This is a genomic window from Paenibacillus sabinae T27 (assembly GCF_000612505.1).
Taxonomy (GTDB): Bacteria; Bacillota; Bacilli; order Paenibacillales; family Paenibacillaceae; genus Paenibacillus_AQ; species Paenibacillus_AQ sabinae.
Genome location: NZ_CP004078.1, coordinates 546,374 through 604,044, shown reverse-complemented (window position 1 = coordinate 604,044; position 57,671 = coordinate 546,374). Strand labels below are relative to the sequence as shown.

General features: G+C 51.9%; 52 protein-coding genes (1 of these 52 cut by a window edge). 14 read left to right on the top strand and 38 right to left on the bottom strand.

Annotated elements, in window-relative coordinates:
* Positions 1 to 23 precede the first annotated feature (23 nt).
* Together lepB and PSAB_RS02825 are read right to left on the bottom strand one after the other, a co-directional pair.
* Entirely contained in the window at positions 24 to 641 is a 618-nt protein-coding gene (lepB, locus tag PSAB_RS02830) for a signal peptidase I (RefSeq protein ID WP_025333082.1), read from the bottom strand.
* A gap of 186 nt (positions 642 to 827) precedes the next feature.
* The gene (locus tag PSAB_RS02825; protein WP_025333081.1) at positions 828 to 1,250 is read right to left on the bottom strand and encodes a GNAT family N-acetyltransferase; all 423 of its coding nucleotides are present in this window, start codon (positions 1,248 to 1,250) and stop codon (positions 828 to 830) included.
* A gap of 419 nt (positions 1,251 to 1,669) precedes the next feature.
* Here PSAB_RS02825 and PSAB_RS02820 point away from each other — a divergent pair, with 419 nt between their 5' ends.
* Positions 1,670 to 2,278, top strand: coding sequence for a superoxide dismutase (locus PSAB_RS02820; protein ID WP_025333080.1), 609 nt, complete (start codon positions 1,670 to 1,672; stop codon positions 2,276 to 2,278).
* 275 nt (positions 2,279 to 2,553) lie between these two features.
* On the opposite strand, the gene mutY is transcribed toward PSAB_RS02820, so the two are convergent.
* Positions 2,554 to 3,834: an A/G-specific adenine glycosylase gene (gene mutY / locus PSAB_RS02815; protein WP_144240463.1), complete on the bottom strand. Its 1,281-nt coding sequence runs from the start codon at positions 3,832 to 3,834 to the stop codon at positions 2,554 to 2,556.
* 47 nt (positions 3,835 to 3,881) lie between these two features.
* Positions 3,882 to 4,283, bottom strand: coding sequence for a holo-ACP synthase (gene acpS / locus PSAB_RS02810; RefSeq protein WP_025333078.1), 402 nt, complete (start codon positions 4,281 to 4,283; stop codon positions 3,882 to 3,884).
* A gap of 183 nt (positions 4,284 to 4,466) precedes the next feature.
* On the opposite strand from acpS, the gene PSAB_RS02805 reads away from it, so the two are divergent.
* Complete coding sequence (locus PSAB_RS02805; RefSeq protein WP_025333077.1) at positions 4,467 to 5,291, top strand: alpha/beta hydrolase family protein; 825 nt, start codon at positions 4,467 to 4,469, stop codon at positions 5,289 to 5,291.
* A gap of 90 nt (positions 5,292 to 5,381) precedes the next feature.
* Here PSAB_RS02805 and nadE read toward each other — a convergent pair whose 3' ends face one another.
* From nadE to PSAB_RS02790, 3 genes are all read right to left on the bottom strand, one after another.
* Positions 5,382 to 6,188, bottom strand: coding sequence for an ammonia-dependent NAD(+) synthetase (gene nadE, locus PSAB_RS02800; protein WP_025333076.1), 807 nt, complete (start codon positions 6,186 to 6,188; stop codon positions 5,382 to 5,384).
* Between the two features lie 101 nt (positions 6,189 to 6,289).
* Entirely contained in the window at positions 6,290 to 6,724 is a 435-nt protein-coding gene (locus tag PSAB_RS02795) for a BrxA/BrxB family bacilliredoxin (RefSeq protein ID WP_025333075.1), read from the bottom strand.
* A gap of 168 nt (positions 6,725 to 6,892) precedes the next feature.
* Entirely contained in the window at positions 6,893 to 8,620 is a 1,728-nt protein-coding gene (locus tag PSAB_RS02790) for a two-component system sensor histidine kinase NtrB (RefSeq protein WP_025333074.1), read from the bottom strand.
* Between the two features lie 166 nt (positions 8,621 to 8,786).
* Between PSAB_RS02790 and PSAB_RS02785 the strand changes: the two genes are divergently transcribed.
* On the top strand, positions 8,787 to 10,052 hold the full coding sequence (locus PSAB_RS02785) for a BaiN/RdsA family NAD(P)/FAD-dependent oxidoreductase (protein WP_025333073.1): 1,266 nt from the start codon (positions 8,787 to 8,789) through the stop codon (positions 10,050 to 10,052).
* Between the two features lie 139 nt (positions 10,053 to 10,191).
* Here the strand turns inward: PSAB_RS02785 and PSAB_RS02780 are convergent, their stop codons facing one another.
* From PSAB_RS02780 to PSAB_RS02770, 3 genes are all read right to left on the bottom strand, one after another.
* The gene (locus PSAB_RS02780; protein ID WP_025333072.1) at positions 10,192 to 11,454 is read right to left on the bottom strand and encodes an ABC transporter permease; all 1,263 of its coding nucleotides are present in this window, start codon (positions 11,452 to 11,454) and stop codon (positions 10,192 to 10,194) included.
* Positions 11,455 to 11,474: 20 nt separating this feature from the next.
* A complete protein-coding gene (locus tag PSAB_RS02775) occupies positions 11,475 to 12,218 on the bottom strand; it encodes an ABC transporter ATP-binding protein (protein ID WP_025333071.1) in 744 nt (247 codons plus the stop codon).
* Between the two features lie 101 nt (positions 12,219 to 12,319).
* Positions 12,320 to 13,630, bottom strand: coding sequence for an MFS transporter (locus PSAB_RS02770; RefSeq protein WP_025333070.1), 1,311 nt, complete (start codon positions 13,628 to 13,630; stop codon positions 12,320 to 12,322).
* A gap of 319 nt (positions 13,631 to 13,949) precedes the next feature.
* On the opposite strand from PSAB_RS02770, the gene PSAB_RS02765 reads away from it, so the two are divergent.
* Complete coding sequence (locus PSAB_RS02765; RefSeq protein WP_025333069.1) at positions 13,950 to 14,417, top strand: MarR family winged helix-turn-helix transcriptional regulator; 468 nt, start codon at positions 13,950 to 13,952, stop codon at positions 14,415 to 14,417.
* Between the two features lie 424 nt (positions 14,418 to 14,841).
* On the opposite strand, the gene PSAB_RS02760 is transcribed toward PSAB_RS02765, so the two are convergent.
* Positions 14,842 to 15,402: a GNAT family N-acetyltransferase gene (locus tag PSAB_RS02760; protein WP_025333068.1), complete on the bottom strand. Its 561-nt coding sequence runs from the start codon at positions 15,400 to 15,402 to the stop codon at positions 14,842 to 14,844.
* A gap of 157 nt (positions 15,403 to 15,559) precedes the next feature.
* The gene (locus PSAB_RS02755) at positions 15,560 to 15,859 is read right to left on the bottom strand and encodes a hypothetical protein (protein ID WP_025333067.1); all 300 of its coding nucleotides are present in this window, start codon (positions 15,857 to 15,859) and stop codon (positions 15,560 to 15,562) included.
* A 233-nt stretch (positions 15,860 to 16,092) separates the two neighbouring features.
* Between PSAB_RS02755 and PSAB_RS02750 the strand changes: the two genes are divergently transcribed.
* The gene (locus tag PSAB_RS02750; RefSeq protein ID WP_025333066.1) at positions 16,093 to 16,572 is read left to right on the top strand and encodes a GAF domain-containing protein; all 480 of its coding nucleotides are present in this window, start codon (positions 16,093 to 16,095) and stop codon (positions 16,570 to 16,572) included.
* A 135-nt stretch (positions 16,573 to 16,707) separates the two neighbouring features.
* On the opposite strand, the gene PSAB_RS02745 is transcribed toward PSAB_RS02750, so the two are convergent.
* From PSAB_RS02745 to PSAB_RS02735, 3 genes are read right to left on the bottom strand one after another with little or no spacing between them, the layout of a single operon-like run.
* On the bottom strand, positions 16,708 to 19,140 hold the full coding sequence (locus PSAB_RS02745) for a glycogen/starch/alpha-glucan phosphorylase (protein WP_025333065.1): 2,433 nt from the start codon (positions 19,138 to 19,140) through the stop codon (positions 16,708 to 16,710).
* A 36-nt stretch (positions 19,141 to 19,176) separates the two neighbouring features.
* Positions 19,177 to 20,280 (bottom strand): glucose-1-phosphate adenylyltransferase subunit GlgD, encoded by a 1,104-nt coding sequence (glgD, locus tag PSAB_RS02740; protein ID WP_025333064.1) that lies wholly within the window; start codon positions 20,278 to 20,280, stop codon positions 19,177 to 19,179.
* Between the two features lie 24 nt (positions 20,281 to 20,304).
* Positions 20,305 to 21,468: a glucose-1-phosphate adenylyltransferase gene (locus PSAB_RS02735; protein ID WP_025333063.1), complete on the bottom strand. Its 1,164-nt coding sequence runs from the start codon at positions 21,466 to 21,468 to the stop codon at positions 20,305 to 20,307.
* Between the two features lie 573 nt (positions 21,469 to 22,041).
* Between PSAB_RS02735 and PSAB_RS02730 the strand changes: the two genes are divergently transcribed.
* From PSAB_RS02730 to PSAB_RS02720, 3 genes are all read left to right on the top strand, one after another.
* A complete protein-coding gene (locus PSAB_RS02730) occupies positions 22,042 to 22,728 on the top strand; it encodes a response regulator transcription factor (RefSeq protein WP_025333062.1) in 687 nt (228 codons plus the stop codon).
* The gene (locus PSAB_RS02725) at positions 22,725 to 24,479 is read left to right on the top strand and encodes a sensor histidine kinase (RefSeq protein ID WP_025333061.1); all 1,755 of its coding nucleotides are present in this window, start codon (positions 22,725 to 22,727) and stop codon (positions 24,477 to 24,479) included. The genes PSAB_RS02730 and PSAB_RS02725 overlap by 4 nt, the downstream gene beginning before the upstream one ends.
* Positions 24,480 to 24,721: 242 nt before the next feature.
* A complete protein-coding gene (locus PSAB_RS02720) occupies positions 24,722 to 25,288 on the top strand; it encodes an FAD-dependent oxidoreductase (protein WP_025333060.1) in 567 nt (188 codons plus the stop codon).
* Positions 25,289 to 25,422: 134 nt separating this feature from the next.
* Here PSAB_RS02720 and PSAB_RS02715 read toward each other — a convergent pair whose 3' ends face one another.
* The 7 genes from PSAB_RS02715 to PSAB_RS02685 all read right to left on the bottom strand — a co-directional run bounded on the left by PSAB_RS02715 (position 25,423) and on the right by PSAB_RS02685 (position 31,434).
* Positions 25,423 to 26,022 (bottom strand): sulfite exporter TauE/SafE family protein, encoded by a 600-nt coding sequence (locus tag PSAB_RS02715; RefSeq protein ID WP_226991755.1) that lies wholly within the window; start codon positions 26,020 to 26,022, stop codon positions 25,423 to 25,425.
* A gap of 230 nt (positions 26,023 to 26,252) precedes the next feature.
* Positions 26,253 to 26,810: a GerMN domain-containing protein gene (locus PSAB_RS02710; protein WP_025333059.1), complete on the bottom strand. Its 558-nt coding sequence runs from the start codon at positions 26,808 to 26,810 to the stop codon at positions 26,253 to 26,255.
* 13 nt (positions 26,811 to 26,823) lie between these two features.
* Positions 26,824 to 28,221: an N-acetylmuramoyl-L-alanine amidase family protein gene (locus PSAB_RS02705; RefSeq protein WP_025333058.1), complete on the bottom strand. Its 1,398-nt coding sequence runs from the start codon at positions 28,219 to 28,221 to the stop codon at positions 26,824 to 26,826.
* 307 nt (positions 28,222 to 28,528) lie between these two features.
* The gene (locus PSAB_RS02700; protein WP_025333057.1) at positions 28,529 to 29,287 is read right to left on the bottom strand and encodes an amino acid ABC transporter ATP-binding protein; all 759 of its coding nucleotides are present in this window, start codon (positions 29,285 to 29,287) and stop codon (positions 28,529 to 28,531) included.
* 14 nt (positions 29,288 to 29,301) lie between these two features.
* Entirely contained in the window at positions 29,302 to 29,970 is a 669-nt protein-coding gene (locus PSAB_RS02695) for an amino acid ABC transporter permease (protein WP_025333056.1), read from the bottom strand.
* 53 nt (positions 29,971 to 30,023) lie between these two features.
* Positions 30,024 to 30,860: an amino acid ABC transporter substrate-binding protein gene (locus tag PSAB_RS02690; protein ID WP_025333055.1), complete on the bottom strand. Its 837-nt coding sequence runs from the start codon at positions 30,858 to 30,860 to the stop codon at positions 30,024 to 30,026.
* A 139-nt stretch (positions 30,861 to 30,999) separates the two neighbouring features.
* Positions 31,000 to 31,434: an Lrp/AsnC family transcriptional regulator gene (locus tag PSAB_RS02685; RefSeq protein WP_025333054.1), complete on the bottom strand. Its 435-nt coding sequence runs from the start codon at positions 31,432 to 31,434 to the stop codon at positions 31,000 to 31,002.
* Positions 31,435 to 31,600: 166 nt separating this feature from the next.
* On the opposite strand from PSAB_RS02685, the gene PSAB_RS02680 reads away from it, so the two are divergent.
* Positions 31,601 to 32,053: a VOC family protein gene (locus PSAB_RS02680; RefSeq protein WP_025333053.1), complete on the top strand. Its 453-nt coding sequence runs from the start codon at positions 31,601 to 31,603 to the stop codon at positions 32,051 to 32,053.
* A 4-nt stretch (positions 32,054 to 32,057) separates the two neighbouring features.
* On the opposite strand, the gene PSAB_RS02675 is transcribed toward PSAB_RS02680, so the two are convergent.
* Positions 32,058 to 32,435, bottom strand: coding sequence for a winged helix-turn-helix transcriptional regulator (locus PSAB_RS02675; protein WP_025333052.1), 378 nt, complete (start codon positions 32,433 to 32,435; stop codon positions 32,058 to 32,060).
* A 124-nt stretch (positions 32,436 to 32,559) separates the two neighbouring features.
* On the opposite strand from PSAB_RS02675, the gene PSAB_RS02670 reads away from it, so the two are divergent.
* On the top strand, positions 32,560 to 33,603 hold the full coding sequence (locus PSAB_RS02670; protein ID WP_025333051.1) for a zinc-binding alcohol dehydrogenase family protein: 1,044 nt from the start codon (positions 32,560 to 32,562) through the stop codon (positions 33,601 to 33,603).
* 298 nt (positions 33,604 to 33,901) lie between these two features.
* Here the strand turns inward: PSAB_RS02670 and PSAB_RS02665 are convergent, their stop codons facing one another.
* Entirely contained in the window at positions 33,902 to 34,837 is a 936-nt protein-coding gene (locus tag PSAB_RS02665) for a DMT family transporter (protein WP_038595497.1), read from the bottom strand.
* 409 nt (positions 34,838 to 35,246) lie between these two features.
* Positions 35,247 to 36,032 carry a nitrilase-related carbon-nitrogen hydrolase gene (locus PSAB_RS02660; RefSeq protein ID WP_025333049.1) on the bottom strand — a complete coding sequence of 262 codons (786 nt, stop codon included), beginning with the start codon at positions 36,030 to 36,032 and terminating at the stop codon, positions 35,247 to 35,249.
* Between the two features lie 137 nt (positions 36,033 to 36,169).
* On the opposite strand from PSAB_RS02660, the gene PSAB_RS02655 reads away from it, so the two are divergent.
* Together PSAB_RS02655 and PSAB_RS02650 are read left to right on the top strand one after the other, a co-directional pair.
* Complete coding sequence (locus PSAB_RS02655) at positions 36,170 to 36,781, top strand: ferric reductase-like transmembrane domain-containing protein (RefSeq protein WP_025333048.1); 612 nt, start codon at positions 36,170 to 36,172, stop codon at positions 36,779 to 36,781.
* A gap of 139 nt (positions 36,782 to 36,920) precedes the next feature.
* Positions 36,921 to 37,385, top strand: coding sequence for a ferritin family protein (locus tag PSAB_RS02650; protein ID WP_025333047.1), 465 nt, complete (start codon positions 36,921 to 36,923; stop codon positions 37,383 to 37,385).
* Between the two features lie 104 nt (positions 37,386 to 37,489).
* Here PSAB_RS02650 and PSAB_RS02645 read toward each other — a convergent pair whose 3' ends face one another.
* From PSAB_RS02645 to PSAB_RS26505, 7 genes are all read right to left on the bottom strand, one after another.
* The gene (locus tag PSAB_RS02645; protein ID WP_025333046.1) at positions 37,490 to 37,831 is read right to left on the bottom strand and encodes an MmcQ/YjbR family DNA-binding protein; all 342 of its coding nucleotides are present in this window, start codon (positions 37,829 to 37,831) and stop codon (positions 37,490 to 37,492) included.
* A 229-nt stretch (positions 37,832 to 38,060) separates the two neighbouring features.
* Positions 38,061 to 40,406: a glycoside hydrolase family 65 protein gene (locus PSAB_RS02640; protein WP_038595496.1), complete on the bottom strand. Its 2,346-nt coding sequence runs from the start codon at positions 40,404 to 40,406 to the stop codon at positions 38,061 to 38,063.
* A 114-nt stretch (positions 40,407 to 40,520) separates the two neighbouring features.
* Positions 40,521 to 41,615, bottom strand: a complete 1,095-nt coding sequence (locus PSAB_RS02635) for a carbohydrate ABC transporter permease (protein ID WP_025333044.1) — start codon at positions 41,613 to 41,615, stop codon at positions 40,521 to 40,523.
* On the bottom strand, positions 41,616 to 42,698 hold the full coding sequence (locus tag PSAB_RS02630; RefSeq protein WP_025333043.1) for a carbohydrate ABC transporter permease: 1,083 nt from the start codon (positions 42,696 to 42,698) through the stop codon (positions 41,616 to 41,618). It lies immediately after the preceding gene.
* A gap of 144 nt (positions 42,699 to 42,842) precedes the next feature.
* Positions 42,843 to 44,246: an ABC transporter substrate-binding protein gene (locus PSAB_RS02625; protein ID WP_025333042.1), complete on the bottom strand. Its 1,404-nt coding sequence runs from the start codon at positions 44,244 to 44,246 to the stop codon at positions 42,843 to 42,845.
* A gap of 167 nt (positions 44,247 to 44,413) precedes the next feature.
* Entirely contained in the window at positions 44,414 to 45,418 is a 1,005-nt protein-coding gene (locus tag PSAB_RS02620; RefSeq protein WP_025333041.1) for a LacI family DNA-binding transcriptional regulator, read from the bottom strand.
* A gap of 244 nt (positions 45,419 to 45,662) precedes the next feature.
* Complete coding sequence (locus PSAB_RS26505; RefSeq protein ID WP_144240461.1) at positions 45,663 to 45,968, bottom strand: LysR substrate-binding domain-containing protein; 306 nt, start codon at positions 45,966 to 45,968, stop codon at positions 45,663 to 45,665.
* Between PSAB_RS26505 and PSAB_RS02615 the strand changes: the two genes are divergently transcribed.
* Positions 45,888 to 46,331, top strand: a complete 444-nt coding sequence (locus PSAB_RS02615) for an oxidoreductase (protein ID WP_226991800.1) — start codon at positions 45,888 to 45,890, stop codon at positions 46,329 to 46,331. The genes PSAB_RS26505 and PSAB_RS02615 overlap by 81 nt on opposite strands.
* Positions 46,332 to 46,340: 9 nt before the next feature.
* On the opposite strand, the gene PSAB_RS02610 is transcribed toward PSAB_RS02615, so the two are convergent.
* Entirely contained in the window at positions 46,341 to 46,940 is a 600-nt protein-coding gene (locus tag PSAB_RS02610; RefSeq protein WP_025333039.1) for a TetR/AcrR family transcriptional regulator, read from the bottom strand.
* Between the two features lie 61 nt (positions 46,941 to 47,001).
* A complete protein-coding gene (locus PSAB_RS02605) occupies positions 47,002 to 48,054 on the bottom strand; it encodes an alpha/beta fold hydrolase (RefSeq protein ID WP_025333038.1) in 1,053 nt (350 codons plus the stop codon).
* A 408-nt stretch (positions 48,055 to 48,462) separates the two neighbouring features.
* Here PSAB_RS02605 and PSAB_RS02600 point away from each other — a divergent pair, with 408 nt between their 5' ends.
* Positions 48,463 to 49,266 (top strand): AAC(3) family N-acetyltransferase, encoded by an 804-nt coding sequence (locus tag PSAB_RS02600; protein ID WP_025333037.1) that lies wholly within the window; start codon positions 48,463 to 48,465, stop codon positions 49,264 to 49,266.
* Positions 49,267 to 49,585: 319 nt separating this feature from the next.
* On the opposite strand, the gene PSAB_RS02595 is transcribed toward PSAB_RS02600, so the two are convergent.
* From PSAB_RS02595 to PSAB_RS02580, 4 genes are all read right to left on the bottom strand, one after another.
* The gene (locus PSAB_RS02595) at positions 49,586 to 52,120 is read right to left on the bottom strand and encodes a glycoside hydrolase family 31 protein (RefSeq protein ID WP_051529704.1); all 2,535 of its coding nucleotides are present in this window, start codon (positions 52,118 to 52,120) and stop codon (positions 49,586 to 49,588) included.
* 93 nt (positions 52,121 to 52,213) lie between these two features.
* Positions 52,214 to 54,850 carry a glycoside hydrolase family 31 protein gene (locus PSAB_RS02590; RefSeq protein WP_051529703.1) on the bottom strand — a complete coding sequence of 879 codons (2,637 nt, stop codon included), beginning with the start codon at positions 54,848 to 54,850 and terminating at the stop codon, positions 52,214 to 52,216.
* 400 nt (positions 54,851 to 55,250) lie between these two features.
* Complete coding sequence (locus PSAB_RS02585) at positions 55,251 to 56,507, bottom strand: ABC transporter substrate-binding protein (RefSeq protein ID WP_051529702.1); 1,257 nt, start codon at positions 56,505 to 56,507, stop codon at positions 55,251 to 55,253.
* On the bottom strand, positions 56,455 to 57,671 hold the 3' portion of the coding sequence (locus tag PSAB_RS02580; protein ID WP_025333033.1) for a response regulator. Its footprint extends 40 nt past the window's final position; only the last 1,217 of its 1,257 coding nucleotides appear in the window; its start codon lies off the right edge, out of view; its stop codon occupies positions 56,455 to 56,457. Before PSAB_RS02580 ends, PSAB_RS02585 begins: the two co-directional genes overlap by 53 nt.

Here is a 57,671-nt window from a genome sequence, read left to right as displayed (position 1 = left end):
CTATTGGTATTGCCAAGACTCCATTATAGCGCATTTACTTTTGGCAGCGGCCACCAGATAAAGGCGGCTCTGCCAACGATCATCTTCAAGGGAACGGCCCCGAAAAAGCGGCTGTCCTTGCTGGCGCCGGCATGGCGATTGTCGCCCATAACGAAATAAAATCCCCTGCCGACGGGAACCGGCGCAAAATCCGCATCTTCGATAGCCGTATCCACGTACGGCTCGGTGGCAGGCTTGCCGTTGACGTACAGCTTGTGCTCCCGCACTTCCACAATATCGCCGGGGATGCCGACGACCCGCTTGACCAGATATTCCTTCCGGTCCGGCCCGTTGCTCGGATCATGCAGCACGACAATATCGCCGCGTCTTGGGTCCCTGAACGCAAGCGTTATTTTATTGATAAACAGCCGTTCGCCTTCATATAGTGTCGGCTGCATTGAATGGCCTTTAACCATGGAGATATTGAACACGAACAGATTCAGCATCGATATGACCGAGAATACGACAACCGCCATAATGAACCAGTCTTTGAATTCCGCGATCCATTTTCTTCTCCGGAAGGAACGGTATTTCTTCAGTCTGGAAGTCCGGTCGCTTCGTTTGCGGTAAGGCAAGCCTCCCTCTTCCAATTTCCGCTCCATAATCCACCCCTGATCCGGTATATGAATGACTCCTAACTCCTAACAATAGAAAAGCATATCTCCCGCACGTTTGCAACGTTCAGGATGATATGCCAAGTAAGGAAAGGAGCCGACTTCCGGCTCCATATGATGCTGGTGTAGTCTGGTTAATGTTTCCGCTTTCGCAGGTGCAGATCGACCTACTCTTTATTGTCCAACGATGCTCAGCTTACGCACCGATTTAAAGATATGGTTCTCGCCATAACCCATCGCTTCGTACAGCGGGAGGGCGGCCGCATTATGCTCATCGCCGACAACGTAAATACCGTTGACCTTGCGCGCTTGAAATCTGCTCTCCATAGCCGAAACAAGACGTCTGCCGATTCCTCTGCGGCGATAATCGGGATGGATGGCAATACGGAAATAACAACCATAATTTTTCTCAATCGTGCCAATAAGCGCTCCGACAATCTCCCCTTCTTCTTCCGCAACAACAATGAGATCCGAATCCCAAGAAAGCTGTCTGGAGAAGGGTTCCAAGGTGTTCTCGTAACATTCTTCGGATAAAGCGGCTTGCAACAGTTCAGTCACTAGACTTACGTCGCTTAATTGAAAGGAACGAACGTGCATTCTTTACAGTCTCCCTTTTCTTTGGCTTTGGATTTTACAAAAAGAAGGAGTTCCCTTTATAATCCGGAGGGCGAAAAAAGCATCAATTAACGAGGAATACCTGCTTTTGTCTCTATTAAATCACATAATTCGGGCGATATCATTACTTTTCTAGCGAAAGCGCTTAATATAAAGCGCATACATCACGCTGTATGCAAATTGTTCATCATTTAGGAAATATTTAGGGTGTAAGTTTCTTATATCAGGAAATATTAACAGAGTTAACACCAAGTTTACACAAATTATGGCGGGCATGAGTCGGTGGATGCAGGGTATTTCACTTAATAAACATTTTTGTTTGTTTAGTGTTGCATTCTCGATTCAGATACGGTTTAATATGATGTATACAAATTCCATTTGAAATCAGGAGGGATTTTTCCATGGCTTTTGAATTACCGGCACTTCCATATCCAAATGACGCACTCGAACCGCACATCGACGCAACGACGATGGAGATTCACCACGACAGACACCACAATACGTATGTGACCAACCTCAATGCCGCACTGGAAAAGGCACCCGAACTGCAAGGAAAAGGCCTTGAAGAGCTCATTTCCAATCTGGACGCGGTACCGGAAGCAATCCGCACTGCAGTTCGCAACAACGGCGGCGGGCATGCCAACCACTCCTTGTTCTGGGAAACGATCGGACCAAACGGCGGCGGCGCACCGACAGGCGCACTGGCTGAAGCCATCGACAGCGAACTGGGCGGCTTTGAGAAATTCAAGGAAGACTTCGCTGTTGCGGCAACGACCCGCTTCGGCAGCGGCTGGGCCTGGCTCTCGATCAAGGACGGCAAACTGGCTGTATCGAGCACGCCTAACCAAGACAGCCCTATTATGGAAGGCGCGACTCCTCTGCTCGGACTGGACGTATGGGAGCACGCCTACTACCTGAAATACCAAAACAAACGCCCCGACTACATCAAAGCGTTCTGGAACGTTGTGAACTGGGATGCCGTCGGCAAACTCTACGAAAGCGCGAAGTAAACCGGCTGCGGCTTAGCCGCAGTTCGTGTGACGGCAGCAGCAAGTTGCCATTGCGCAGTTAAGGCAGCAGCAAGTTGCTATTACGCAGTTAACATTTAAAAAGGGATTGCCCTGCGCGGGGCAATCCCTTTTTTACGTTTACTTCGCACCTTTATTTTTACGTTTACTTCGCACCTTTATTCTACCGAAGCGGCACTTATGCACCGCGGACCGTGCCGTTAGCCACCTCGCTAAAGCCGCCCTGCAAAGACGGCCATTCCGCGGGGGCGGCAGGCCTATCCACTGAACTCAGCGCTATCCCTTTGATCGAAATAAGCGTTAAGCAGCTTAAGGAAGACGTTCGGAAAAGCGTATTTCGCCATGTCCTCGCGCCCGATCCAGCGGATTTCCGCCCGATCCCCGTCATGTCCGGCTTCGTCGGCGAACAGCTCGGGCTCCTTAGTGGACGCGCCCGGAGATAGCGCCGTCGCCCCTTCGGCCGTACCCTGCACGGCGTACGGCCCGCGCGCTTCCGCAGCCACCGGCAGCGGAAGCGGCTCCTCCCTGCAGCGGTACACCTGCAGGGTCCAATGGATATGGCTGAACGTATGCTCGGCAGCCATAAAATGCTCCTCCGGCCGGGCGGAGATCCCGGCCTCGCTCAGGGACCGGCGCAGCCGGTCCATCGCGGCCGCGTCCCCCGGCCGCGCAGTTCCGGCGCCGAGAGCCTCCGGCGCCGGCCAGTGCGGCAGCTCCCACATGCGGGCCAGAAGCCCGCTGGACGGCCGCTGCCGCACAAGCACCCGGCCCGCGCGCTCGCCGCGGCCCTCCACCAGGGCCGCAAGCCGCGTTTCCGGGCGCGGCGGCTTGGCCTTGGTCTTGACGGGCAGCTCCGTCTCGCGGCCCGCAAACCGCCCAGCGCAGCGCTCCATCACCGGGCAGACGAGGCAGCGCGGCGATTTCGGGGTGCAGACAAGCGCTCCGTGCTCCATCAGCGCCTGATTGAAATGGGACGCCTCGCCAGCGGGAATAAGCTCCTTCGCCAAGCCTTCCATTTTCACACGGGTCTTGGCCTTGGCAATATCGTCTTCAAGCAGAAAGAAGCGGGAGAGCACCCGCATCACATTCCCGTCCACTGCCGGCTCCGGCCGGTTAAAGGCGATGCTGAGAATCGCACCGGCCGTGTAGGGGCCTACCCCTTTAAGGCCAAACACCGCCTCGCGGTCGTCCGGCACCTTTCCTCCGTAAGTCTCCTTCACCTGTCTTGCGGCATGCTGCAGATTGCGGGCTCTGGAGTAATAACCGAGTCCTTCCCAGCATTTCAGCACCTCTTCCTCCGGCGCTTCGGCCAAAGACTCGATCGTCGGGAAACGCCCGATAAAGCGGTTGAAATACGGGATGACCGTATCCACCCGGGTCTGCTGCAGCATAATTTCCGATACCCAGATATGATACGGATCGCGGGAGCGCCGCCACGGTAAGTCCCGCTTCTGCTCGTGGTACCACTCAAGCAAATGACGGCTGAAGAATTCCATATCCTGACGCCGCTCCATGTCCTGCCGTTCTTCTTGTGCCATGCTCACGCTCCTTGATGTCAAATTCTTTTGGCAAAATACTGCGCCGTTCAATCTCTCGTCCGCTGTTCAACGACGGCGAAGGCCGACGCCAGACCGCGGGTATGCGTAATGGTAAGATGGATGGCGTACGGATGTCCTCCCGGCAGATTCAGCCGCGTCCAGGCTTCTTCCGAAAGGACAGCCTCCGGTCTTCCGCTCTCCCCGGGGAGGACTTCGATATCCGCAAATCCGACCGCAGCGCCGATACCGCTCCCGAGTGCCTTGGCGACGGCTTCCTTGGCGGCAAACCGTCCGGCGGCGAATTCGGCCGTAAGGCCGCCCCGGCTTCCGGCCAGGCGAAGCTCGCCTTCGGTCAGAATGCGGCGCGCGAACCTGCCGCCGAGCCGCCCTTTCAGCAGAACGGCAATTCGTTCGATTTCCAGCACATCGTGCCCGATTCCATAGATCAAGGGTACACGCTCCTCAAATCTTCTTTTTCCGTAAATTCATATGGGGAATGGTATAATAGTATAGTGTTGAGGCAGGCTTTCTGCTATCTTAAAAGAAAACCGAGCCGAAGTCCATGCCGCCATAGCGGTGCCTTCGGCACCTGAATGGACCAGCCATTCGCTTACGAGAGGGGACATTTTCTGATGAGTCGAAGCATCAATTTTAAAATACCCGCAGGTGATGACGCCGTTCTGCGCTGTACGCGTTTCCCTTCCCGGGGAGCGGCAGCCAGTCTGATTGTAATCGCACACGGTTATAAAGGCTTCAAGGATTGGGGAATGTTCCCTTATGCCGCGGAATCGCTGAGCGGGAAGCACGAGGTCGTCACCTTCAATTTCTCCCATGGCGGAATCGGCGAGGATCTCCAGAATTTCACCGAGCTCGATAAATTCGCGCGCAATACCTATCATCGTGAGCTCAAAGATCTGGAAGTGCTGCTCTCCTATCTCAGCCAGCATCCGAAGCTTGGCGGACTTCCGCTCTTCCTCCTGGGACACAGCCGGGGCGGAGGCGACTGTCTGCTGTACGCGCTGGACCATCCGGGCGATGCCGCCGGCGTCATCTCCTGGAACGGCGTTACCGATCTGGATCTGTTCACGGAAGAACAGAAACGGGACATGCGTGAAAAAGGCCGCGCCTATGTCCTTAACGGGCGGACAGGCCAGCAAATGCCTCTGGACGCCGTCATTCTGGAGGATTTGGAGCATCAGAAAGAGCGCTACAATATTATTGAACGGATGCGGACGGCGGCATTCCCGGTTGCGCTCATTCAGGGAAGCAATGACGGCGCCCGTCTGCAGAAGGGGTCCGAGAAGCTGATCGCCGTCAGACCGGATATCGACTGGATTCAGATTCCCGAAGGAGACCATACCTTTGGAACGGTCCACCCGTTTGCCGGGCCTACCCCGCAATTGGAACAGGCACTGTTCGCGACCGAGGCCTTTATTGACCGGGTGCTGCAATCCTGAAGTCTTAGCAGGAATACCGCTCTGCGGCGGCCTGCTGCTTTCGGCACTGAACTGCCGCAGCGGTGCGGCTAACCCGGCATATTGTTCATACTAGATGCCGGGGATAGCGCCCCGCTTATGCGCCGTTTCGCGGTAGAATTTCTCCAGCAGCTCCGCCGCTTCGGGCCTTACCGGCTTTCCCTCCAGGTAATCGCTGTTCTCCTCATACGTAACGCCAAGCTCGGCTTCATCCGTCTGCCCGGGCCATAATCCGGCAGTCGGTTCCTTGCCAATGATTTCGGCGGGCACTCCGAGATAAGAGGCCAGCTGGCGCACCTGGCGTTTGTTCAGGGAACGGAGCGGCGCTATATCCACGGCTCCGTCGCCCCATTTGGTGTAAAAGCCGGTAATCGCCTCGGATGCGTGGTCGGTACCAACCACGAGCAGGTTGTTCTCAAAAGAGAGCGCATACTGAATCACCATCCGCGTTCTCGCTTTGACGTTGCCTTTGCCTTTGTGCGTCAAATGGCGGTACTGCCCCATTGCCTTCAGCGCATACTCCGTTTCAAGCGCAATCTCGCCAACGGTATCCTCGATATTCGTCTCCACCGTTATAAGCCCAAACGTCCCGGCCACCGCGTAGCTGTCTCCAATATCCTCCTGCTCCCCGTAAGGCTGGAACACTCCAAGCGTCAAATAATCCCTGCCCCGTTCAGCACTCAGCTCGTCCGTCGCGCGTTTGCACAGACCTGCGGCCACCGCGCTGTCCACGCCCCCGCTTATCGCGATCAGCAGTCCTTTGGCTCCCGATTCCACAATATACGCTTTCAGAAAATCGACTCTCTTCCTTACTTCCGCCTCCGCATCAATCACCGGCTTAACGCCGAGTGCGGCAATGATCTCTTCCTGCAGGCTCACAGCAGCTCAACTCCGTTTCATCATGCTGAAATCCAAAAATAATCCCGCGGCACCGGAATAACCGGCGCCGCGGGATGAAAAGGCAGGCAAAACTCCTCGTTTTATTGACAGTAGCGGTCAAAGACATCCTTCAGCTCTGCCGCGATTTCCATAGCCGAACGGTTCTCTACCCCGTGACGCTCAATAAAATGCACCAGCTCCCCATCCTTCATCAGAGCGATGGAAGGCGAGGAAGGCGGGTAAGGAGCGAAATATTCGCGGGCTTTCGCAGTGGCTTCCTTCTCCTGTCCGGCAAAGACGGTAAAGAGATGATCCGGCTTGATGTCATGCTGCAACGCCTCAGCCACACCGGGACGGCATTGTCCGGCGGCGCATCCGCATACGGAGTTAACGACGACAAGGGAGGTTCCCTTCGCGGTTGGCAGTGCGGCTTCCACTTCCTCCGGAGTTCTCAGCTCTTTAAAGCCAATGCTGGTCAGATCGTCACGCATCGGTTGAATGGAATCCTTCATATATTGGTCAAAAGACATGGACATCGCTTTCGCACTCTCCTCTACACTTAAATAGTTTTGTCTATGAACTTTTTAACAGTTCATTCGTTAACTTTATTATACATTCCTACCCTCCGAAAGCAAGCGGAAGGGCCGCGCAGCTCCGGCTTTTGCTTGCCGCTGGCAGACATCCGGCTTCAAACGGCCGCCCTTCTAAGCTTCGGCGTAGGTTGCTTTCTCCTTAGTTTCGTATGGAAAAGACACTATAAAGACCGTACCGGAACCGGCGCAGGAATCGACGGAGATCGCACCGCCGTGCCGCTCGACAATGCTGAGGCATAACGGAAGGCCCAGCCCGGTCCCCTGGTCTTTGGTGGTAAAGAAAGGAACGAACATTTTCTCCAGCTCCGTCTCCGACATTCCGCTTCCCGTATCTCTTACCAGCAGTTCAACCTTTCCCGACTCACAGCGGGTTTCCAGCGTCAGCACGCCCTTCGCCTCCATCGCCTCCATGGCATTGCGTCCCAGGTTCAGCACCAGCTGCTTGATCTCCTTAACATTGAGACGCAGAACCGGCAGGGAGTCGCACAGCTTGAGCTCGACAATTTGCCCGCGAAGATTCGCATCGGCCCACAGCAGCGGCGCCAGCTCTTCGATCACATCGTGAAGGTTGCTGTCCTCTTTGCTGGAAATACCGCTCTGCGCAAGTGACAGAAAGTCAGTGATAATGCTGTTGGCCCGGTCCAGCTCATCCATGACAATCTGGTAATAAGAATCCATATCCGGTGTGCTCTTCTCTCTCATCAATTGGAGGAAGCCGCGCACCACCGCCATCGGATTGCGAATTTCGTGGGTAATTCCCGCCGCCATCTGGCCGACCAGCGTCAAGCGCTCGACATGATCCAGTTCGCTTCGAATCATCTCTTCCTCCGTCACGTCTTGAATGACGAGAACCATCCCTCCGATCTGGCCGGGCTCTTGCGGAACCAGGGGAGCTGCAAGAATATGCAGGACTCTCCCTAAGCAATTGACCTTCTCCATGAACCTTTGCTTAAGCACAATAATTTCCAGTAGGCGGTCCAGTTCCTTATCCTCGTTAAGTTTCAGCTTATGTATCAGGTCGAATACGGGAAGAAACAGAACATCGCTCCTTTTTATATTCGGCAGCCGGGTTTGCAATTTCTTCATCATCGTATCGTTGATGCTGGTAATCTTGTAATTGTCGTCAATGGAAAAGATACTTAAGGGCACCATATTGGTAATCTGCTGAAGATTATCGGTTTCCCATCTGAATCTCTCGGACATATGGGCTATGCGTTCCTCGACTTCAAGCTTGTCCAGAGCCGATTCCAGCCAATAAATCATGAAGCCTCCGAACAGGAATCTGAAGAACAGCATGCACAAAATGAGTGCGATTTCATTTGGTCGAAGTACAGAGTAGCTCTTGCCGTCGAGCAGAGGCGTAAGCACTCTGAACAGCGTGCACGAGGCCAGCAGGCCCCACATAATCGAAATTTTCTCCAGATCCGTTCCTTGCTTGAATCGTTTGGCCAGACTGAATACGAGCGGAAATATTAAAATATTCGAATCGAGCAGAATATGGAGCGGTGTGAACGGATAGTGAAACACAATGGTGCACGCCAGCAGCAGCACCCCGAGAAAAATACGGGAGCGCAAGCTTCCATACAGCATACCGATAAACGCCGGAACCACAGCCCAGTTCAGATTGATAATCCCGAACAGGCTGCCGGACAGCACAGAGCAGAGTATAAGGCTAAGCGCACAGCACAACGCTAGGAAAGTGTGGTCATCCGGAAATTTAAGATTTCTGCGCGCGGGATGGCTTTGATTCAGTCTCCATTGAAACAACAGCAAAAAAGATGAGGCAGCGGCAATTTGCAGTATGATATCTTTTATCGCGGTTGTAATTGTAATCACCATCCATCCGGGCCCGGTTAATTTTATGTGCAGACTTAGATTAAAGCAATTGGTGCAATCTGACAATGAAAGAATACCTTTATGGGCTGGACTGGCCCGTGCAGGGGCGGTAATGGTATGATGAGACCTGAATCAACGCAGCCCTGCCATATGCAAAAGGAGCCATATCATGAGTGAATTCGATGTTATCGTCATCGGCGGCGGACCCTCCGGTCTGATGGCAAGCGTTGCCGCAGCGGAGCATGGGGCGTCCGTGCTGCTAATCGACAAGGGAACCAAGCTCGGACGCAAGCTGGGCATCTCCGGCGGCGGCCGCTGCAATGTGACGAATATGAAGGAAACAGCTGAGCTGATCGCCAATATACCGGGCAATGGACGTTTTCTGTACAGCGCGCTCGGCCAATTCGACAATCGTTCCATCGTCGCCTTTTTTGAAAATTTGGGCATTAAGTTAAAGGAAGAAGATAACGGCCGAATGTTTCCCGTTTCCGATAAAGCTTCCAGTGTCGTCTCCGCGTTGGTCGGCAGAGTCAAGAGCCTCGGCGTTCAGGTTATTACGGACAGTCCGGTCCGGGAAGTGATATATGGGAAGGACTGCGTTCACGGCGTTCTGCTGGCTTCGGGGAAAAAGCTCACCGCCCGGGCGGTTATTATCGCGACAGGAGGCAAATCGGTCCCGCATACCGGCTCCACCGGCGATGGATATGCATGGGCCCAAGCAGCGGGGCATTCGGTAACGGAGCTGTACCCGACGGAGGTACCGATTGTATCGCGTGAGGACTGGGTCAGGTCCGGCGAGCTGCAGGGGCTCTCTCTGCGCGATGTATCGCTTACCGTCTGGAATGAAAAGGGCAAAAAGCTGATCTCCCACAGGGGCGACATGATTTTTACCCACTTCGGGCTGTCCGGTCCGGTTGCGCTGCGCTGCAGCCAGTTTCTGCGGCAGGTTCAGCGCAGGACAGGACAACCGGCGGTGGAGCTGTCTATCGATCTGTTCCCGGACCTCAGTCCAAATGAAATGGAAGCAGAGCTGCGGAACAAGCTGGAAGCAGAGTCTAAAAAGGCCGTCCGCAACGCGCTTAAGGGGCTGCTGCCGGAACGGCTCATTCCGCTTCTGCTGTCCAAGGCGGGAATTGATGGCGATCTTACCGTGCCTCATCTCTCCAAAAGCAATCTTGCGGCGCTCGCCGCCCTGATGAAGCGCATGCCGGTTACTGTTCACGGTACCCGTCCTTTGGAGGAAGCGTTTGTTACGGGGGGCGGCGTTCATTTGAAGGAAATCGATCCCGGAACCATGCAGTCAAAGCTGATGCCGGGTCTGTATTTCTGCGGCGAAATCCTGGATATACACGGATATACGGGCGGTTATAACATCACTGCGGCTTTCTCAACGGGATATACAGCCGGGATGCATGCCGCACGGCCGGAAGCCTGAAGGCGGTAATCCTTAATTTTAAAAGTAATTCCCACTTACCCGGTAAAATCCGGGATGAAACAAAATATTTTGTAAAATTAAACCAGCGTGAACAGACGATGCCCTCGTCGTTCACGCTGGTGCGTTTATTCATTTCGATTCATCTGGCCAGGCGAAAAGCGGTAAATACCCTTGCCGCCATAATACCGATCACCGCTCCGGCTGGGATGAACACCGCCAGCCCCCACCAGCCGTACAGCGGAATCGCTGCAGCCGCCGAGCACAGCAGAGAGAACGGAAGCAGGAGAATGGGAACCGCCCGGCTCCCCGCGTCGGCTTTCCGTTCTTTGGCAAACGGGAGCAGCGCAATAAACTCTTCACTGGAAAAAACCTTCCAGTACGAGACCAGCCAGGAGGCCATCAATAATACCAGCACAATGCAGACGGCCCATTTCAGCATTCCCGGCACGATCAGAATGGCTATAGCGCCCACCCCGGTAAACTGAAGATACAGCTTGAAATGTCCCGGATTGCGCACAAACGCCTTGATTGACGCATCGGCCAGCCTGCTTTCGGGAGTGACGGATCGCAGCAGCGGCCGGGATTTACGGAAGATCCACGGTTTATGCCGGGTCGGACGAGGCTTGTCAATGACGCCTCTCAGCAGTAGTCCGGCGATCTTCATCCGCTGCTTGAAGTCCTCTCGCACATCGCCAAGGAACGTGCCGTGCAGCCTCAGTCTTGCCCGCAGCGCGGCTGCCGCGACCACCGCGTACCCGGCAGCCGCAAGCAGCAGCAGCGCCGGATGAACGCTCCAGGCCGCGGCGGCGCGGATGAACAGCCCGCACGGCAGCCATGAGGCAAGCAGCATCCACAGCCATCTGCGCCAGCCCTGCTTCTGTACTCTTACCATGTGCGCGAGCAGCTTGACGCATGTCCCGCAGCACAGGCTCAGGGCCAGCAGCGCTCCCGTGTCCGCTCCGCTTAGCCCGTAGGCCCGGACGAGAAAAGGCAGCAGAATCAGAAAACCTGCCGTAATTTTCAGGGCCGTAACCGCCAAGCTGTACTCTATTCCGCCCCGTATTACCGTACGCAGCCACTCCTTGCGCTGACGAAGGAACAGCAGGTCTCCTTCATGCAGCAGCAGCAGGATGCCGCCCTGCATAAGTAAGGCAAGCAGCGCCGGCAGGAGGGCATAAGGCAGGAGCATAGTCCACTTCGGAAGCGGCTCATTCCAGAAGCCGTAATAGTACCTTCCGCCCAGCAGCGCCCCCGGAATTATGAGGTACAGAAACACCGTCCAGTCCGCGGCGGTGCGAATGATGCCCCATTGTTCCTTCCAGTGGCGGGCCAGCCGCCTTTGCAGCAGCCGCCTTGGAGAAGGAGTATCATAGCCTGCTTGGTTCTCCATCATTGTGTTCATGGCAAGCTTTCCCTCCCCTATCATGCCAGCGCGTCGAAGCAGTCGAACAGCGAAGCTTCCGGCAGTCCCGCCGCCGCGCGGATGTGCTCAAGCGTCCCTGATGCCGCCACCTTTCCGGCAGATACGAGCACAAAGGAGTCGCAAATCTTTTCCGCCGTATCCAGCACATGCGTCGACATCAGCACACCGGCTCCGCGCCGCCGCTCCGTCTCCAGCAGCTTCAGAAAGTCCTTGGTCGCGCGTGGATCGAGGCCAATGAATGGCTCGTCCACAATATAAAGATCAGGCTGGGCAAGGAAGCCGAGCATCAGCATCATTTTCTGCTTCATCCCTTTGGAGAAACCCGCTGGCAGATCGTCGCGCACATGCTCCATGCCGAACTGACGGAGCAGACGCTCCGCCGCCTCCTTGAATTGCCCATATTCCAGCCCGTAGGCGGCAGCCGACAGGTCCAGATGCTCCCACAGCGTCAAATCCTCGTAGAAGACCGGCTGCTCCGGTACATAGGCGCAAGAACCGCCGTCCAAGCCGCCGATCTCCACCTTGGCCTTAGCATGCTTCAGCAAGCCGAGCAGAGTCTTGATCGTCGTGCTTTTGCCGGCTCCGTTCGGACCGATCAATCCAAGCAGTTGACCGCGACGGACGGTGAACGAAATATCCGCGATACGAATATCACCTTCCTCGTACCCCGCTTCGGCTATGGCAACGTCCAGTACAATATCCGGCTGCTCCCGTCCCGTTTCTTTATCTTCCAACTGTTCCATCTCCCAGTAATGTATAAATAATAAAGGTCAACGCCGCATTCCCGCGTTGGACACTAATACACATATTACCACTTGATCACAGCTTTTGCAGCAACTCCTGATTAGTACGCAACCGCATTCTCTTCGGCGGTTCCGGCGCCGGCCGCTTGATCCCTGCGGTCGATATAGCCCCGGAGCGTCAGCATCACCGCGCCCAGCAGCAGGGTAAGCAATCCGGAGACGATAAAGGCGGCTACCGGTCCCGACGCCGTAACAAGCGCCCCGCCGGCCACCGGACCCAAGATGACGGAAGCGCTGGCCAGACTGTTTACGGTCCCGAAGACCCGGCCGGTATAAGCCGCGGGAGTTCGCTTCTGCAGCATGGACTGAAACGGGATGAAGACAAGCCCAGCCCCTGCTCCCGCCAGCAGAAAGGCGGAGAATAAAAGAATATAAATCACCGCTCCCGGCTTGCCGTAAGCAGTCGCCACGGCCGCTCCGGTGAATACCGCTCCCATCAATACGGCGCCAAGGCCCATGAAGAGAAGCGGAGGCCGCGAGCCGCCCATACGTCCCACCAGAAGCGCCGCCACCAGCGTGCCGATCCCGCCGGCCCCTATGCACCAGCCCAGCAAATCGCCGCTGACGCCGGGAATAACCCGAAACAGCGTCACAAGCTGCGAATCGGCGATATTCAGCACAAGCAGCACAGCTACGAGCATAAGAATGCCGCTCAGCACGGCGGGCATACCGGCAATGACCTTAAGACCTGCGGCTATATCGCGGCGAAAGGACGGCCGGCTTCCGGAGTGTCCCTCCGTCCGAGCCTGAGAATCCGCTCTCCGTCCCTTTGGCAGGAAGACCAGAATCGCAGCGGATACGAGGAACGTCACAGCATCAATCAGGTAACAGGCGTTGATGCCGAACATCGCCACAAGCAGACCTCCCAGGGCAGGGCCAAGTATCTTCGTAATCTGCTCCACGGAGGAGCTGATACTAACCGCGGCGTCCATTTGGGAAGCGGGAACCAGCTCTTTAAGCTTGCCGCTTTTGGCCGGCGAGAAGATGACATCCATTGTTCCTTTGAGCAGCAGCAGGATATAGACTTGAGCCAGCGAACCGGCGAAGATGAGCGAGGCGACGATAACTGCGCGGACCACATCCGACACGATCATCAGCGCCTTGCGGTTCAGCCGGTCGGCCGCCACTCCGGCGAATGGCCCGCCTAGCAGCATGGGAGCGGCCATGCACAGCGAGATTGCCGTAATTTCCCACGGCGTGGCGTTCCACTTCAGGCCGACCATCGTCAGCAGCGCGAGCATGTGCAGCCAATCGCCGATATTCGATACGAACTGCGCTGTTAGCAGCAGCGTCAGCGGGCGGCCCAGCTTCAGCTTGCTTTTTGGCCCACTTAGATTGCTCCGTTCTTTCATTGTCTTTCCACTCCTATCGTCCTTTTTGATTATATTTCCATATTAAGGCTGACAGGAGCCATTCAGCATCGGTCCCGGGGTGTACTCGACTCTACACGCACAGGCCGATTCTCTTTTCGGTACAGCGAACGAAAGCATTTTGATTTTTAATTATTAAAAGTTGCTCATTGTGACAAATCACATGTTTTTCTTCAATTTTTTAACGTATTGTATGGATATATACTGGTTCGCTGCACAGGTGACCCGTGCTTTCAGGATGAGATTGTTCAACCCTGCGGGCGGCCCGCACGAAGAATTGAAAAAAAAGGGTGAGAGATGCATGATACAATCCTATGAACGCGATACCCAGCTGACGCTGCACTTGTACCGGGTGTTCGCCAAGTCGTTCAAGAGTATCAATGAACATGCCGTAATCGGAAGCAAAATCGAAGGGTTCAATCCGACGGCCTTTGCCGTTATGGAAGTGCTCTACTATAAAGGACCGCAGCCGATCCAGCAGATCGGCGCCAAACTGCTGCTCCAAAGCGGAAACGTTACTTACGTCATCGACAAGCTTGAAGAGCGCGGCTATTTGCAGCGCAAGCCATGCCCGACCGACCGACGCGTTATTTTTGCGGAGCTGACGCCCGAGGGCGAGCGCCTGATGAACGATATGTACCCGAAATATTCGGAACGCATCCATCTCGCCTTCAGCGGTCTGAATGACGAGGAGAAGGAGCAGATGATCGTTCTGCTGAAAAAGATGGGGCTCCAGGCTGAGAAGCTGTCTCCGCTTCCGCGGAAATAATCTTCGGCTGTCCATTCCCACCGGCTAACCGCAAATAAAAGCGGCTGCAGCCCCCTTTGAAAGGGCGGCTCAGCCGCTTTTTTGCTTGAAATCATGCTTTACATTTGCTCCTACAGCTATACAGGAAATCAGCGTCCAGTCCGTCCATTCCAGGGAGACATTTCATGAAAAATGTCTTTTAAAAGGTGGACATCGGAGCATAAGGGACGCTCTGAAAGCAGACATCCATATGTTGATGATTGGCTGTCATTCACCCCAATATATGGACAAAAATAAGAAATTCGGACTTGCTCGCCTCGTGTGTGCCGATTTTGCAGAGTGTCCACACTTTGAAAGACACTTTTTACAAATTGTCCGCGTCAGGTGTACATCGAGCGATTGGGGGAAGTATGCGGCAAGTTCGTATATCCATCCTTCTCTCTGGTTACAGTTCTTGCCATTCCCTGCGCAGGAGCGTATACAAGTCCACGTCCTGGTAACCCGACGGGGTATGGCGATATTCGCGCAGCGTCCCTTCGCGGCGAAAGCCGAGAGAAGCCAGCAGCCGGGCCGACCGGAGGTTGGCCGGATGGCACTGGGCCTCGATGCGGTTGAGCCCCATCTCCTCGAAGCCGTAGCCGAGGGCCAGTGTCAGCGCTTCGCGCATGTAGCCCCGGCCCCAGAAGGCGGGCGACAGCTCGAAGCCTACCTCGCCCCGGAAGGCCCCCGCTAGCTGCCAGCTGTTATAGCCGCAGCTTCCAATCACTTCCCCGCTAGGCAGCGTGATGCTCCAGCGCAGGCTCTCCTCCTCGCGCTCCATCACAAGGAGCAGCCGGATCAACTCCTCCGCTTCCGCCTTTGAGGCGAGCGGCTTGATTCCGAGCCAGACGGCCGCTTCCGGGTACGACCAGCAGGGAAGCAGCGCTTTGGCGTCTTCCTGTCTCAAAGCCCGCAGCGTCAGCCTGTGGCCGGTCAATACCGGCGCCGTTCCGCTATGCTCCTTCATCCCCTCGCCCCCTTCTGAACCCGTCCATTATATCCTATTTCCAAAATCAACAAAAATAACGTCAGTAATGAAAGGCACCCTCACCTTTCATTACTGACGCTATTATTATCATAATGTCCACTCCGCCATCGTCCGGGCAGCGCCCGCTTCCTTGGCTTCAGCCTGTCATTCCCGCAGCCTTCACCGGCTCCAGAACCTCGCCGCACACCAATTCCAGCTTGGCCAGAATTTCCTTGAACTCCTCAATTCCTGTCCCCGTAATGCTGTACTCCTCGCCGTGGGCTGTCAGAAAATTGTCCTGCGTCAAACGCTCCAGTTCATGCTTAACCTCCCGCTCGCCTATACGGTACCCGTAATTCTCCAGCTCATTCTGCATATCGGCTACCGTCAGGTCCCGCTCACGGGCGTAATAAAGCATGTGGATCCCTATGAACATATTCTGTACATCGGCTCGCATGTTTCACTCCTTCCGGCCTATAAGCCTTCCATTATTTATGAATTCATTACCCTTAGGGCAGCAGCGGGAAACACACATTGATCAGGAAACGAGCCGTATTTTGATAAACTAAAAACTTAAATTTTGACAATCCTGCGCCAAAGCTTGACGGCGGCTTCATCACTGTACTATGTTGATAGTTACAACAGTTTACTTATTCAAGACTGACTTCATATACAGAAAGGTGATGCTCCATGTTTCAGGCAATGCCTTATGACGGAACGCGCAGCGAACGGTTTGAAGCCGTGCTGGCTCAGCTTGGGGCCTTGATGAAAGACGAACCGAACCCGATCGCGAATTTGGCCAACGCCGCGGCGCTGCTCAAGTTCTCGCTTACGGATACGAACTGGGCCGGCTTCTACCTGTATGACGGGAATGAACTTGTGCTCGGTCCGTTTCAGGGAATGCCGGCCTGCATCCGCATCCCGATCGGCCGCGGAGTATGCGGCACGGCGGCGAACGAGCGCCGGACGCTCGTCGTGGATGATGTGCACGCCTTTCCGGGACATATCGCCTGCGACGCCGCATCCAACAGCGAGATTGTCGTCCCGCTGATTAAGGACGGCCAGCTGCTCGGCGTGCTTGATGTCGACAGTCCGCTCAAGCACCGGTTCAGCGACGAGGAACGCCGGTTTCTGGAACGCTTTGCGGCCATGGTCTCCGAGGTTCTCTGACCTCTTTGCATCCGCCAGCCGCACCGTATTTCTTAATAATTCCCTCATACGCCAAAAAATAACGGCTGCGCCCCGATTCGGGGCGCAGCCGTTTGCCGTTATCCTTCATTTCGTTATGTTCTTCCACCAAATCGTTTACAGCGGTACCTGCCGGATGTTCCAGATTTCGGAGGCGTAGCGGCTGATCGTATTGTCGCTGGAGAATTTGCCGGAGTGGCCGATATTGATGATGGATTTCTTCAGCCATCCGCTGCGGTTGCGATAGGCGCGGTCGATTTCCACATGCGTCTCGACGTAGCTCGGAAAATCCTTCAGCACGAAAAATTCATCGTTATTGTCGAGCAGCGAATGGTAAATATGCTCGAAATCCTGATGGTAGCAGCAGATTGGCCCCGGTGTAATGAGCTGATCCAGCACTTCCTTCACCCGGCTGTCGCTATTGTACATGCCGCGCGCATTGTACCCGCCGTACTGGTAATAATCCATGACCTGCTCGGCGCGCAGGCCGAACAGGAACATATTCTCGTTGCCGATCATTTCGTTCATCTCGACATTGGCTCCGTCCATCGTCCCGATGGTCAGCGCGCCGTTCATCATGAACTTCATATTACCGGTGCCCGACGCTTCCTTACTCGCCGTCGAGATCTGTTCGCTGACATCGGCTGCCGGGATGATCTTCTCCGCCAGCGACACCGAATAGTTCTCCAGAAAGAAGATACGGATCTTGCCGTTGACGTCGGAATCCCTATTGACGATGTCGGCCACGGTATTGATCAGCTTGATGATCCGCTTCGCCAAGTGATAGCTTGGAGCGGCTTTGGCGGCGAAGATAAACGTGCGCGGCACGATATCGATCCCCGGACTCGCCTTGATCTGATTGTAAAGATGCATGATATGCAGAATATTAAGCAGCTGGCGCTTGTAGGCATGCAGCCGCTTGACCTGCACATCGAAGATGGAATCAGGGTCGACCGTGACATTATGCCGGCTCTTGATGTATTCCGCCAGACGAAGCTTGTTCTTCCGCTTGATCTCGGCTATCTTTTGCTGGAACGAGGAATCCTCGCAGTATTTGATTAGGCCAATCATTTCCTGCGGATGGGTCATCCAGCGCGTGCCGATCGCATCGGTGATTAAACCGGCCAAGTCCCGGTTGGCATGCATCAGCCACCGCCGATGGGTAATGCCGTTGGTCTTGTTGTTGAACCGGTGCGGGTACATTTCGTCGAACAGTCTCATTTCCCGTTTGCGCAAAATATCCGTATGCAGCGCGGCCACGCCGTTTACGCTGTGGCTGCCGACAATGGCCAGATGCGCCATCCGGACCTGATCGTCATAAATAATCGCCATTTGCGAAATCCGGTTTTGGTCGCCCGGATAGCGTCTCATCAGCTCGGCGCAGAACCTTGTGTTAATCTCGTCGATGATGAGATAGACCCGGGGCACCAATTCGCGGACCATGTTCACCGGCCACTTCTCCAGCGCTTCGCTAAGAATCGTATGGTTCGTATAGGAAACCATTCGGGTCGTTATATTCCAGGCCTCATCCCATTCCAGGCCCCTGTCATCCATCAGAATCCGCATCAACTCCGGAATGACGAGCGTGGGATGCGTATCGTTGATGTGCAGTGCCACCTTGTTAGGAAGCTCGGACAGAGGAAGCCCCAGCTTTCCGAAGGTTCGCAGTATACTTTGCAGACCGGCGCTGCACAGGAAATACTGCTGTTTCAGACGCAGCAGCTTGCCCTCATACTCGGAATCGTCCGGGTACAGAAATTCGGAGATGGATTCCACGGAGCGTTTATACTCAAGGAATTTATGGTAGTCCGTGCCCGGCTCCAGGCCCAAGGCGCTGTCCGGCCGAAGAATCGACTCGGCGCTCCAGTTGCGCAGCGTATTAACATGCCGCCGGTCGGCGCCGATAATCGGCACATCGTACGGCACCGCTCGCACAGCCTCGTAATCCTTGTGCCGGAACACGAGCTTGTCGCCCACCTTGTCGATATCGACGCGTCCCCAGAACCGGACCTCCACACTCTTGTCTTCCCGCCGGACTTCCCATACATTATCCTTTTGCAGCCAATAATCGGGCAGCTCCACTTGGTAACCGTCCACAATCTTCTGCTCGAACAGGCCGTATTTGTAACGGATGCCGCAGCCGTGTCCCGCATACTGCAGGGAAGCCAGCGAATCGAGAAAACAGGCTGCAAGCCTTCCCAGGCCGCCATTGCCCAGACCCGCGTCAGCCTCCTCCTCCTCGACATCCTGCAGGGAAAAGCCCAGCTCCGAAAGCCCGTCCCGCACCATCTCCAAAACGCCCATATTCAGCAGATTATTCCCCAGCAGTCGGCCGATCAGAAATTCCATCGAGAAATAGTAGACCTGCTTTTCCCTGCCGGCCTTGTATTTCAGATTAGTATTCGCCCAGTTCTTTCCCGTCTGTGCCCGAACCATACTCCCCAGGATATGGTAAACATCGGCAATTGAGGCTTCTTCCAGCGGCTTGCCCAGCTTCCCGACCAAATCATCGACAAATGCTTCCTTGAACGCTTCTTTATCGGTAAACAACAAGCAGGTTCCTCCTGACACTGATGTATTGCGACCCTACATTTTGCTGCTCTTGGCAATGACAAACGGACGCTTGCTGTCGCCGACTAGAATCCGCTCCCGACTCAGCTGCACGTCTTTGTCCAAAATGACGTTCTCAATGACGGCATTCTCTTCGATAATGCATTTCTGCATGACGACGGAGTTCACAACCCTTGCCCCTTTGCGGATTTGAACGCCCCGAAAAATAACGCTGTTCTCCACCGTGCCCGCGATGATGCAGCCGTTCGCCACCAGCGAATTGCTAACATTGGCGCTTTCGAGATAGTGGGTCGGGGCTTCGTACTTGATTTTGGTCTGAACCAGATTGTCCCGGAACAAGTCGGTGTATTCCTCTTGGTTTAGCAGTTCCATGCTGTTCTTGTAATAACTGGACAGGGAGTTAATGACAGCGTGATAACCTGTATATTCAAAAGCGGCTATCTTGAGCTTATCCCGTCTCTTCTGGATCGCATCCCGGAAGAAGAAGCTTTCTCCGTGGGCGATGCAGTATTCCACTTGTTCGAGGAACAGCTCTTTTTCCATGATAAACATATCCAGATAGATGTTCGGATGATTCTTCTCGTGATGAATATTCGTCACATTGCCTTCGCCATCCACCTCAAGGCGCAGGCAGGGATCATGCTCCGGCTCGAGCTGGTCGATTTTTTTGTAGACCAGCGTGACGTCGGCGCCTTTTTGCAGATGATAGCTGTACAGCTCCTGAAAGTCAATCGTATTGATATGCTGGCTTCCGGAATGCACAATGTACTTGGCCGACGCCCGTTTGAAGAAGTCCAGATTATTGTGAAAATGCTGCAGGTCCCCAAGAGACGTGTCCGTCGGGTCGTTCCAGTCGGGAGGCAAAATAAACAGGCCGCCGTGCTTGCGGTTCATATCCCATGATTTTCCGTCGCCCAGATGGTCCATCAGGGAGCGGTACTTACGGCGGACGAACAGCCCCACGCTCTCCAGTTCGGCGCGCATCATATTGGAGAGAACAAAATCAATCAGACGATAGCGGCTGGCAAAAGGTACGGCTGCGCCGCAGCGGAAATAGGTTAGTTCGTTTAAATTGTCCAATTCATGATCCAGATTGATTACTCCCATGAGCTGTTTCATCAGATTCACCGTCCTCTATTATGATTAAATGGTCTTGGCCGGAACCGATTTGCGCTTCTTGCTGCGGTTGTCGATGAGCAGGATTTCATCCTCGTTCTCCCGGTCCGTGCCGATTTCCAAATAATCTTCGATCACCGTGTTTTCGTTGATAATGGCTTTGTGGATGCGCACATTTTTGCCAATTTTAACCTTGGGCATGATGACGGAATCCGTGATGACGCTGCCCTCGCCTACCTCGACGGCGTAAAAGAGCACGGAATGCTTCACTTCCCCGCGAACAATGCAGCCCTCGTTGATGATGGAGCCCGACACTTTCGCTCCCGGCGCCACATACTGCGCGGGTTGGTTCGGATTGCGGGTATATATTCTCCAGGACGGGTCATTCAGGTTAAGCGGCGGGTTGTCGCTCAGCAGATCCATATTGGCTTCCCAGAGACTGTTCACGGTGCCGACATCTCTCCAGTACCCTTCGAACGGATAGGCGTACATCGACTTGCCTTTGGATAGCAATGCCGGAATGATGTCTTTGCCGAAATCGTGGGAAGAAAGCGCATCCTCCCCATCCTCCAGCAGAGCGCGGCGCAGAACTTCCCATTTGAAAATATAGACCCCCATCGAAGCCAGCGTGCTCTTGGGCTTTGCGGGTTTTTCCTCGAATTCGTAAATTTTCAGGTTCTCTTCCGTGTTAAGTATGCCGAATCGGCTGGCGTCCTCGATGGGAACGTCAATGACCGAAATGGTGCAGTCGGCTTTCTTTTCCTTATGGTATTCAAGCATGGCGTTATAATTCATTTTGTATATATGGTCACCCGACAGAATGAGCACATGCTCAGGGTCGAATTGATCGACAAATTTAAGGTTCCGGTAAATCGCATCAGCCGTTCCCCGGTACCAGCTGCTGCCGTCTTCGCGTTCATGCGGTGGCAGTACGAACACCCCGCCGTTCTTGCGGTTGAGATCCCAGTCGCTGCCGATGCCGATGTAGGAGCTCAGCACCAGGGGTTCGTATTGAGTCAATACGCCAACCGTATCAATCCCCGAATTTGTGCAGTTACTAAGGGGAAAATCGATGATCCGGTAGGTGCCCCCAAAATAGACCGCGGGTTTGGCAATAGACTTGGTCAAGCCCTTCAATCGTTTGCCTTGACCACCTGCCAGAAGCATGGCTACCATTTCTTTTTTCTTCATTTGGAAGAGCCTCCTTGACTTGGGGTAGTAAAGCTTCTTCAATAAATGGGATAAAATGATTGGTGCGAAGCAAAGACAGCGCTGAAAAGAGTTCCTATTGCATTTTACTGGATGACGGGCCGTTTTGAACCGGTGATTCAGAACTTTTTGAGAAGAAAGGCAGTTTAAAAAAGTCTTGCAAACGGGGAAGGCTGGAATGGATTGGATCGGCCGGACCAAACGGGGATGAATGGGTTTCCGACCCTAAATCCTATATAATAAGTTTTCGATACCCATCGTCAAAACCCTTTCCTGAATAAAAAAAAGTTCACGTTTTCGGCTTGCCGTCATCGCATGAGCAATCGCCGTCCTCCTTTGTTTGTAATCGCTTCCTAAGGCACCATAATACGCCTGTCCGCCATGACGGAGAAGAGGAGCGATATTTTCTCCCTATACTTTAGATTAACCAATTTGAACACCGATGAAAGAAGATTAGGCATGAAATGATTAAGGTAATTTTCAGCAAACATTCAAGTTGGTATGGCATAATGAAAAAACACCGTTTTTGGGTAAAGTAGGCATGGAGGGATAACCATGAAAGCTCACCTAGGCATCCGTCTGCTGCTGGTGGACGATGAGCCTCACATCCTCCAGTTCCTGGAACTGGGACTTATAAATGAGGGCTTTGACATAAGAACGGCGCCGGACGGACTGTCGGCTCTTGAAATCGCCGCCGAATTCAAACCTCATGTTGCCATTCTCGATATTATGATGCCCGGAATGGACGGTTTTGAAGTCTGCCGAGTTCTCCGGGACGAAGAGCCGGACATCGCCGTTATTATGCTGACGGCCAAGGATGAGGTCGACGACCGCGTCAAGGGACTGTCCCTCGGGGCCGACGATTATATGGTCAAGCCATTCAGCTTCGAAGAGCTGCTCGCGCGCATTCAGGCGCGACTCCGCAACCGGTTCCCGGGACTGCTTGGCGAGGTGCGCTGCGGCCCCTTCCGGATCGACGGTCGGAGAAAGGAAATCCGCTTCAGGGACTCCGTGCTTGAGCTTTCGCCGACGGAGTACGAGCTGCTGCAGTACATGGTCATCAACCACGGGCTTGTGCTGAGCAAGCCGATGATCCTTGACAAGGTCTGGGGATACGACTTCGGAGGGGAAGAAAATATCGTGGAGGTCTACATTCGTTCCCTTCGCGAGAAGCTGGGCGATAAGGAGCACCGCATCATCCGCACGCTGCGCGGCGCGGGCTACCGGGTGGATCTCCTATGATCCCCGGCTGGTCAGCTATCCGGCGGCGGCTGCATCCTCCCCGTTCGCTTCGGGGGCGGCTGCTCGCCATCTCGCTGCTGATTCTCTCGGGACTGCTCCTGCTCATCGGAGTGCTTCAATACGTGATCATGCGCAATTTTCTCTACACGAACCGGGCGGAGGCCATGCACTCGCAGATCCAATCGGTTCCCCGCGAGCTGATCTTCGAGCTCGCCCGGAGCCGACAGGAGAGTGGCGGTGCGCTGTTCCCCAGCTCCGGGAGCGGCGGGGCAGAGAGCGGCGGCTTTGCCGGCGAGGCCAGCGCCGAAGCGCCGGAAGGCGGCGCTGGACAGAGCAGCGCCTGGGCAACAGGCGCCAGCTCGGGGCAGGGCGGCGATGGGGCGGCGAGCGGCAGCCTGGAGCTGGACGGCGGCGGGACGACGAACGGCAGCCCGGGGCTGAACGGCAACGAATGGACGGGCGCCAGTCCCGGGAGCGCCGCGGGCAGCGACAGGCACACCCCGGGACGGCGTCCGCTGCTGCTGGACGCCCGGACAACGCTCGCCCTGTTTAGCCCGGACGGCGCCTTTACCGATCTGCAGGCAGAGACGCTGGCCGACTCACCCGCTCCCCGGATGGAGGACGAGGAATACGAGCTGCTGCTTCAGCATCCCGCGGGCAGAGACGCGGATTACTACAGGATCCTGACCTCCGAAGACGGGACCGAGCATCTGGCTGTCTTCATGACCATCGGTCCTCCGAGCCATCCGCTGGGCGTTCTGCAAATGACCGCGGATACGGCCCCGCTGCGCGACGTTATAATGCGCCAGCTGCTGACTTACGCGGCGCTGTCCGCGGCGGCTCTGGCGGGCGGTCTGCTGCTCTACTTGCCCGCCCTCCGCAAGGCTCTTGTCCCGCTGTCCAATATGCGCAAGACCGCGCAGATTATCGATGCGGGAAATCTCGATGTCCGGTTTGCGTCCGCACAGGGACAGACCGAAATCGACCAGCTGTCTTCCTCGTTCAACGGCATGCTGGAGCGGCTGGAGAGTTCCTTCCGCAGCGAGCGGGAGGCCAAGGAACAGATGCGCCGGTTTGCCGCCGACGCCTCTCACGAGCTTCGGACGCCATTGACCTCGATCCACGGTTTTCTCGAAGTGCTGCTGCGGGGTGCGGCGGAGAACCGGGAACAGCTGTACAAAGCCCTGAACACCATGCACGGCGAATCGAAGCGCATCAACAAGCTGGTGGAGGATCTGCTGCTCCTCGCCCGGATGGACGGCGCTCCGCAGCTACGGACCAAAGAGCTCGAGTTGGACGAAGTCATCGAGGAGATGCGGCCTCATCTGGTGATGCTCGCCGGAGTACGGGAAGTCGAATTTTCTCTCTCCCGCGGCATTAGAGGGCTGTATGATCCCGACAAGATCAAGCAGGTTGTTCTGAATCTGTTCCAGAACGCGGTGCAGCATACGGACCCGCAGTCGGGAAAAATCTCCATCTCCCTGCGGCCTGCCGGCTCCCGCGCGGAGCTGACGGTTCGGGATAACGGGGCCGGCATTCCTGCGGAGCATCTCTCCCATGTGTTCGACCGGTTTTACCGCAGCGATCCCTCCCGGGCCCGCAAGTACGGCGGTTCGGGGCTCGGGCTGTCGATCACCAAATCGATAACCGAAGCGCATGGCGGGGAAATCGGCGTAACGAGCGCTCCGGGCGAGGGCACGGCATTCCGGGTAACGCTCCCCTGCCTGCAGGTATTGGAAAATAAATCATAGATAGCGCTATAATATATAGCGAATATATGCTTTCGTAGCGAATTTTGCTGCGGAGAGTCTCAGGAAGCAACGCTCCACAAAACTTAGCCCATGCTTTCGTAGCGAGTTTTGCTACGCAAAACTTAGCCTATGCTTTCGATGCGAGTTTTGCTGCGCAGAGTCTCAGGAAGTCAAGCTCCACAAAACTTAGCCCATGCTTTCGTAGCGAGTTTTGCTACGCAAAACTTTAAGGAGGTCCTATCATGTACGAAATCGCAGTAATCGGCGCCGGTCCCGCCGGCGCAAGCGCCGCGCTGTTCGCCGCCAAGGCGGGCAAGAAAACGCTGCTTATCGACAACGACAAAGGGATGACCCGCAGAGGCTGGTACGAGAATTATTACGGCATTTCCGAAATTGGCGGACCCGACCTGGTGGAAACCGGACACAAGCAGGCGATCAAGTTCGGGGCCGAGCTGATCGCGGAGCAGGCCGTTTCCATCGCTAAAAGCGGCGAAGGCTTTACCATTGAAACCGAAAGCGGCGCGGCCTATGAAGCGAAGCACGTTATTCTGGCTACCGGCGTGATGACGGATCTGGCCGCCAAAGCGGGAGTTGTAACGAAGGACGGTACGGAGCCGAGAATCAAGACGGTCGTCGCCGTGGATGCGGCCGGCAAGACCAACATCGATGGCATCTGGGCCGCCGGCACCGTTGCCGGAGTCAGCGTGCATGCCGTCATTACGGCGGGCGACGGCGCGAAGGTGGCGATTAACGTCATCAGCGAGCTGAACGGCGCGAGATATGTGGACCATGATGTGCTGAAGGCTTAAGCGGCAACAGCAAGGGACCAGGCTCATCTCAGGAACCAAAAAGCATTGAATCAACAAACAACGTCCCCGCGGCCTTTTTGCCGAAGGGACGTTGTTTGGTTCAGGGCTTCCCCGCCGCTTCAAGCCCTGCAAAATCACCTGATTGCGCTGATGACCGTCCACAGACCGGAGAAGATAAGCAGCCATAGCGTCAACCTTTTGAATGCGGCTTCATTCAACCGTCTTACCGCTTTAATGCCCAACCAGACACCGGCCAACAGGACCGGTACCGTCCATCCGAAGACGGACATGACGTTTCCGTTCAGAAGACCACCCTGGGAAAACGAGACGACGGTGATAATGTTCAAAATAGCAGCGTAAGCCGTCAGATTTGCCCTGAAAGCGGCTTTGCCCGTTCCCTGTCCGCTTAGGAACAGGGCAACCGGGGGACCGCTCATGGAAATGCTACCGTTAAGCAAACCGCTGGCGATGCCTACCGGGACAAACGCAAATCGTTCGTTACGTACAGGAAAGGATTTACCAGTGAGCAGCAGCGCGGAATAAGCAAGAACGAGCAGGCCCGTCGCCACTTTCAGCACGGAAGCGTCGACTACCAGCAGGAGCCAGGCGCCCAGCGGCGCCGCAGCGATGCTGGACAACACAAGCACCCAGATTTTACGGACAGCGGCATCCTTATAAGCGCCTGCTAAAATTGCGATGTTGGTAACCAGGCTGAGCATAACAACCAGCGGCACCGTCTCCTGCAAACGGCAACCTTAGACTGAGCAGCGGCATGGACACGAGGGTGAAGCCGAAGCTTGTTAATCCTTGAATGAATCCCGCCATGAGGATCACCGGGAGGCAAACAGCAGTGTCTGAACGTCCAACTCTTTTCAGTCCTTTTCTCTTTAATAGTTCGAAATAGATTTTTGCTACCCGATAGAAAATCCCTTTTTTACATACCGTACTTCAACTAATTAGCCCTTTAATTCTCGCTGCGTGTAAACGGAGAAGGCAAGTCAAAATGCCCCATCAGTGATTCAACTTTTTGTCCATCTACCAGTACCTCAAAGGTTTCCACCTCTTTAAATTGGAACAATGTATTACGCAAAGCTTTCAGCAGCAATTCTTCTCCGGAAGCCCCCAGCCGATCCTCGTCCGGCAAGTGTAAATTAATGGTCAATTTGCCAGAGTTCAGTTCGGCAGACAGGAAGGTAGTACTAGGGCATAATGAAACAATATGTTCCTCCGGGCTCGTTTTAAGAGCATTCAAAGCAGCCAGATATTTATCCGTTTCTCTGGAATAACGAATAACCGTTTCCTTTTGGACGAGACCAGTCGCATCAGCGTTCCCGTAATACGTTGCAATCGCTTCTTCCTTCTCAGCAGCTTCAGTGGGGGAAGCCGCAGGAGCCGCCGTAGCGGGCGAAGAAGCTGCCGGATCGTGAGAACCGCCAGTACCGTTTTTTTTATCCCCACAACCCGCTATGCTTAAGGTCAAACCAATGGCGAAGCACAGCAGAATGGTTTTAATTATACGCATTGTGAACCCCTCCTCATGGAACCTGCAGATATTCTTTAATACCGGCTGCTATGGCCTCAGCCACCCGCAATTGGAATTGTTCATCCCACATCACCTGTTCTTCCTGCGGGTTGGACATAAAACCGATTTCACACAGCACCGCCGGCATAACTGTCTCCCTGGTCACCTGAAAGTTCGAATTGCGTACTTTCCGGTCAATGAAACCGGTAGCCGGTACAATATGCCGATGAAGCACATCAGCCAGTTCCTTGCTGTCATCTCGCGTATAGTAAGTTTCCGTTCCGGAAGCAGACTGCCTCGTGTAACTATTGCCATGAATAGAGATGAATATATCGGCTTTAAGATTATTGGCAAAAGTTGCACGATCTGCCCGTTTCACAGCAGTGTCGTCTTGTCTGGTCAAAAAGACAGAAATATTGGGGTCTTCCTCCAGAACTTTGGCCAGCTTCAAAACTATATCTAGATTAAATTCCTTCTCGAAGCGTCCTCCGACCGACGTATTTCCTGGGTCTGTTCCCCCGTGACCAGCATCAAGAACAACCCGATACTGCTTCGTACCTGTATCCATTGGACTTAATTGTAATGTCCATTCTCCCAATTCTTGGATTTCCAGCAAATTGTACTGTACTTTTTGCTTCAGGTCGACTGTGATCCTGACGCCGGAAGGATTGCCCTGGAAGAGATTATACCGGATCTTGTTTATGTACGAATCCTCGACAGGAATTTCTCCGTTCTGTACCATGTTCTCCCCATTCATCATTTGATCCAGGGTTGCTCCGGGAATGTCAATTACAAGCCGCTCAGGATCGGACAAGCCGCTAACCTCAGGTTTGATGCTGCCTCCCTCTGCCGCAATCTTCAGCCCGTCTTCGCTCCGTTCAATCCGGTGGACCACCGGAAGATTCCCGGTAATGCCGTCATCTGCTGGCGATGGCGAAGATGCTTTATCAGGAAGGCTCTCCGAAACGGCGACTTCGCCTGTATCGATGAGACTGACAGAGCGAGTTGATTTATCCCAGATAACCTTCAGTCCCAGATTTTCACTGACAAAACGAACCGGAATCAACGTATTTCCCTTTACCAGCAAAGGAGCCGTCTCCAATAGATAAGAATCTCCGTTAACAAAGGCTTTGGTTTTATTGATGTAAAGCTGAAGCACCAGTTCGTCCTTTTTCACGGTTATCTGCTTGTCAGCCTGGTTCCAAGACACCTTTGCGCCAAGCTCTTCCGACACGACCCGCAATGGAACCATTGTAGTGTTCCCTACCAAACGGGGTGGAACTTCCGGCTGAAGCAATTGGTTGTCTAAGTAAAGACGAATGGCAGCATCTGCATTGGCCTGTCCAACGCTCACACTTGCAAACAAAAACAGAAACGTTATACAGGCAAGAGCCATAACGAGCTTTTTCATAATTCACCTCTCAATGATTTGTGCGACAGATGTCGATTTGGGTCCCCCTTTCATACTTATTTATAGACACAGATATCCGTTGGTTGTTGTGGTATTTTTCAAATATTCACAAATATTTACATGATATTCTTTGGTTTTCACACGAGAAAATATCGCCGATTAATGCTGCGAACTTGAAACTTGCCCATTAAAAATCGAATCTGGAAAAACAATCGGTAAAATTATATTAGAACAAAAAATGATGCCCGGCTTGGGCATCATTTTCTCATTCGGTCGATTCTGGGATATGCAGACGTAAATACGCCGCTTAGACTGTCGAACGCTCATCGTCTACAAACCGGTTCAGAAACTGCAAGGTCCGGGGATTGGATGAATGGTTTAGCACTTGGTCCGGCGTGCCTTGTTCCGTAATAACTCCCCCGTCCATCATAATCAGCGTGTCCGCGACATCGGCGGCAAATTTCATTTCATGGGTTACGATGACCATGGTCATGCCTTCGGATGCCAGCTCCCTGATGACTTTCAGCACTTCCCCGACAAGTTCGGGATCAAGCGCCGAGGTCGGCTCGTCGAATAACAGGAGTTCCGGCTCCGTCGCCATCGCCCTGGCAATGGCCACCCGCTGCTGCTGGCCCCCGGAGAGCTGATGGGGATAGGAGTCTGCCTTATCCGCAAGCCCCACTTTAACCAGCAGCTCCAAAGCCCGCTTGCGCGCTTCCTCCTTGGATAACTTTTGGACGGTGACCTGTCCTTCCATGACATTACCGAGCGCCGTCATATGCGGAAACAGATTATAGGACTGAAAAACCATTCCCGTTTTTTGCCGCAGAGCCAGGACATCCTTCTTCGGGAGCTTCTTTCCATCAAAACTTAGCGATATTCCGCCCAGCGAGATGTCCCCCTTGTCCGGAACCTCCAGTAAATTGAAGCAGCGCAGCAGCGTTGTCTTGCCTGAGCCGGACGGGCCGATAATGACAAGAACCTTGCCTTCCTCTAGCGTCACATCCACGCCTTTAAGCACTTGAAGCGGGCCGAACGATTTATGCAGGCCAGACAGTCGTATCATATATTATTTCTCCTTTAGCCCGCGGAGTAGCGGGACAAACGTTTTTCCAGGTAATCTTGCAGCACCGTCAGGACCGTACAAAATACGAGATAAAAGACTGCTGCTTCACTGTATACAAGCAGCGGTTCATAGGTAACGGCCGCGATTTGCTGCGCTGTGCGGAACATTTCCACATAAGTGATCGTTGCCGCCAGCGACGTATCCTTCACCAGGCTAATGAACGAGTTCGCCAGCGGGGGGACGGATACACGCGCGGCCTGGGGCAGAATAATTCGCCGCAGCGCCTGGATGCGCGTCATGCCGACCGAATAAGCCGCCTCCCACTGCCCTTTATGGATAGACAGGATGGCCGCACGCACGATTTCCGAGCCGTACGCCCCTACACTTAGCGTAAACCCGATCACCGCCGCCGTAAACGGCTCCAGCGTTATTCCGACGCTCGGCAGTCCATAAAAAATAATGAACAACTGAACCAGCAGCGGCGTACCGCGGATGATCCATACATAGAAGCGGGCGATCAGAACCGGAATTTTCCATGACGACAGCCGAACCAGCGCCGTTGCAACCGCCAGCAGCAAGCCGAGAGCGAATGAAACCAGCGTCAGCGGAACGGTAAAAGCCACCCCGGCTTTAAGCAGGGGCAGCAAAGAATCGATCACGATTTGGATTTTACGGTCATCCATAAATCAGACATCCTTCTTGAACTTTGGGCCATAATAGAGCCTTGGTTCATGTGTTATTTGGATACATCCTCGCCGAAATATTTCTCGGAGATTTTCAGGTAGGTTCCATCGCTCTTCATTGAAGCCAGCGCGTCATTGACCGCTTTGACCAGTTCATCATTGCCTTTAAGGAAAGCGGCGGCGCTTTGTGAACCGTTCGCCTGTTCGTCAACCTTTTTGATCGGAGCGTCCGGCTTCTGCTTTTTGAGGTCCAAATAAGACAATCCGTCGTTGACCGTGGCGTCCACGCGTCCGGAAGCCAGCAGATCGATCGCCTGGTTAAAACCTTCGGTGGAGACGATTTCAGCTCCATTCTCCCTTGCGATATCCGCCAGATTGCTCGTCAGGGACTGAGCGGCCTTTTTACCTTTAAGGTCTGCAAATGACTGGATCGTGTTATTGTCGCTCTTGACGATCAGCACAGCCTTGGAAACGATGTATGGATCGGAGAAGTCGTATTTCACTTTGCGTTCGTCCGTAATGGACACTTCATTAAAAATAGCGTCGAACCGCTTGGCATCCATTCCGGCAAAAATACCATCCCATTGAGTTTCGACGAACTCGGCCTTTACCCCCAGGCGTTTGGCAACTTCCTCTGCAATCTCCACGTCGAATCCGGTCAGCTTGCCGCTCGCATCATGAAAAGTGAAAGGGGCGTAAGTTCCTTCCGTACCGATCCGCAATACACCGCTTGCTTTGATTGCGTCCAGACTGGATTGTTCCCCGCTTCCGGCTTCCGCGTTCTGCGACGGTGAGGCCGCAGGCGAACTGCCGTTGTTAGCATTTGTTCCGCAAGCAGCGACCAAAATGACGGTCAGTGCCAGCAGAAGTATCAGGCTGAATTTTTTCATTGCTATGTACCCTCTCTCTTCTCTTTTTTTCTGATCTATTGAACATCTTTTTTCAGCACATTGAATATTACATGTTCATATAATGTTCGTCAATATTTTTTTGGTAATTTTGATCGGTTTTGTCGGAATTGATCGTATCTTAGAGCAGAACCCTGTTTTCCAATATATTTTTCATACTGATATGAGACTTGGAAGGTCCGAGTTTAGCAAGAGAGTCTTGGAATTCGGCAAGCTCTTCGATCGATGCGGTTTGCACTTTAATCAGATAATTATATTCCCCGCTGATCCGATATAAATCGGTTACCTCCCTGGCTTTGCTGCAAAAGTCAACGAGCTCCTGGCAATGTTCAGTTTTTAACAGGATAAAAGTCGTCGTCCCCCGATTCAGATTGCTTAAATTAAATGCTGTGGAATACCCGGAAATGATCTTTTTATCCTCCAGCTTCAAAATCCTTTCTTTAACCGACGGCTGGGACATGCTGATTTCCTTGCTGATTTGCGAAATAGACATTCGCGCATTGTGCTGAAGCAGTTGCAAAATTTTCCTATCAATATCATCAATCGGATGATCCATATCCTTAAGCCCTCCCTGATTCCATCATGTAAATAAATTAAGCCATATCCATTGAATTAACTTATATTTCATAACTATTTTATCAATATATTCTTACTTATCCTATGTATTTAACGCATTAAAATTTCTATACTATTAACAACTTACAGATAAGGAGAGATATTGAATGAGCGTAAAAGGTCTTTCACATGTGGCGATCCAGGCCAAAGATTATGAAGGGACGATTGCCTTTTATACTGAAGTCTTGGGATTTAAGGTGGGGCACTATTGGAGTCTGCCCTCCTTCCAGATCAAAGAAGCTTCCATGCTCGTTTCACCCGATCGAAGAACCTGCATCGAAGTTTTTGATAATGAAGCCGTTATTCCAGCCCAAGGTAAAAAAGCCTCGTCAGAGGAGGAGGTAGCTTATGGAGCGTTGTTACACTTTGCCTTCTATGTGAGTGATGTAGACGATACATATCAAAAAGCCATTGCTCATGGAGCAAAGGCCTGTGTGGAACCGAGTCAGATGTCTCTTGGCGAACCGCCGCTTGTGGTGAAAAACGCCTTGGTCTACAGTCCCAACGGTGAAGTGATCGAGTTTATTGAGGACGTTGATTTTGACAGGTCTCCCGTCTGAATGCTCAAGCATCCTCCTCTTGCTCTGTTCTTATATCTTTAAGTCTGATTTTATAAGTCTCCCCCCACTTTTTCATAGATACGATAATCGGCTCAAGCGTCCTGCCAAAATCGGTGAGCGAGTATTCCACTTTGGGCGGAACCTCTTTATACACTTCTCTGTGAACGATGCCGTCCCGCTCAAGCTCCCTAAGCTGCAAGGTGAGCATAAACTGCGTAATCCCCGGATTGAGACGCCGGAATTCATTAAACCTCTTCGTTCCGCCAATGAGCTGGTAGAGAATAATCCCTTTCCATTTGCCGCCGATGACATCCAGAGTGGTTTCCACAGGACAGCTTTCCATGTTTGGCTTACCCCCGTATTTGTTTCTCCGATCTCCCATAGTGCGTCCTCCTCCAATGGTATGATTTTTAATACTATATAATAAAAATATGCGTACTTATTTAATGTAAGTATACAATATATAATTCGTATGTACGACAAACCCATTGGAAAGGAAGGAAGAAATGAGCAATCCCCTAAACATGAAAGCAGTCGGCTCTTATCGGTATCTCCCTTTATCCGATCCGGAAAGCCTTGTTGATCTGCATATAGAAAAACCGGTGCCTACAGGTCGCGATCTGCTTGTCAAAGTCAAAGCAGTCTCAGTCAACCCAGCCGACCTGGATATTCGCAAGAATAATAACTATGAGGCAGAATCGCCGAAAATTTTGGGGTGGGATGCATCTGGAATCGTGGAGCAGGTTGGGCCTGAATGCCAATTGTTCAAGCCGGGAGACGAGGTGTTTTATGCGGGCAGTGTCACTCGTCCTGGCGCTAACAGTGAATTTCACCTGGTGGATGAACGCATCGCGGGAAACAAGCCGAAGAGCCTGGATTTCGCGCAAGCGGCCGCCCTGCCGCTGACCTCGCTTACTGCTTGGGAGGGCCTATTTGATCGTTTGGGACTCAGTCATAACGCAGAGGAAAACGAAAGCATACTCATTATCGGTGCAGCAGGAGGAGTAGGATCAATAGCTACGCAGCTTGCCAAATTAGCGGGATTAACTGTAATTGGTACCGCTTCACGTCCGGAGTCAGTGCAGTGGGCCAAAGATCACGGTGCGGATTTTACAATCAACCACAACAGCCCTTTTGCACCGCAGCTCAAGGAAATTGGGTTTGAGTCCGTGGATTATGTATTTTGCCTGAATGATACGGTGCAGCATTTTGCGAATATGGCCGAAGTCATCACCCCTCAGGGCAAGATTTGCTCAATCGTTCCTGTAGCTAAGGCTTCCCAGGCGGGAAGCTTGGATATGGATCTGCTTTTTTATAAAAGTGTCACGTTTGTATGGGAGCTCATGTTCACCCGTGCCATGTTCCAGACCAAAGATATGATCAAACAACACGATATCCTGAATCGACTGGCTGAACTAATCGATAATGGCAAGCTGAAGACGACTCTGGCCGAACGCCTGGAACCGATCAATGCGGCAAACCTGCGTCTAGCCCATGAAAAAATGGAGACCGGAAGGTCGATAGGAAAGATTGTTTTGGAGAATTTCTAAGCTATATAAGATGAACTTAAAGATTTTTCCATCAGATGTCAGTCGTAACTACGAGGAATGTTTGGACTTCCGGCCGCTGTTGTCCCCAGATTTCTTTATTTAAACTGCTCTTGGCGGATGAAATCCGGAGACAAAGGCGATCGCTATCGCTCCTACAGTTCCAAACTTCCCCTTCGTTACTCCTTACCCTGATGTCATTTTTCAAGTTCATCTTATATAGTCCATTCACACATAAAACGGCCGAACAAGCGATGCTTGTTCGGTCATTTTGTTGATTAGTATCGCCTTACAGGAGTTATTATACATTCAACTGAGGCGCCATACTCTTTTCGGGAGAAATTTGTTTCTGTTCGGGAGAAACTTGTTTCAGTTTTATCGAAGTTAATATCATACCGGCAATCGTAAGGAGTCCCCCGACAATTTGTGAAATCACCAGCCCCTGACCCAAGATAACCGCAATTATAGCTGTAAAGACAGGAAGCAAATTCATGGTTATGCCAGCTTTACCCGCTCCTAACATCTTAATGCCTTGATTCCAAAAGATAAACGAGCCGACTGCCGGGAACACACCCAAATAAATAATCCCCATAATACCGAAAGAAGTTACTTCCTTATACTGAAGTGGTTGCATGAATAAAAAAGGAATCAACAGAATAGTGCCAACAATCGCTATCATCGCTACCAATGTAATGGGCGGGATACCTTTTGCTTTTTTTACAACCAATGAATAGGCAGTCCAGCATAACACGGCCAAAAACATGAGCGCATCGCCCTTGTTATAGTGGGTGAAGAACAATTGAAGCAGGTTTCCTTTAGTCAAAACAATCAGGACACCAATAAATGAAGTGATTAATCCAATGAACTGAAAGGTACTTACTTTTTCCCTTAGGAATATCAACGAAAAGAGCATAATCAAGGCTGGAGTGAGAGTGTTAATTAAAGCGCCATTCGCTGCAGATGTGAACTGTAGGGAAGCATACATGAGATAGCTATAGACGACAATGGCTAAAACAGCTAACGAAATGATAATCCCCCGGTTTTTTTTCCATATTTGAAGCCACGAAGGTTTCTCCACAATTTGGGCAATGGGAATAAGTAACATCAATGCAACAACCCATCTTAGAAAAGCTGTCCACACTGCAGGAAATTCATTTGAGCTGAATTTCCCGAAAATCATATTACCAGACCAAAATAGATTGGCTAATATTAATAAAATCCAAGCCTTATATTTCACAATAGTTCCTCCTTTATTCAAATCGGATTGGCTTTGCTTGATTGACTTGCCGCTTGCCGCTTGCCATAACCAGATGATACAACAGGTTTTTACATAAGTAAAATGAATATATACGATATACACCATAACAAAATTGTTATGTAAAAAACATGATTGCAACTGATCGTTAAGATCTCCGATACGGGCGCTTACAGATGATTTTAAGCCAATCAAAAAAGAACCGGACAAGTTGATACTTGTTCGGTCCTAAACAATCAAAAAAGCCCCCAGACTACCCAAATCTGGAGGAAAGAAAAAGGTTATGAAGAAAATTACAAAAATTATAGTAACATAGCAAATAAAAATAATCCGCACAATTACCACTATTCTGGAAGTGTAAGTGATGGATATGTTGGCAATAAGTTCTCCCTTAGAAGTATGTATGTTTTTTAACTTCCGAAATCAAATCCTTACAATCTTCCAAGTCTTTGTGAATCGTATGTTCTTCATTTACTTCTACAGTAATTAGTTTCTCATCTTGACCGGCATTGATTAAAATATTTCCCTCATAATCGATTATTCTGCTGTCTCCTCTAAAGGTGATGGACTCATTATTATGATACTCCGTGCTTATACTATTGGCTAAAATCAGATACACTTTGTTCTCAATCGCCCGGATTCTCATGATATCAAGGGTTCTTTCCTGACAGGTTAATGCGGAATGACAAATGATTTGCGCCCCTTTTAGCATTAATTCTCTTGCGCTTTCCGGGAACCATCCTTCGAAACAGATCACAATTCCTACCTTGCATCCATTGATATCAAAGACTTCCGAGCTTGTTCCACAAGAAAAAACTTTGGATTCATGATCCGTAAGATGCCGTTTCCTCTGCTTTCCCACATAACCTGATGGCCCTACTACGATTGCGGTAATATAAAGATGACCGTTGTACTGTTCTGCAATGGCTCCAACGAAATGACAATTTGCATTTTTAGCAATTTCACTAAGCCTTCTTGTTGTATACCCGTTAGGAATTTCTTCTGCGATCTCCATCAGTTCGCTTGCCGAATCAAAAAAATAACCTGTTGAAAACAGCTCAGGCATAACTACCAAATCAACCGAATCCACCGACTGATTAATTAGCTGCTCAATGGTGTTTAAGTTTTTTATTTTATCCTTTTTTTCTACATTCATTTGTAAAGAACCAATGATCATATCAGTAACCTCCCGAACACTGTATGAACGCCCCCTTCATAATACCATAAGATCCTTTTAGTGGAATCCTGCCTTAATAATTCGTTAATAACTGGCTGATACGATAATGAAAAAGAGAGGAGTGTGACAAAGCTCACATGTCAAAAAGGAAAACAGTGTGGATTCCCGCCATTTTCGTTGTGATAGTCAGTTTGCTGCTGATCGCCTATTTCTTCTACGCACAAGCCCACGGAACACATCCCTATCCTCTCGGCGACCGGGAAATGCGCCCTCTAGGAGAAAGAGAGGAAGAATTGGAACCTTTCAAATTATTGGGGACAATTGCGGTCGTATGCGGAGCGGTCAGTTTTTCCTGGGTAGGTTTCAAGAAAAAGCTCAAGTCCCCCTCCCTTCCGGTACGAAAGCTGGGCAAGCTGCTGCATCGCATACACCAGTTCATGGGCTGGACCGCACTGGTCCTCATTTTGGTGCATGGCGCTTATTATCTGATCACGAAACTTCATGACGACAAAATATTTACCGGACTAGCCGCGTTTTTGATCCTTTTGACGTTGGCCGGGTACGGGTGGCTGATCAAGCGGGTGCGAAATAAATGGATGCGCAAAGTGCATTTTTCCCTGGGCCTCGTATGGATTCCACTGCTGCTTCTCCATGCGGGCGGATCGGTTATCGTCACAGGAGTTATTACGGCCGTTGTCTGGGCAGGAGCTGCGCTTCTGGAAAGACGGACCGCGCCGAAAGCCGCTTAGCATCCACTATCGCGTTATCCCGTCTACCCTGTTCCATCGACCGCCTTTGGGCGGTTTTCTTTTTTTATGAAACCAAATTGGGCTTCCGCACATATGCTAATCCTGACGATTACAAAAGCATTGGGAGGTCCTGAATATTATGTATTGGGTAAACCCGTATTGGAGCAGAGCCGCTTTTCAGCCCGTTTGGGCCACCTCTACCCCGCAAGCCCTGGATATGATCAAAGAAGCGGTTCAGGGAGAACGAAATGACGAGCTCTTCTATGACGAACTGATTAAACTCGCCCCAAACTCCGAGCAAGCTGCGATCATTGCTTCCATCCGCGACGATGAACGGGAGCATAACCGTATGTTTCGGGGGATCTACAAAGAGTTGACGGGGCAGGACATCCGGGGGATCAGCAATGAGCAGTATCAGCGAGTAGAATCCTATACTACCGGGATACAGCGGGCGCTGCAAGGTGAACTGTCTGCAGTGGAAAAATACCGGCAAATATGGTTCGGCCTTCCCGTCGGCATCTACCGGGATACGGTGGGAGGCATTATTCTGGATGAGTTAAAGCATGCAAGCAAGTATAATTATCTGTTTACGCTGAACCGGTGAAATATGGAGTGTCGGGCTGCGCCGGGAGAGGCCCGGCAGGGCGCGAAAGAGATCGCTAAAATTGCAATACAAGGACCCCGAGCAGGAGAATCCGTTTATCTGTGTTATTTCTTGGTTTTACGTTTAGGTTTCGTTAGTTCAAAACTGTGCTTTACCATATCATGAAGATCATCTTCCGGAAGTCCTTCATCTAAAATGACCGTATTCCAATGCTCTTTATTCATATGATATCCCGGCTTGACCTCCTTAAATGCTTGTCGAAGGAAATCGGATCGTTCAGGATCACATTTAAGGTTAACGCAAAGATGTTCATCTCGATTAAATATCAAGGCAAATAACTTCTTGTTTTCTTTATGGCGTATGGCCGTCCATCCTTCTCCGAAGGGTTGATCTTCAAACGAGCCAGGATAAGACAAACAGTATTCTACGATCTCCTCTATTTTCATTCTGATCTACTCCTGTCCGTGCTGTCATTCATGGTTCTTGTTTCGCGCATACCTTCAACGCCGGAATCGCAAGCTTTGTGTACCAACATGCCATGGAGCCTCCTTACATGCAGGATTTTTCCATTATAGCACACATGTTCGCCTCGGAGCAAAAAAAACCACCGGCCAAATAGCGCATAAACGGCGCTCCTTCCCCAACTTCAGGGACGGAGCGCCGTCTGCTTTTGACTTATAGGGAAAAGGAAGCCGGTTGTCCCGGAGACAGCGAGACTCGAAGCCCCATGTGCAGCAGCTCCAGCGCGTCGCCTTCCAGCAGCGTGTAAAGGGTACTCTCCCGGCCGATGCGCACTTCCAACAGGCTGCCGCGGAACGCGATTCGGAACCGGCAGCTCTCCCACTGACTTGGCAGGCGCGGCTGAAAGGACAGCAGGCCATCCCGGAGCCGCATGCCGCCGAAGCCGTTGATGATTGACATCCACGAGCCGGCCATCGCTGCCGTATGCAAGCCGTCCTTGGCGTTTCGGTTGATGTCGTCGAGATCCATTCGCACCGTCCGGTCAAAATAGGCGTAAGCCCCCTCCAGATCCCCGATTTCCGCCGACATGATGCTGTGAATGCAGGGCGACAGCGAGGAATCATGGGTTGTGAGCGGCTCATAATACTGATAATTGCGGATTTTCTCCTCCAGCGTGAACTGCTCGCCGAGCAGGAACAGGGCCAGCACGACATCCGCCTGCTTCAGCACCTGATGGCGATAGATGACGAGCGGATGAAAATGCAGCAGCAGCGGGTACTTGTCTTCCGGCGTCTGCTCGAAATTCCATTTTTCCTTCGACAGGAATGTATCGTCCTGGGCGATGATGCCAAGCCGTTCATCTGAAGGCACGAACATAAGGGCCGCCGCCTTCCGCCAGAGACGCACTTCTTCCTCCGTCAGCCCGATGGCCCGGACCAGCCTTTCGTAGTGCTCCGGATATGAGCCGCGGAGCAGGTCGGCCGTGCTGGCAGCGTACTCCAACTGGCTTCGCACCATCAAATTCGTGTAGGCGTTATTGTTTACAATCGCCGTGTACTCATCCGGCCCCGTCACCGCGTCAATGCAGAATGACCCGCCTCGCGCCGGATTGAAATGACCGAGGTCGACCCAGAACCGGGATGTCTCGAACAGGATTTCCGCGCCTTGGCTGACGAGAAAATCCGTATCTCCCGTCGCCAGGACATACTGACGGATGGCGTAAGCGATGTCCGCGTTGATGTGGGCCTGCGCCGTGCCTGCCGGGAAATAGGACGAGTTCTCCTCTCCGCCGATAGTCCGCCACGGGTAAAGGGCGCCCTTCTGCGACATGATCGCCGCGCGCTCACGGGCCTTGCCGAGCGTATGGTAACGAAATTCCAGCAGCGACCGGGCGATGTCCGGCCGGGTAAATGTAAAGAACGGCAGCATATACATTTCCGTATCCCAGAAATAATGGCCTTCGTAGCCTTCACCGGTCAGGCCCTTGGCCCCGATGTTGGTCTCACCGTCCCTGCCGACCGATTGCAGCAGTTGGAACGCGTTGAAGCGGATGCCCTGCTGAAGCGCGGGATCGCCGGCGATTTCGACATCGGCCCGCTTCCAGAACTCCTCCAGGTAGGCTTCCTGCTCCGCCAGCAGCTGCCTGAAGCCGGCGTGCACCGCGCCGCGCAGCAGCTCTTCGGTCCGGGGCATCAGCTCCTCCTCCGGGTAGTCTTTGGAGGTATGGTAGCAGATGTACTTCGTAAGGGCGACCGTCTCGCCGCTGCGCAGCGGCACGGAGAATTCCTCCGTCAGCCGCTGGTCCGCCGCCTTCCGGTTCGTCCCGTAGCCGGCCGGGGTCTCCAGAACGTGGCTCATCGCCGACAGCAGTGCGAACCGGGTATGCCGGGTCCGCTGGCGCATCCATGAGAACGCACCGTCGTGGTCCATGCCCTCCGGAAGCAGGCTAGGCAGCTCGCTTCCCGCCCCGAGCCGCGGGTCGTCGGTCGCCGGCGGCCGGGCGATGGAGCCTTCCATTGCCGAGGAGAGCGTAATCGCGCCGTCGAAATTGAGCGCTGTCGCCTCGTAATGGATGGCGGCCAAGTGTTTGTTCCCAAACGACGCCAGGCGGGTGATGACGAGGGACACGCGGTGTCCGCCAGGCGATTCCCAGTCCACCTTGCGGCGCAGCACCCCCTTGCGCATGTCGAGCGTTCGCTTGTAGCGATGCACGGTGCCGGCATTCAGGTGAAAGGCGTGGCCTTCGACGGACAAGCCGATGATTTTGGCGTCGGTGACATTAAGCATGGCCTGGTTCCGCACCGCGTAACCGTATGCGCCTTCGGGATAGATAATCGGTTCAGCGTCGTAGAAGCCGTTCAGGTAATTGCCGTTAACCGACGTTCCTTCAGTGCCGTGGTAGCCCTCCTCAAAATTGCCCCGCATGCCGATATAGCCGTTGCCGACGGCAAACAGGCTTTCGCTCCGCTGGTTCTCGCCGTCGGCGAAGCTCTCTTCTTCCAGGCTCCATTCCCGGTACGGATATAGCGGCTCGGGATGGACGTAGGGTTTCATCTTCATGGATACTCCGCACTCCTTTGTACGGCGGTCTGTCTCCGCCTGGATTACCTATCGAACAGACGGGCCGTAGGCCCTGAGCGGACCTTGCTCGCAATAAGGACGTACGCCGACGCGTCAGCCTTTGACCGAGCCGCCCATCAAACCTCTGACGAAATACTTCTGCAGCAGGAAAAAGATGGCGAGCGGCATCAGCATCGAGATAAAGGCCGCCGAGGTCAGCAGATGCCAGTCGTTGCCCCGCGAACCGACCAGATCGGCGATCTTCATCGACATGACCTGCACATTCGGCTGGTTGCCTATGAAGATCAGCGACACCAGATAGTCGTTCCAGACCCACAGGAACTGGAAGATGCCGATCGAAGCCAGCGCAGGCACCGACAGGGGCAGGATCAGCCGGCTGAAGATCGTGAAGTGGCTTGCCCCGTCAATGAACGCCGACTCGAACAGATCTTTCGGTAGCTGGCTGATGAAGTTGTACATGAAATACGTTACCAGCGGCAGGCCGAACGCCGAATGCACCAGCCAGATGCCGAGATAGCTGCCGTTCAGCCCGAGGGCCGTGTAATCCTTAAGCACGGGAATGAGCGCGACCTGCAGCGGAATCACCAGCAGCGCGATGATGGTCACGAACATCGTCTTGCGTCCCGGAAAACGCAGCCAGGCAAAAGCATACGCCGCGAAGGATGCGATCAGAATCGGAATAATCGTCGCCGGCACCGCGATGGTCAGCGTGTTCCAGAACGCCTGGGAGAGACCGCTGCCCTTCTGCACCGTCTCGCTGCCGTCGGCTTTTTTCAGCTTATACTCCTTGCCGGACAGCACGTTCTTGTAATTATCCGTCGTCAGGTTGGGCTTCGTCACCCAGCCTTCCGTCTGTACGCTGATCATACGCGCTCTGCGGTTCTCCCACATGAGCCGTTTTCCGCCTTCGACCACGCCCGCTTTGAGCTGCGCGTCCGTGTAGGTCTTGCCGTTCACTTCGATCGGTCCCCGCAGGTCTACATCCTTGGACAGCCGGATCACATCATCCGAAGCCTTCCATTCCTGATGCGGGAACACCTTCCACCAGCCGGTCTGCAGAATGTCCGCGGCAGGGCGGAACGAGGAGATGAACAAGCCTAGCGTCGGAACCAGCCAGATGAAACAGATAATCCCAAGCACGAGATTGACGACCGTCTTGTTGCCTTTTCTTTTCTTGGAGCCCACCATTTAGAATCCCCCCTGCTTACGGAACTGGCGCAGATTGACGATGATGACGGGCAGGACCGCGATCAGCAGCACGATGGCCAGCGTCGAGCCGTAGCCGAAGTTGCGGTACATGAAGAACTGCCGGTAGAACTGCGTCGCGACAACCTCTGTATCGTATTGACCGCCAGTCATGACCATGACGACGTCAAATATTTTCAACGTGAAGACAATAATGGTCGTAGTGACCGTCAGGATCGTGGTCGAAATGAACGGGATGATGATACGGAAAAAGATACGGATCTCGCCGGACCCGTCCACGCGCGCCGCTTCCAGAATATCATCGGGCACTCCCTTGATCGCCGCAGAGAAGATGACCATGGCGAACCCGGTTTGCATCCAAATCAGAATGAGAATCAGGAAAAAGTTGTTCCAAGGCTGAATCATGCTGGTCCAGGCCTGCGGCTGTCCGCCGAAGTACGTTACGATGGCATTGAGCAGACCGATCTGCTCGTCGCCCGGCTGATAATAATAGACAAATTTCCAGATTACGCCCGCCGCCACGAACGAAATGGCCATCGGCATGAAGATGATGGACTTGGCGATTCTCTCGTAGCTGCTGCGGTCCGCCAGAATGGCGATCAGCAGGCCGAAGGAGATGCACGCCAGCGTGCCGACGAACACCCACAGCAGATTGTTGCGCAGCGCCGTGCCCAGCAGCCGGTCACTGAAGATGGCCGCATAGTTGCCCAGCCCGGCGAACTTGTCGGACGACGCATTGAAGAAGCTGAGGTACAGCGTCCGCAGCGCCGGCAGCACCAGCAGCCAGCCCAGCAGGAGTACCGCCGGTCCCACGAAGATGAACGGGAGGATCCTGCCGCGAATCTTGTCGGGAAACTGCTCGGCCGCAAAGGTAAGCGAATAATAAATCAGATAGACGCCCAAGACGCCCCACAGCACGGCAAGCACCGCTGTCAGCAGCGGATGCAGCGTCGAATCCCGGAAAAACAGGAAAATCAGGCCGTTGACCAAAATATTGGCGAGCAGTATGCCCAAGGAGATCAACACGGCTCTCAGACGGATTCCCGGTTTGGCTTGTGTCCCCATATGCGCTCCTCCTAAATGTTGTACTTACCATGACAAAAGGGGGCAGAGCCGTTCCTGCCCGCTGCCCCCTTTTGGTTGTTCTCCTTAAAGCACGCTCCGCCTGCCCCGGTCAACTTTAGCCTGATTCACCCCTGAACCGCGGACTCAGTTGTTCCAGCCTTTCTGGATTTGCTCCAGCGCCTGTTCGAGCGTGGCGGTGCCGCTGACATAGTCGGTCATGCCCTTCCAGAAGCTGCCCGCACCCACTTTGCCCGGCATCAGATCGGAGCCGTCAAAGCGCAGCGTAGACGCGTCCTGAACCAGCTTTGCCATCCGGCGGTCGGATTCCGACTGATACCAGTCGAGTGGAGCGTCGTTCATCGGCGCGATCACGCCGCCCGACTGCACCCAGCTCTTGATCGATTCGCCCGTGGTGAAGAATTCGATGACAGCCCGCACTTCAGGACGGTCGTTGAACATGGCATAGATGTCCCCGGCTACCAGCACCGGCTTGCCGTACTGTTCGTCGATCGGCGGCAGATAGAACCAGTCGTAGTCCTGGTCGACCTTAACGTTTTCCGGGAAGAAGCTTGTGATGAAGTTGCCCATCAGGTTGAACCAGGCCTTCGGCGGGTTCTCGAACATCGGCTTCGGCGCGTCTCCGAAGGCCGTCGTGACAATCGACTTCGTGCCGCCATAGACATAATCTTTGTTCATCCAGATCTTCGACATAATCTCGACCGCGTTCTTCACTTCAGGCGACGTGAACGGCAGCTCGCCCTTTACCCACTTATCGTAGTTCTCTGGCGTCGTCGTCCGCAGCATGATGTTCTCGACCCAGTCTGTCGCCGGCCAGCCCGTTGCAGCGCCGCTCTCGATGCCGATCGCCCAGGCCGGGTCGCCGTCCTTGGCAATCTGCTCGGTAAGCGCCATCATTTCATCCCAGGTCTGGGGAACCTGGTATCCCGCTTCCTCGAACTGCTTCTTCGGGTACCAGACGAGGCTCTTCACGTTGCTGCGGTTCCAGATGCCAGCCATGATCTTGCCGCTTCCACTGTCCATCGTCGCCATGTCCAGCCAGCTCTTGTTGTAGTTGGATTTCAGCTTCTCAGGGTCAAGTACCGTGTTCAGATCGATCACCTTGCCGGTCTTCGCGATAGCTGCCAGGAGACCCGGCTGCGGGAAGTCGGCGATGTCCGGCGCGTTGCCGCCGTCCACGCGAACGTTAATGGTGGCCTCGAATTCCTTGGAGCCTTCGTACTGGATGTCGATGCCCGTCTTCTCTTCGAAATCCTTGATACTCGTCTCGAATTTCACCTGGTCAGCGTCAACAAACGGGCCGAACATGGTAACCTTGGTCCCTTTATATTCGCCGTTCATCGCCTTCTGCAGCGGCGTGTCGGCCACGCTTGCGGTCGCAGTAGCTTTCGCCTGATCCCCGGACGTGGCCGCCGGTGCCTGGCTTGGCGAAGCGTTGTTGCCGCCGCTGCCGCAGGCGGTAACGAGCATGGAGAATGACAGACCGAGTACAGCGAGAGTAGACAGCTTGCGTCCCGTCTTCTTGTTCATCTTCTCATACATCCCCTTTAATTGTTTTTTGAGGCCAACCGTCCGATAAGCGGGATCACCTCCTTGAAAGGGTTTTCAAAACGTTGCTCGTGCCAGCCCGCTTCGCCAGAGTCTTTCCATTCGTCTCTGAAAAGGTTTTCAAAGACATAAGGTGAAACCCATCGGCTTCACTTTTCCCGGGACGATTCCCGCACGATCAGTTTATGCTGCATCTTCTCCCGGAGAACCTCCACACTTCCGGTCGACAGCAGCTCATGCAGCTTCTCCGCTGCCCGGTATCCGAGCTGATAGATCGGCTGGGCGATCGTCGTCAGCTTTGGAATGAACATGCTCGCCATCCGCAAATTGTCGAATCCGATAACCGATACCTGCCCCGGCACCAGCACATTCCGGTCTTTCAGGTAGGAAATCGTCCCCATCGCGAACTCGTCGGCCACGCAGAACACGGCGGTTAGTCCCGGATGGTCGGTGAACAATTCATGCGCCGCCTGATAAGCGTCTTCAAAACGGTGGTTCGCATATTTCACTCTGATTACGTTGTGGCCGAGGCCCGATTCAGTGACCGCTCTGACAAAGCCGTCATACCGCGGCGGTCCCGACATGGAATCGCTGTGGCCGAACCCAATCATCCCGATTTCCCGGTGTCCGAGTTCAATCAGAAACTTTACCGCGTCGTAGGCGGCAACCTCATCGTCCACCTCAATGCTCGGAATCTCGTATTCGTCGGAGTGGGAGGACAGCAGGACAAACGGAATCCGGCATCCGACCAGCTTCTCGTAATACTCGGGGTGCAGCTTGTCGCTGGCGAATACGATGCCGTCGACCTGCTTTTCGCGGAACGTATCCATGTAAGACAACAGACGCTCTTTGTCGCGGTCCGTGTTGCAGATCATGAGGCTGTACCCCAGCTTGATGCAGGCGTCCTGCATGCCCCGGATGATCCCCGCGAAGTACAGATTCTCAATATCGGGAATGAGCAGCCCCAGCGTGAACGACTTCTTGTAAATCAGCCCGCGCGCAAACGCGTTCGGCTGATACTGCAACTGCTGAATCGCCTCCAGAACACGGTCCCTTTTGCTGGCTACGACGGTTTCGGGCGCGTTCATCACGCGGGATACAGTACTGATGGATACTCCGGCCAATCGGGCCACATCTCGGATCGTTGCTTTCATATTCAGGTCTTCTTTCTTCTTGCTTTCGTTCTTCTGACGGGGTTCTTGGAAACCTTTTCAACTGCATTATAACAAGGGAAATCGCAGATGGCAATCAAAATTTAAGCGCTTACATAATGGGCCAAAAAGGCTGCCTCTTTACCTCGTTTCATTCGGATAAACTCAAATTCAAACCCGAATGTTATAGCGAGTCCGGACGCTCACGGCAATCCAAAATTCTATGGTGACTGAGCTGGGCAAGCTGTTATGAGATTTCCCCAACCTCTTGCATCCAGGCCAATACCGTTTGAACAAACAGCACGGCTGCTGGCGATGCTATTTCCTGCGACCTGACAGCGAGTCCGATCTGTAACATTTGTGGAGGATTGAGCGGAAGCGCAACGACTCCCTCCAGCTTTTTAGGTAGCATCATACGCGGCAACAGCGTAATACCAAGTCCTTCACGAACCATCGCTAGGAGTGTTGCGCTATCGTAACGCCAGGAATTACAATGGCCGACACGCTTGAATTTATAGAGATTCTTGTATCTAAAGGGCTTGATTATCTGCATATTTCGTTGAATGATTTTTGGTCTGTTCCACGTCGAGGTATCGATGATTCCCGCTCTCGCTTGGAAATTATTCAAGAACGAGTCGGCCATAAGGTTCCTGTTATCGGTGTTGGAAACATCCGTACTCCTCAAAATACCGTTAAAGCGTTGCAATCAGGCGTTCCAATTATTGCATTAGGACGTGAGATCATTATGGAACCGGACTGGATCGAGAAGATTGCGCAAGGAGTTGAAGGAGAAATTAAAACAACCCTGTCCGTTAAAGACCAGGAAAAGCTGATTATACCCGACTCGCTTTGGAAATTTATTATAGATATCCCAGACTGGTTTCCACTTGAGCGTCATGATGGCTCTATCATTTGAAAGATTGGACTAGCGTTTCCCGTTTGTCAATAATCGCATTAAGAAGTCCACATCCGGCAACCTGTACTCTTCCTTCTCAACTTCCTCCAAAATAAGACAATTGATGATGTAAAAGTACCAGGCCAACAGCTTCCGTGGATCTCCCAAGGAGAATTCTCCAGCATGCTGCCCTTGAACAAAGATTGGAATCAGCCTGTCAAGTACAACATCTACTGAATGTTGTTCTAGAATCCGTACCGCCGCCTCTGGAATTTCACCCGTCTTGCGTGCCCTTAGAATGAACATAAATGCATATTTGCTGCTCTCGTCCAGCATGCCTTGGGTTAAAGTCTTGATTTGTTCAAAGGGAGAGCCGGACAAATATTGAAGGTTCTCGGTTTCCTTCTTCGCTTCTTCCATTAACTCCTGAACGAGTGTGGTGAATAGCTCTTCTTTGGATTTGAAATACCGGAAAATAAGGCCTTCGCTGATACCGGCTTCCGCAGCGATCATACTCGTTTTCGTTCCCGAGTATCCGCGCCGGGCAAATAGTTTAAGCGCCGCTTGCTTAATCTGTTCTCTACGCTCGTCGCGGATCAGATTCAACTGGTGTTTATTTAATGGGGACAATGAGCCTCAATCTCCAATCTTATTAAGGAATTATCCTCATAGTACCACGAAATCTCTAAATTTAACCCATCTGCAATTCGTTCTCTGTTCCGGCTGCTAAAGGACGTACCCGTTTCATAAGTTCCTCTAAGCATTGCTCAGGCCGGGAAAAACAAGCAAGGTGGCCGGCATTCCGAATCCGCACATATTCTTTGAAAGGAGCTTCAATCTTGTCGAAGTATGCTTGTGCCGTTTCCGTTGGCGTTATGATATCTTGATCGCCATGCATAATAAAGAAAGGCAATTCAAAGCACAGTCCAACCTTGTCGAAGTCAAAAGCCACTAACTCGTCAAACAGGTGGCCAAGGGTGTAATTCATCCCTTTAAAAATATGGATGAGATCACTGAACTTGTGTTCAGGGGAAGAGAGCATAGACGGCAGCATCAGATCCATAATCATATTTGGCACATCGTTAATCACTTTTACCAGATACTGATTCCTCAGTTCAAAATCTTTCCGGCTCCATCGCGTGGGGTCCGGCCCCATTTTCTCCACCAAATGAACTCCCTTCGCATTGCCTGCATTGCGGAAAGCACCTAGCATCACTTTGTACGTTTGATGCTGAGGATCCGGAGCATTTTGATCTGTTCCGACATAAGCATAAAACAGGTCGGGACGCTGTTTAGCCATCATAATTCCAATCAGACTGCCTGCTGAACTGCCGATGAGTATAACTTTCTGATGCCGGAGTTTGTTGCACAGATATTCCGCCAACTCGATGCCGTCCTGAGCAAGGCGGTCGAAGGTGATCGTACCGCTTCCGTCTTTTCCGTTCCTGGTGAACGTTTTTCCAGCGCCTCGCTGATCCCATTGAACGATTGTGAAATGCTTCTCCCACGAACGCAATAACGGACTGAAAATGGAGTACGGGGAAGCTGGTCCGCCATGGATGAACAATAGAACGGGATTATGGTAATCCTCTCCCCGTATAGTTACCCATTGGTCGATATCGCCGATTTTAACGTAACGGCTTTCAACGATACGATTCGGCGTATGAATCTGAAGCAGCTTTGTGTTTTTACGTCGATTACGTTTTCGCAGTAATAAATCCGGCAGGATGTTCGTTTTACTCATCTTTTGCATCTCCTTTAAAAACGAATGTTGAATTTATAATGAGTGAGTAACTCACTCATTATAAGAGTATATTTTTTCCCGCTTATTGTCAATCGCTTGACTTAACCCTACTAAGCTGCCCGGTACGAAGAATTCCGTTTGCGAAAACTTTTACACCGCGCATGGCTCATACCAAACTCATCCCGCGTTTTTGAAGGCTACTGCGGGCTTTTCCCCAAAAAACTTGCCCCGTACGGTTCACCGCGCTGTCTGTAGCGGCAAGTTATTCTGCTGGAGCTATTGTTGTAAATGAATATTGTTGGTATAATTTGGGAAATGAATGAAGGGCACTACTGTTTTGGCCGCTCTTGAGACAACCCCGCTAATTATAGTGGGTTATTTTAATATAAGAAAAGGCGGAGATCCCACATGACCGAACTACAAGAAACAAGAGCTATCTTAACGAAAGAAGATCTAATCCATGCATTTAAAAACTGCGGATTAAGGGAAGGTCAACACATATTCGTTCATACTTCTTTAAGCAAATTGGGTTTTGTTGTAGGCGGAGCCGAAACCTTAATTCGATCTCTTCTGGAAATTATCGGTGAAGAAGGCACTTTGATGATGCCTTCCCAGACATGGAAGAATCTCGACCCTTCAACGGGAGTCCACAGTGAAGCACCTACGGAATGGTGGCCGATTATTCGCGAATACTGGCCACCCTACGATAAAGAAATAACCCCTGCGATCGGTATGGGCGTCGTGGCTGAAATGTTTCGTAAGTGGACGGGAGCCAAAAGGTCGAATCACCCGGCACGGTCAATTGCCGCAGTAGGCAAGCATGCGGAATATCTAACGCAAAACCATGATTTATGCAATATCTTCGGGAAGAACTCCCCGTTGGATAAATTGTATCATCTAAATGGTTACGTACTCCTAATAGGCGTCGGCTATAATAAAAACACGTCGCTGCATCTGGCTGAAACTATAGCTAACTTTCCTGCCAAGAAATTTGTCCATGAAAGCAGTGCAATTATGGAGGAAGGAACGCGCAAATGGGTGACTTACGAAACCCAAGCTGTGGACGACGGGGATTTTGTCCGCTTGGGAAACGACTATGATAAAGAAATGAATATCAAGATTCATAGAATCGGAAACGCTGAAGTCCGATTTCTGGAGCAACGGCCGCTGGTGGACTGGGCAGCCGCATGGATGGAAAGAAACAGGGTGTAGGAACTTTAACGACAGAGTTAATTTCAAATGAAGTGAGTTGCAACGTTTCGTCATACGTTGGTATGGCATCGAGGAATTCTGCCGAAACGGTGGAAAGGGCAGGCTACTGCGAGCTTCACCCTAAAAACTTGCCCTTACTTATGATACGGTTCACCGCGCTGAATCTGAACGCCGGTACCTACGGAGACAGCCGTTCCTATACTCCTGAATGCTGTATCTAATCTTTCAGTTCGGATAGAAATGGATACGAATAACGTAAAAAACGGGCTGGAGCGACAATGTCTCTCAGCCCGTTTTTCATTTGATGCTCGCCATACGATTAATCGATTTTTACTTTGTGGCTTTCGTTTGCAGGGATTTTAACATACAGAACTTTCGCTGCAGCATCGAAGTAGTAGCCGCTTGCTTGTTGGTTCAGTTCGTCAAAGCTGCTTGCTTTGCCGTATTTGTTCTCAGCCGCCTGAACTTTGTTCGGCTCTTTGGCATCATGCAGCTTCAGCGTGTAGGACTGGATGTCAGAATCGTAGTTTTGCGTCTGTTTGTCCTGTTCGAATTCGATGTGATTTCCTTTCTGCTCTACACGGAAGTCGGTAACATTGAATTCGCCTCTCGTGTAATCCTCTGTATTTGCATCGTCTTCATAGAAGCTGTAGGAAGCCTGGCCTTCGAGGTACGTGTCAAGAATCAGATTTGTCAGCTTTTTCTCGCCGGTGTACTGCTGAACTTCGCGGCGAGGAATGATCGAATCTTGCTTCACATAGATAGGAAGCGTGCCGAGATCGGCTTGCTTCGTGATCGTTTGGCCGCCCTCAAACTCTTCACCTGTCCAGTAGTCGACCCATTTCACGCCAGCCGGCAAATACACGCTGCGGGACGTTGCTCCTTGATTCACTACAGGTGCGATCATTAGCGAATCGCCGAACATATACTGATTGTCGTTGTTATAGGTATTTGGATCATGCTGAAAATGATAGACGAGCGGCTGCTGTACAGGCTGCCCACTTTCCTGCGCACGCTTGAACTGGTTGTACAGGTAAGGCAGCAATTCGTAGCGCAAGGAAATATATTTCCGGCTGATGTCCTCGACTTCCTTGCCGAATGCCCACGGTTCCTGCTCCTTATCCCAGCTGTAATGGTCCCGGGAGAAAGGCACAAAGGCGCCGACTTCGATCCACCGGGCAAAAAGCTCCGGCGTTGGCTGATCCTGCGCTGTCGGTTTGGCAAAGCCGCCGATGTCGTTGCCAACAAACGCTGCGCCTGATAATCCGAGATTCGAATTCATCGGGATTGTCATGCGGAGATGATCCCAGTTGCTTGTATTATCGCCGGTCCAGATGGCGGCGTAACGCTGGGTTCCCGCATACGCAGCACGAGTAAGCACGAACGGGCGAATGTTCGGCTTGTTCACTTTGAATCCTTCGTACGTCGCTTCATTTTCCAGATGGGCAAAGATATTATGAATCTCTTTGTTCTGCTTCTTACTTCCGTCATCAGCCTCATAGACGGTATCCAGCGGCATGGACCATCCTGGACCGCCAAACACGGCCGGTTCATTCATATCGTTCCAAATACCGGATACCCCTTTGTCAAACAGCGCTTTGTGCTTTTTTGCCCACCAGTCGCGGACATCCGATCTCAGGAAGTTAGGGAAAACAGAGTCGCCCGGCCAAACATAACCGACATAGGGGCTGCCGTCGGCATTTTTAACCCAGAAATTGTTCTTGGTTCCTTCCTGATAGGTATCGAAACTTTCGTCAACTTTGACACCCGGGTCGTTGATCGTAACATATCTGAAATTCAGCTTGTCCATATCTGCCTTCAGCTTGTCCGGATCGGAATACTTCGGTCCCCAGGTAAATACGCGGTAGTCATTCATATAATCGATGTCCGCGTACATTGCATCGGCGGGAATTTGCTTTTCGCGGAATGTTTTGGCCACCCGAACAATGTCATCCTGCCAGTAACCCCATTTACTTTGCTGGAAACCGAGAGACCATTCCGGCGGCAAATTGATCTTGCCGGTCAAATCGGTATACCGGTCAACGACGTCTTTGATTTCCGGACCGTTGATAAAATAATAGGTCAGCTTTCCGCCATCGGCGTAGTAATAATAGTAATCGTCACTTTCCTTAGCCATGTTGAAATGGGAACGGTACGTATTATCGAAGAAGAGGCCATACGCCTTTTGGCCTTTCAAGCCGATAAAAAACGGAATGGTGGCATACACATATTTCGTGTCTTTCGTATAGGAGTACGCGTCCGTATTCCACATGCCGATATCATAACCGCGTTTGTTCAAACCGCCGGTTTGCTCGCCGAAACCGTAAAAGTTTTCGGCCTTGTCCGTTTTCTTGAACACGTATGGCTTTCCGTCTTCATAACCGGAACCTTTAATGTCGTCTTCATTAATAACATTCCCGTTTTTATCCAGATATTTGATTCCAAACGGGCTTTTATTAATGTCAATCGACAGGTTGTCGGTAGTGATGATGATTCTCTTGTCGTCTTCCTTCACTTTGAATTTGGGAGTTCCCCAATCCGTCTTAGCAATCCCTGGGGAGACAAACTCTTCCTCACCTTTGTTTAAGATCGATACCTTGGCCATGTCGGAAGTGAGCAAACGGATATAAGCTTCCTCTGCGCCCAAATCAAGCTTTACGCCGTTGTCCAGCTGCCGGACGCTTTGCACGGCCATCGGCTGCTGCAGCTTGTTTTTATCCAAAGGCGTATCAGGAGCCGGCTGCTGTACTTCCGCATAGGCGGTTTGGGGAGAATAAAGCTGGGAAAGAGCATTGCCTGAGAGAAGGACTGCACCTGCTAAAATTAATGGCACCCATTTCTTTTTTGGCTTCATTTGGTTTCTCTCCTTCATAATGACATTGTAAACACGGGTTGGAGACAAGAGTCTCCAACCCGGTAATTGATAGTTGCAGTTCCAACAGCGGTATTATTTGCTTCCCTCTACATCGTCTTGAGTTTGAATCTTCACTTTCTGTTTCTCGCTTACCGGGATTTTGACATACAGCACATGTTCATTCGCATCGAAGTAGTAAGCTCTTTCCTGCCCATTCAATTCTTCCACGCTGCCGGCTTCGACATACTTGTTGTTAGCGGCTTGTACTTTTTTCGGTTCTACAGCATTATGAAGCTTCAGCGTATAGGACTGAATGTCGGAAGCGTAATTCTGAACTTTTTTGTCCTGTTCGAATTCGACGTGGTTTCCTTTGTTTTCCACATGGAAGTCGGTTACGTTGAATTCGCCTCTTGTATAATCCTCTGTAGTTGCATCATCCTGATAGTAGCTGTAGGAAGCCTTGTCGTTAAGATAGGTGTCGAGAGTCAGATTCGTCAGCTTCTTCTCGCCGGCATACTGCTGGACTTCGCGGCGCGGGATGATCGAGCCTTGCTTCACGTAAAGCGGAAGCGTGCCGAGATCGGCTTGTTTGGTAATCGTTTGGCCGCCCTCAAACTCTTCTCCGGTCCAGTAGTCGATCCATTTCACCCCGGCCGGCAAATACACGCTGCGGGACGTTGCGCCCTTCTCCACAACCGGCGCAATCATCAGAGAATCGCCGAACATGAATTGATCTTCGTTGTTATAGGTATTCGGGTCATCCTGGAACTGGAACACGAGCGGCTGCTGAATCAGGTTTCCTGTTTCATGCGCTTGTTTGAACGCGTTCTGCAGGTAAGGCATCAGTTCGTAACGCATGGAAATATACTTGCGGCTGATATCCTCAACTTCCTTGCCGAATTGCCACGGTTCTTGTCTATTAATGTTCTGCTTAACCGACGGACTGTCGCCGTCATTATTGTAGTGGTCCCGAGCGAACGGCAGGAAGACACCAAGCTCAAGCCAGCGTGCAAACAATTCCGGCGTGCATATTTCGCCCAACTGTTTATTTTTGGTGAATCCGCCGATGTCATTGCCCACAAACGGGTGGCCCGCCAGTCCGACATTCGAATTCATTGGAATCGACATTCTGAGATGTTCCCAAGTGCTGTGGTTATCACCGGTCCAGGTTGCAGCGTAACGCTGCGTTCCCGTATATCCGGCACGCGTCAACACGAACGGACGGACGTTCGGTTTGAGTTTTTTGAATGCGTTGTAAGACGCTTCTTCCTCCATATGCGCATACGTATTGTGAATCTCTTCATGTGTATGTTTGACGCCGTTGTCATCTTCAAAGACAGCATCGAGAGGCAGCGTCCAGTGGTCTTTGGCTATAAAGCTGACCGGTTCGTTAACGTCGTTCCAGATGCCGTCTATGCCTGTGTCAAAAAACGGCTTGTATTGCATGGACCACCAGTCGCGGGTTTCTTTTTTCAGGAAATTCGGATATACGGAAGAAGGCGGTGCCGAAGGGTCCCAAGGCCAAAGCTTGCCGAGGAAGTTGGTGCCGTCAGGGTTTTTCACCCAGAGATCCTTCGCGGTCCCTTCATCATAAACGCTGTAGCCTGGCAAGGCCCTGATTGCCGGATCGAAGATATTCACTTGATGGAAACCCTGCTCTTCCATACGTTTGCCCAGCCCTGCAGGATCGGGAACTTTTTTCCCCCACGTAAAGGCTTTATAGTCGTCCATATATTCGATGTCAAAAAACAATCCATCCGCCGGAATTTTCTTTTCGCGATACCCTGCGGCTACTTCTTCCATGTCGTTTTGGGAATACGCCCAACTGGATTGATGGAAGCCCAAAGACCATTCAGGGGGCAGGGGGATTTTGCCGGTCAGATCGGTATAACGGTCTACGACATCTTTGATCTGCGGCCCATTGAAGAAATAGTAGGTCAGTTTGCCGCCGTCGGCGTAGAAGTAATAGTAATCGTCGCTTTCCTTGGCGAAGTTGTAGTAAGTGCGGTACGTATTGTCGAATAAAATGCCGTACGCCTTTTTATCTTTCAAACCGATAAAGAACGGAACCGATTGGTAAATGTATTTCGATTCATACGGGAACGGGTCTTGATGCCATATGCCCTCTTCCTTGCCCCGTTTGTTCAGACCGTCGGTTTTCTCGCCCAGCCCGTAGAAATTCTCGTTGTTATCGGTCTTTTTGAACACGTAAGGCTTCCCGTTTTCGTAACCGATCCCTTGATCCCCGTCCTCGTTAATGACATTGCCGTCTTTATCCATATATTTGATTCCAAACGGGCTTTTCTTGATGTCTACGGTCAAGCTGTCGGTAGTAATGACGATCCTCTTGTCGTCTTCCTTCACTTTGAATTTAGGAGCAGACCAATCCGTTTTGGCGATCCCAACAGAGGTATATTCCTTGTCTCCTTTGTTCAAGAGCGACACTTTGGCCATATCGGATGTAAGCATCCGTATGTAAGCCTCCTGTGCGCCTAAATTAAGCTTTACGCCATTGTCCAACTGCTCGAAGCTTTGCACCGTCATAGGCTGCTGCAGATGGCTTTTATCAAGTGGCCTGTCATCGGTCGGTCTAAATGCTTCTACCGGGAAAACCAAATCGTCCGCAAATACAGGTTGAGCGAGATAGAACTGTGAAACGGCATTACCTGAAAGTAGAACAGCAGTTGCTAATAGTGCGGTTACCGCTTTTTTCGTTCTTTTTCGTTTCATTAGGTTTCTCTCCTTGTTAATGAATTGGTCATGCTTAGCCCGTTCTTACGCTCTCCCCCTCTCTGCTCAAGCGAATATTTGTATTTCGATTTCATGTTTCATGTTAGGTTAACGAGCGGATTTCGAGCAATAGCGACAAGGACTCAAATCGTCAACGCATGTTACAGGAGCGGCGGGACGTATCTAAATTGATATTGTCCTCTATATGGACATCACAAATCATCCGGTAAAAGGGCCAACATGAACGCGAAATCAAGGCTTTTAACCTCCATGCGAACAAGTGAAGCTGCATCAATATAAATATAGGTCTTGGATAAGGGAATCCAACTTCATGCTTGATATGGTGGTATTTTACAAATAAAAAAGGCTTAAGAATTTGTTAATTCTCAGCCCGTTTAACTTATTTTTCCGAATATCTGTTCCACGATTTTTGAAATTCCTGCAGAAGCTCATCCCTGTTCATTTGTTTATTGATATAAGCTTGCATGGCAGGCCCAAACTCATCGCTCACTCCGGCAGGATATTTGAACCAGTTCCATGATAATGTTTTGCCTTCCTTTACATATTTGATAATATCAGCGGCAAGCGGACCTGAATTTTTAATCTCTATATTGGAAAAGGCGGGAACAAACTTAAATTGCTCGGTCATAAATCTTTTACCTTGTTCCGAAGAAGCCATCCAGTTTAAGAACTTTTTAGCCTCTATTTTCTTCACAGCGGTTGTTTTTTTATTTACGACCCAATTGTTGGGAATGCCGATTGCGAGTGCATCGTTTTTTGCCGCATCATCGCTGATCGGCATTGGGAAGAATCCTATATTCATGTTCGGTGAGATTTTGTCCAACATCGGCTGTATCCAGTTTCCTTGCAGGATCATCGCTGTTTTACCCTTTGCAAATCCGGTGACTGCCGTATTGTAATCTATGGTCAGCGAATTCTTGCTGCCATATTGTACGGTTAGATCAAGCAATCGGAGCATTCCTATAAAGGGTTCGTTTCCTTTAAACTTTTGCGTTCCGTCCGTCAATCCCTTAATAAAAGCATCAGGGTTGTTCTGATGCGCAAATGCGATGTTTATCATGAATACGCCAAGGAGCCATTTTTCCGCGTACCCGTTCGAGAAAGGAGTGATATTCATCGCCCTAAGCTTTTCCGACACATCCTTTAATTCGCTCAGAGTCCTCGGTGTTTCCCTAATACCCGCTTTCGCAAATAAATCTTTATTGTAAACAAAACCGTAGCCTTCCACATTCATCGGCATGCCGTAGATCTTACCGTCCATTTCCATCGGTTCTAATGCGTGTTTATATGCATGTCGGACCCAAGGCTGATCAGACAAATCCTCCAGGTAATCTTTCCACAGTCTGGCTTCCTCGTATCCGCCGTTCGTATAAATATCGGGACCTTTCCCGGCAGCAAATTGGGTCATCAGCATTGCGCGGTCATCCGCGCCCCCACCGACCGTCCGAATGTGAATATCCACTTCAGGGTGTTCCTTCTCGTATTCTTTGACTAGCCGCTCAAACTGGGAGGCAATCTCCACCTTGGGATTGAATACGCTCAGAACGATCTTATTAACTTTTTGTTGACCGGTTTGGCCTTCCTCATTCCTTTCCACGCACGCCGCAAGCGATAGGACCATCACTGCTGTCAACATTATTTTCGTAACTTTGTTCACCAATCTCCCCTCCCTTCTTTTTATTTTGTTTTCCGTAAAGGCTGCGATATTGGGCCGGGGTCATGCCTACTTCTTTCTTAAATAATTTTGAAAAATACTTTTCATTCTGATACCCGAGGTTCACCGCAATCGAGTACATTCTTTCTTCCGTTTGACTAAGCCATCGTCTGGCTTGTTCAATTCTTAATTGGATTAAATAATTGGATAGGTTGATCCCCTGCTCTTGTTTAAACCGGCGGCAAATATGCTCCCGGCTTAGAAAGAAACGATTGGCCAATTTATCCAAAGAAAGCTCCTCCGTGTAATGCTCCTCCAAATAGGTGACGATGTCATTCATTCGCCGCGCGTCATCCAAATCGCTTAGCCGATGAATGGTCCTGAAATTCTGCAGCTCCATCGCTTTTTTGGCCGATTGATACGCATTCGGAAGATCGTTCAAGGACGTTAGCGGATCGCCGCCGGCCAATCGTACGGGAATATCAAAATGGTTGGAAATCCACTGCTCTACCGGGAACTTGCTGCCTCGCGGACTGATCAACAGACCGGTGCAATCCTCATTTTGCAGAACAAACGCATTGCCCCACTCCTGTGCCGTCATCTCCTCAGCGAGCCGATTAATGTAAGTATCGGCGCTGTGAGTATGGTAAAAATACAGCAAGGTAAGATCGTAGGCATCCGCCTTCGGAAGGTACCTCGCCAGGTCCTCCTCATTCCAAGGGTCTCCTTCGCAGGCCGCCGTAATTAATCGGTTCCTGTGCAGCCTTTCGGCTTCTTGAGCAACGACAGAGTCGCTTCGCCGTTCGGCTTCCTCACTGTTCCAGGCAGAAATGGCACCCTCCAAGACCGTATTTAATACGTCTTCTTCAACCGGCTTCAGTAAATAATCATAGCTGGAGCATTGGATGGCTTTCCGCATATATGAATAGTCATCATACCCCGAAACAATAATCACTTTTCCCGGGTAGGCTTGTTGGTTTAACCACTCCAAAAGCTGGATACCGGTAACTTTGGGCATTTTGATATCGGCAAATATGATTTCGGGCCGCTCCCTTTCAATAATGGTCTGAGCCTCTTCCCCGTTGTCGGCTTCCCATATTTCCGTCACGCCCAGTTGGTCCCATTGCCCCAAATACCGAATCACAT

What these genes read in the sequence shown, in the direction of transcription:
- PSAB_RS02720 (WP_025333060.1), top strand. Translation starts at nt 24,722, where the DNA reads ATGTACGAAATCGCAGTAATCGGCGCCGGTCCCGCCGGCGCAAGCGCC.
- PSAB_RS02635 (WP_025333044.1), bottom strand. Translation starts at nt 41,615, where the DNA reads ATGGTGGGCTCCAAGAAAAGAAAAGGCAACAAGACGGTCGTCAATCTC.
- PSAB_RS02705 (WP_025333058.1), bottom strand. Translation starts at nt 28,221, where the DNA reads ATGAAAAAGCTCGTTATGGCTCTTGCCTGTATAACGTTTCTGTTTTTG.
- PSAB_RS26505 (WP_144240461.1), bottom strand. Translation starts at nt 45,968, where the DNA reads ATGCAGATAATCAAGCCCTTTAGATACAAGAATCTCTATAAATTCAAG.
- PSAB_RS02805 (WP_025333077.1), top strand. Translation starts at nt 4,467, where the DNA reads ATGAGTCGAAGCATCAATTTTAAAATACCCGCAGGTGATGACGCCGTT.
- PSAB_RS02725 (WP_025333061.1), top strand. Translation starts at nt 22,725, where the DNA reads ATGATCCCCGGCTGGTCAGCTATCCGGCGGCGGCTGCATCCTCCCCGT.
- mutY (WP_144240463.1), bottom strand. Translation starts at nt 3,834, where the DNA reads ATGGCACAAGAAGAACGGCAGGACATGGAGCGGCGTCAGGATATGGAA.
- PSAB_RS02795 (WP_025333075.1), bottom strand. Translation starts at nt 6,724, where the DNA reads ATGTCCATGTCTTTTGACCAATATATGAAGGATTCCATTCAACCGATG.
- PSAB_RS02690 (WP_025333055.1), bottom strand. Translation starts at nt 30,860, where the DNA reads ATGAAAAAATTCAGCCTGATACTTCTGCTGGCACTGACCGTCATTTTG.
- PSAB_RS02640 (WP_038595496.1), bottom strand. Translation starts at nt 40,406, where the DNA reads ATGAAGATGAAACCCTACGTCCATCCCGAGCCGCTATATCCGTACCGG.
- PSAB_RS02620 (WP_025333041.1), bottom strand. Translation starts at nt 45,418, where the DNA reads ATGAAAGCAACGATCCGAGATGTGGCCCGATTGGCCGGAGTATCCATC.
- PSAB_RS02585 (WP_051529702.1), bottom strand. Translation starts at nt 56,507, where the DNA reads ATGTTGACAGCAGTGATGGTCCTATCGCTTGCGGCGTGCGTGGAAAGG.
- PSAB_RS02760 (WP_025333068.1), bottom strand. Translation starts at nt 15,402, where the DNA reads ATGAAGGAGCATAGCGGAACGGCGCCGGTATTGACCGGCCACAGGCTG.
- PSAB_RS02775 (WP_025333071.1), bottom strand. Translation starts at nt 12,218, where the DNA reads ATGGAACAGTTGGAAGATAAAGAAACGGGACGGGAGCAGCCGGATATT.
- PSAB_RS02710 (WP_025333059.1), bottom strand. Translation starts at nt 26,810, where the DNA reads ATGCGTATAATTAAAACCATTCTGCTGTGCTTCGCCATTGGTTTGACC.
- PSAB_RS02650 (WP_025333047.1), top strand. Translation starts at nt 36,921, where the DNA reads ATGTATTGGGTAAACCCGTATTGGAGCAGAGCCGCTTTTCAGCCCGTT.
- PSAB_RS02670 (WP_025333051.1), top strand. Translation starts at nt 32,560, where the DNA reads ATGAGCAATCCCCTAAACATGAAAGCAGTCGGCTCTTATCGGTATCTC.
- PSAB_RS02735 (WP_025333063.1), bottom strand. Translation starts at nt 21,468, where the DNA reads ATGAAGAAAAAAGAAATGGTAGCCATGCTTCTGGCAGGTGGTCAAGGC.
- PSAB_RS02695 (WP_025333056.1), bottom strand. Translation starts at nt 29,970, where the DNA reads ATGGATGACCGTAAAATCCAAATCGTGATCGATTCTTTGCTGCCCCTG.
- PSAB_RS02685 (WP_025333054.1), bottom strand. Translation starts at nt 31,434, where the DNA reads ATGGATCATCCGATTGATGATATTGATAGGAAAATTTTGCAACTGCTT.
- PSAB_RS02600 (WP_025333037.1), top strand. Translation starts at nt 48,463, where the DNA reads ATGACCGAACTACAAGAAACAAGAGCTATCTTAACGAAAGAAGATCTA.
- lepB (WP_025333082.1), bottom strand. Translation starts at nt 641, where the DNA reads ATGGAGCGGAAATTGGAAGAGGGAGGCTTGCCTTACCGCAAACGAAGC.
- PSAB_RS02790 (WP_025333074.1), bottom strand. Translation starts at nt 8,620, where the DNA reads ATGGTGATTACAATTACAACCGCGATAAAAGATATCATACTGCAAATT.
- PSAB_RS02675 (WP_025333052.1), bottom strand. Translation starts at nt 32,435, where the DNA reads ATGGGAGATCGGAGAAACAAATACGGGGGTAAGCCAAACATGGAAAGC.
- PSAB_RS02700 (WP_025333057.1), bottom strand. Translation starts at nt 29,287, where the DNA reads ATGATACGACTGTCTGGCCTGCATAAATCGTTCGGCCCGCTTCAAGTG.
- PSAB_RS02765 (WP_025333069.1), top strand. Translation starts at nt 13,950, where the DNA reads ATGATACAATCCTATGAACGCGATACCCAGCTGACGCTGCACTTGTAC.
- PSAB_RS02590 (WP_051529703.1), bottom strand. Translation starts at nt 54,850, where the DNA reads ATGAAACGAAAAAGAACGAAAAAAGCGGTAACCGCACTATTAGCAACT.
- PSAB_RS02785 (WP_025333073.1), top strand. Translation starts at nt 8,787, where the DNA reads ATGAGTGAATTCGATGTTATCGTCATCGGCGGCGGACCCTCCGGTCTG.
- PSAB_RS02595 (WP_051529704.1), bottom strand. Translation starts at nt 52,120, where the DNA reads ATGAAGCCAAAAAAGAAATGGGTGCCATTAATTTTAGCAGGTGCAGTC.
- PSAB_RS02825 (WP_025333081.1), bottom strand. Translation starts at nt 1,250, where the DNA reads ATGCACGTTCGTTCCTTTCAATTAAGCGACGTAAGTCTAGTGACTGAA.
- PSAB_RS02630 (WP_025333043.1), bottom strand. Translation starts at nt 42,698, where the DNA reads ATGGGGACACAAGCCAAACCGGGAATCCGTCTGAGAGCCGTGTTGATC.
- PSAB_RS02820 (WP_025333080.1), top strand. Translation starts at nt 1,670, where the DNA reads ATGGCTTTTGAATTACCGGCACTTCCATATCCAAATGACGCACTCGAA.
- PSAB_RS02770 (WP_025333070.1), bottom strand. Translation starts at nt 13,630, where the DNA reads ATGAAAGAACGGAGCAATCTAAGTGGGCCAAAAAGCAAGCTGAAGCTG.
- PSAB_RS02680 (WP_025333053.1), top strand. Translation starts at nt 31,601, where the DNA reads ATGAGCGTAAAAGGTCTTTCACATGTGGCGATCCAGGCCAAAGATTAT.
- PSAB_RS02605 (WP_025333038.1), bottom strand. Translation starts at nt 48,054, where the DNA reads ATGAGTAAAACGAACATCCTGCCGGATTTATTACTGCGAAAACGTAAT.
- PSAB_RS02780 (WP_025333072.1), bottom strand. Translation starts at nt 11,454, where the DNA reads ATGAACACAATGATGGAGAACCAAGCAGGCTATGATACTCCTTCTCCA.
- PSAB_RS02645 (WP_025333046.1), bottom strand. Translation starts at nt 37,831, where the DNA reads ATGAAAATAGAGGAGATCGTAGAATACTGTTTGTCTTATCCTGGCTCG.
- PSAB_RS02625 (WP_025333042.1), bottom strand. Translation starts at nt 44,246, where the DNA reads ATGAACAAGAAGACGGGACGCAAGCTGTCTACTCTCGCTGTACTCGGT.
- PSAB_RS02750 (WP_025333066.1), top strand. Translation starts at nt 16,093, where the DNA reads ATGTTTCAGGCAATGCCTTATGACGGAACGCGCAGCGAACGGTTTGAA.
- PSAB_RS02730 (WP_025333062.1), top strand. Translation starts at nt 22,042, where the DNA reads ATGAAAGCTCACCTAGGCATCCGTCTGCTGCTGGTGGACGATGAGCCT.
- PSAB_RS02655 (WP_025333048.1), top strand. Translation starts at nt 36,170, where the DNA reads ATGTCAAAAAGGAAAACAGTGTGGATTCCCGCCATTTTCGTTGTGATA.
- PSAB_RS02755 (WP_025333067.1), bottom strand. Translation starts at nt 15,859, where the DNA reads ATGCGAGCCGATGTACAGAATATGTTCATAGGGATCCACATGCTTTAT.
- PSAB_RS02660 (WP_025333049.1), bottom strand. Translation starts at nt 36,032, where the DNA reads ATGATCATTGGTTCTTTACAAATGAATGTAGAAAAAAAGGATAAAATA.
- glgD (WP_025333064.1), bottom strand. Translation starts at nt 20,280, where the DNA reads ATGAAACAGCTCATGGGAGTAATCAATCTGGATCATGAATTGGACAAT.